The following is a 57671-nucleotide window of genomic DNA, read 5'->3' as shown; positions in this document are numbered from 1 at the left end:
ATGGCTAAAACATCTGTTTCATGACCATTGGCGTAAGCATTTGCATGGTGTTCAATCTTTTCGAACTCAGGAATCTTCTGTAATTGAAGATAGGAAATTGTAACATCAAATAGCAGGCGGGAAATATTACTGGCCCTATTGTGTGTTTTTATCAGTTGGCTCAGAGGAACATGTTCATACCGTTTCAGAAATTTAATTTTTTGCTTAATTTGCTGGCTTAATACCCGCAAACTCATCGCGGAGTCAACGGTCACGGAAATTGGCAGCGTATTGGCCCATTCACCAATGATATTGATATTACTTTCCTGACGGTTAAATAGCGGGATACCGATAGTGATATGAGAATTGTTGTGTATCCGTGATAATAAAACAGCAAGTGCTGTGGTCATAACTAAAAGAGGGGACATTCCAGTAGCTAATGCACTTTCAACCTGAAAACGGGTTAATGTCATCTGCTGTTTTATAAATTGGGTATTTTCGGTTGACTTCTGACGGGTAAATAAAACGGGCTCAACCCCTTCGATAGTTTTCGCCAGCGCAGAAACTTCATTCACCGTGGAAGGGTGTTTTAGATGTTCTAACGATTGGGTAATAGCCGCTAAATACTCTTTTTGCGTGTTGAAGGCATATTCTGGGGTTGGTTCTGAACTTTGATATTGCTGGAGGATTTTTGTGCTGAGTAAATTCATCCCCCAGCCATCGCAAACGATATGATGAGTACGTAACAAAAGGGCAACATAATTAGCCTGGTTCGGGGTAACAATGGCGACTTCGAACAGCGGAACACCGGTTAAACTAAAGACTTTAGCTGGCCATGCCGCAATAAAGTCTTCACCCGTTTGAGATTGTGATTGTAAATATTCGCTGTTGATTATCTCGACTTTAACCTCAGCCATACAATGATTGATACGCTGGGTTAATAACTCATTTTCTTCTAAAATTTGTATTTTGCCGATGATTTCCTGATTAAGAACATTATTCGCCGCCATAACGAGCTTATCAAGATTAATATCCCCGGAAAGGTACCGTATCTGTGCCAAAGTGTATTGAGCGCTTTGTGGGTTGCGCTGATTTTCAAAAAAGATATCTTGTTGATATGGAGTAAGAGATATTACTTTTTGTAATTGTTTCATATCGTAACCCTTGAAGACGAAAAGGAACACGCTATGTCATTGCGATTATGCCGACTTTTCATTGCCGAGCAAAAAATGACATAACAAGTTGATTTATAGTAAAAATAATCATGTTTTTGATTCTAATTGTGTGATCCCTGTATTATTTTTCATATTTATTGATAATAGACATAATTTATCATCCGTAACATAAAGTATAAATTATATTTATATTTTTTAACCACTAAAGAGTAAAGTTTTCGCTGCGAAAATTGTGAGTTAATAAATCCTTCCCATTTTGCAAGGTTAGCGTATGAGTTACATTTGGGGACAAGAGCATCGTCGTTCCTTTAGCCGTTGCCTGCAAAAAAGTGAGTTGCCATTCAGTTGTCTGAGTTAATTTATTTGTACCAGCGTTGAAAAATTGTATTGGTTACATGACAGAAAATGTGACGCACTTCCTACTTTACTGATAATGAAAAACAGGCCAGAGGGTTCAATCGGAGAAAAAGCGAACTAAATTGTTTATTATGGTAAGAAAAGATTAAGAGAAACCTATCCGGGTAGTTTTTGTCCAAACATTGGGATGTATTGAAAATGGTCGATCTAGATCCTTGTCAGGAAGGAAAGACTTATGCTGGCGCATGGATCTGATGGGAAGATGATATGAAGCGGAAAGCATTGTTCGTTTAGCCTATCTGATGCATTTGATGCAGTTAGCTGGTGGATTTCGGTTAATTCGCCGGTAGCCAAGAGATTGATGAGTAAATCAGCTAGTGACGAAATTATCGTAAAAAGTCAATTAATAACAGTATGTTATGGAATTTTACAGTCAGAGGCTTACCATTGAATTAACATTTAAATTAATAACGTATGAAAATAAGTCCTGTAAGAAATTATCTTAAAATATATATATCTGGTTTCTATCTTTGGTTTAATCTTCTTCATAATGATAAATTTAGCAAAGCATGTAGTATTTATTTGGAGTTCAATAATGCAAGAAGGTAACAAAATCCTTGTGGTGGATGATGACATGCGTTTACGAACGTTATTAGAGCGTTATCTGACAGAACAAGGTTTTCAGGTACGTAGTGCTGCTAATGCGGAGCAGATGGACCGCTTATTGACACGGGAATCCGTTAGCTTAATTGTATTGGATTTAATGTTACCTGGAGAAGATGGGCTTTCTGTTTGCCAAAGACTGAGAAAACAAAATAATCCGGTGCCGATTATTATGGTGACGGCAAGAGGGGAAGAAGTAGACCGCATTGTTGGGTTGGAGATTGGCGCTGATGATTATATTCCTAAGCCATTTAATCCTCGTGAATTATTGGCACGTATCCGGGCGGTATTGCGTCGTCAGGCAAATAAATTACTGGGCATACCCGCTGAGGATGATGCAATTATTAATTTTGGTAAGTTCAGTCTTAATCTGAGTACTCGGGAAATGTTTCAGGGAGATGAACATATAGTACTGACCAGTGGTGAGTTTGCCATATTAAAAGTGCTGGTTTCTTATCCTGGCGTACCGTTGTCCCGTAATAAGCTGATGGGTTTAGCCCTCGGCCGGGAATACAGCACGATGAAGCGATCTATTGATGTTTTGGTTTCACGTCTGCGCCGTGTAATTGAAGAAGATCCTGCACACCCGCGCTATATCCAGACCATCTGGGGGCTGGGTTATGTCTTTGTGCCTGATGGGAGCCGTGTATGAAGCGATTGCGATTTTCCCCTCGCAGCACTTTTACCCGTACTTTATTCCTGGTCATGGCTATGCTGTTTATCAGTCTGGTAACCAGTTACCTGGTCGTTGTGAATTTCGTTATCATGCCAAGCTTGCAGCAGTTCAATAAAGTATTAGCGTATGAAGTTCGTACTTTAATGGCTGAAAGATTGAAGCTGGAGGACGGATCTTTGCTGGTGAGCTCACCGGTAGTGCGCCAGGAGATTTATCAAGAGTTGGGTATTACGCTGTATTCTGAGCCTGACGCGGAAGTACAAGGTTTACGCTGGGCCAGGCATTATGATTTCCTGAGTGAGAAGATGAGTCAATACCTTGGTGGCAAAGCTGATCTGCGTCTGGAGATAAACAAAGAGAGCCCTATACTTTGGCTTAATTCTTATTTGGCCCCCGATATTTGGGTCAGGGTTCCTCTGACTGAGATCGAGCAAAATCAATTCTCACCCATTTTCCGTTATACATTGGCAATTTTATTACTGACATTTGGCTGTATCTGGCTTTATATCCGTTTTCAGAACCGGCCCTTGCTGGAAATGGAGTATGCTGCCAGACAGACAGGTAAAGGTATTATGATGCCTACGGTGCGGGAAGCGGGGTCGCTGGAAGTTCGCGCTTCTATTCGTGCATTTAACCAAATGTCCGCAGGAATAAAGTTATTGGAAAGTGATCGGACAATATTAATTGCCGGGGTAAGTCATGATTTGCGCACTCCACTGACACGTATCCGCTTGGCTACAGAAATGATGAGCAAGGAAGATGCTTATTTGTCTGAATCTATCAATAAAGATATTGAAGAATGTAATGCCATTATTGCGCAATTTATTGATTATCTCCGTACCGGGCAGGAAATGCCAATGGAATTCTGTGAGCTTAATTCTATTCTCAAAGAGGTTATTTCTGCGGAGAATGGCTATGAGCAGGATATTGAAAATAATCTGTCTCTTCCCCCAATAACCGTTAACGCGAACCCGATTTCCATTAAACGGGCATTGGCTAATATGCTGGTCAATGCCAATCGTTATGGTAATGGCTGGATTAAAGTCAGTAGCGGTCAGACTCATGAATTTGCCTGGTTTCAGGTGGAGGACGATGGCGCAGGAATTAAGCCTGAAGATTTGCCGCAGTTATTTCAGCCATTTGTTCGGGGCGAAAGAGCGCGCAGCAACAGTGGAACGGGGTTAGGTTTGGCTATTGTTCAGCGGATTATTGATGCTCATGACGGGAAAATTGAAATTGGCACCAGCCCAAGAGGGGGATTATCTATTCGTGCCTGTATTCCTGTTGTGGAAGATAATTTTTAATGGCCTGATGATAATCTCCGGCTTTAATTTCAAGGCCTGTGGAAATGACAGTTTTATGTCAGCATCAGGCTGAGTTTGCATTGTGCTGTCATAAAAATGTCATAATTAAGACATTTTGCTGTAACTAAATTGACCTATTTTCCCTTCTACACCTTTTTTAATCTGACGAACACATTTCTTTGTTGATTCTCAAATCCCATTAGGAGGGGTTATGAAACTAATGCGTATCACCGTAGCCGGCATAATGGCAGCGACATTTTCTTTGACAACCCTGTCTGTATTCGCTGCTTCCAGCTTGACGGGGGCAGGTGCGACATTTCCCGCCCCGGTGTATGCCAAGTGGGCAGATTCTTATCAAAAAGAGACCGGTAATAAAGTCAATTATCAAGGCATCGGTTCTTCCGGTGGCGTAAAACAAATTCTGGCAAATACCGTTGATTTCGGTGCTTCCGATGCGCCCTTATCCGATGAAAAATTAGCGGCTGATGGCTTGTTTCAATTCCCGACGGTCATCGGTGGAGTCGTACTGGCGGTGAATATTCCTGGAATTAAATCTGGTGAATTAACACTGGATGGTAAAACGTTGGGTGATATTTATTTAGGTAAAGTGAAAAAGTGGAATGATCCGGCGATTACTAAATTAAATCCGGGGGTAAAACTGCCAGAGCAGGATATTGCGGTGGTACGTCGTGCGGATGGCTCCGGCACCTCTTTTGTGTTTACCCGTTATCTCTCTAAAGTGAATAGCGAGTGGAAAGTAAAAGTCGGTGCAGGTTCCACGGTAAGTTGGCCTGTTGGGTTAGGTGGTAAAGGCAATGATGGCATTGCCGCATTCGTTCAGCGCCTGACGGGTTCCATTGGTTATGTTGAATATGCCTATGCTAAACAGAATCATTTGGCTTATACCAAACTGGTCTCTGCTGATGGCAATGTTGTCAGCCCGACAGAAGAGAGTTTCAGCGCCGCAGCGAAGAACGCGGAATGGCACAAAACGTTTGCTCAGGATTTGACTCACCAACAAGGTGAAAACGCGTGGCCGATTACTTCCACCACCTTTATTCTGGTTCACAAACAGCAAAAAGACGCCGCCAAGGGTGCCGAAATACTGAAATTCTTTGACTGGGCTTACGAGAAAGGCAGTAAACAAGCGAATGATCTGGATTATGCAACCCTGCCAAAAGAAGTGGTTGAGCAAGTTCGTGCGGCCTGGAAAACCCATGTGAAGGATAGCAGCGGCAAGGTTCTGTACTAAATCGTGTTGATGGCAACGGTTTGAAGTATCGATTAAATTTGTAGTTTTGATTTCTCCCCCGTTTAAGGGGGAGTTAAACCGGATGAGAATAAGCTCTATGGCCGAACAGAAAACGGCAATAAAAGCACCCAGTAAAAACGGCGATATTATTTTCAGTGCACTGGTTCGGCTAGCTGCGCTGATGACTTTGTTTTTGCTGGGAGGCATCATTATCTCGTTGATTATCGCCTCCTGGCCCAGTATCCAGCAGTTCGGCATCTCTTTCCTCTGGCATAAAGAGTGGGATGCCCCGGCAGAACAATTTGGTGCATTGGTGCCTATTTACGGTACGTTGGTCACTTCGTTGATTGCTTTGATCATTGCGGTGCCTGTCAGTTTCGGGATTGCACTGTTTCTGACGGAACTGGCACCTAACTGGTTGAAACGCCCGCTTGGGGTCGCAATTGAGTTGCTGGCTGCAATTCCAAGTATTGTTTATGGTATGTGGGGGTTATTTGTTTTTTCACCTCTGTTTGCCACCTATTTTCAGCAGCCGGTCGGCAATGTCCTTTCCGGTATGCCAATTGTGGGTGAACTGTTCTCCGGTCCGGCCTTTGGTATCGGTATTCTGGCGGCTGGTGTCATTCTCGCTATCATGATTATCCCTTATATCGCCTCGGTTATGCGTGATGTGTTCGAACAAACACCGGTCATGATGAAAGAATCCGCTTATGGTATCGGTTGTACTACCTGGGAAGTTATCTGGCATATTGTATTGCCTTACACCCGCAATGGCGTGATTGGTGGTGTCATGCTGGGCCTTGGCCGTGCGCTGGGGGAGACAATGGCAGTGACTTTTATCATCGGTAATACTTACCAGCTCGACAGTTTTTCACTGTTCATGCCGGGCAACAGTATTACTTCTGCGCTGGCAAACGAATTCGCTGAAGCTGAATCTGGCTTACATACCTCAGCATTGATGGAGCTTGGCCTGGTTCTGTTTGTGATCACCTTTATTGTGCTGGCGTTGTCAAAATTAATGATCATGCGTCTGGCGAAGAATGAGGGGCGTTGATATGGCAACAATGGATGGGCAAAAGCCTATTGATGCAAATGCACGCAGCCGTAAGCAGGCATGGCGTCGTCAGAAAAACCGCCTCGCTCTGCTGTTATCAATGGCAACCATGTTGTTTGGTCTGTTCTGGCTGGTGTGGATTTTGTTCTCCACAGTCACCAAAGGCCTTGATGGTATGTCGCTGGCGTTGTTCACAGAAATGACACCGCCACCGAATACGGAAGGTGGTGGCTTGGCAAATGCCATTGTTGGTAGTGGGTTGTTGATTTTATGGGCGACGATTATCGGTACTCCGTTGGGGATCATGGCGGGTATCTATCTGGCCGAGTATGGCCGCCGTTCATGGTTGGCAGAGATGATCCGCTTTATCAACGATATCTTGCTGTCAGCGCCTTCTATTGTCGTTGGCTTGTTTGTTTACACTGTCGTTGTAACGAAAATGCAGCACTTTTCCGGTTGGGCAGGAGTGATCGCCTTAGCGTTGTTGCAAGTGCCGATTGTCATCAGAACCACTGAAAACATGTTGAAACTGGTTCCTGATAGCTTACGTGAAGCAGCCTATGCCTTGGGAACGCCTAAATGGAAGATGATTTCGGCCATCACGCTGAAAGCCTCAGTATCCGGCATTATCACCGGTGTATTGCTGGCAATTGCCCGAATTGCCGGGGAAACAGCGCCGCTGCTGTTCACCTCTCTCTCAAATCAGTTCTGGAGTACTGATTTGGGTCAGCCAATTGCCAACTTACCGGTCACTATTTTTAAATTTGCGATGAGTCCATTCTCTGAATGGCAGCAACTGGCGTGGGCTGGCGTATTATTGATAACCCTGTGTGTATTGCTGATTAACATTGTAGCGCGTGTGCTGTTTGCCAAGAAAAAGCACTGACTGATATTTTCAACAGAGAGAAGTAAATGAACATGGCTAATGATATCGCTGGCAGTAAAATTCAGGTACGTGATCTGAACTTTTATTACGGCAAATTTCACGCGCTGAAAAACATTACGTTGAATATTGCAAAGAATAAAGTAACGGCTTTTATCGGTCCGTCTGGCTGTGGTAAGTCTACGCTGTTACGGACTTTCAATAAAATGTATGAATTGTATGGTGAGCAGCGGGCAGAGGGAGAAATCTTGCTGGATGGCAATAATATCCTGACGGACAAACAGGATGTGGCGTTGCTGCGTGCCAAAGTGGGAATGGTATTCCAGAAACCGACCCCATTTCCGATGTCTATTTATGACAATATTGCTTTTGGTGTCCGTCTGTTTGAGAAACTCTCAAGAGCAGAAATGGATGAACGTGTTCAGTGGGCTTTGACCAAAGCCGCATTGTGGAATGAAACCAGGGATAAATTGCATCAGAGCGGATACAGTCTGTCTGGTGGTCAGCAGCAGCGTTTATGTATTGCTCGCGGAATTGCGATCCGTCCGGACGTTCTATTATTGGATGAGCCTTGCTCCGCACTTGACCCGATTTCTACCGGTCGTATTGAGGAGCTGATCAGCGAATTGAAATCTGAATATACTGTGGTGATTGTGACCCACAATATGCAGCAGGCCGCGCGTTGCTCAGATCATACTGCGTTTATGTACCTTGGTGAATTGATTGAATTCAGTGACACAGACACATTGTTTACCACACCAAGAATGAAACAAACTGAAGACTATATTACCGGTCGTTATGGTTGATTACGGGGCGTAACATGGACAATCTGAATCTCAATAAACATATTTCTGGTCAGTTTAATGCTGAACTGGAGCATATCCGTACTGAACTGATGGTGATGGGCGGGCTGGTGGAGGAACAGCTCTCCAAAGCGATTACCTCAATGCATAATCAGGATGCGGAACTGGCGCATGAAGTGATTGAGGACGATCATAAAGTCAATATGATGGAAGTCGCTATTGATGAAGCATGTGTTCGCATTATTGCCAAGCGCCAGCCGACGGCCAGTGATCTGCGGCTGATTATGTCAATCTCGAAGATCATTGCTGAACTGGAAAGAATCGGAGATGTGGCAAAGAAAATTTGCCAGACGGCACTTGAGAAATTTTCACATCAGCATCAGCCACTGTTGGTGAGTTTGGAATCGCTTGGCCGCCATACCATTCAGATGCTGCATGATGTTTTAGATGCTTTTGCCCGCATGGATCTGGAAGAAGCTATTCGTATCTATCACGAAGATAAAAAGGTGGATAAAGAGTATGAAGGCATTGTCCGCCAACTAATGACTTATATGATGGAAGATCCCAGAACCATTCCAAGTGTGCTGACGGCCTTGCTCTGTGCGCGTTCTATTGAACGAATTGGCGATCGTTGTCAAAACATCTGTGAATTCATTTTCTACTATGTCAAAGGACAGGATTTTCGGCATGTCGGTGGTGATGAATTGGAAAAATTGCTGACTAAAGATAACAAGTAACTCGCTGACAATGCTGGCATTTTTTGCCAGCATTGTGTTACCTTATAATTCTTAATAGTTATAAATATAGTTTTTTATATTATTTCCTGCACTATAGTGAAATTGATAGCTTGTGGCGATTAATAAACATTTAATTACCGTCAGGAGTTTTCAATGAAATCCCTCGTTCTTGTCACGGCGTTGCTGGCTGGGCTAGCACTGGTTACTGGTGTTGCGAAGGCCGATAAACTGGATGATATTAAAAAAGCCGGCACAGTGCGGATCGCTGTTTTTGACAGTAATCCCCCGTTTGGTTTTATTGACCCGCAAACTAAAAAACTGGCGGGTTATGATGTAGATATCGCAAACGCGATTGCAAATGACCTTGGTGTTAAACTGGAACTGCGTCCGACTAACCCGGCAAACCGTTTACCCCTGTTGGCATCAAAGAAAATTGATCTGATTGCCGCCAACTTTACGGTAACGGATGAGCGTGCTAAACAAGTTGATTTTTCAATCCCTTATTTTGCCACTGGGCAAAAATTTATTGCCCGTAAAGGCGTTCTGAAATCTCCGGATGACATTAAAAACTTACGTATCGGTGCTGATAAGGGAACAGTACAGGAAATCACTCTGCGTGAGCATTATCCGACAGCAAAAGTCATCTCTTATGACGATACGCCTCTGGCATTTGCTGCGCTGCGTAACGGCAATGTACAAGCAATCACTCAGGATGACGCTAAACTGGTTGGTCTGTTGGCTAACGTACCGGCAGCACAAAAAGCGGAGTTTGAGATCTCTCCTTTCAGCATCACCCGTGAATATCAGGCTGTGGCTGCGGTAAAAGGGCAAGAACGCTTGGTTGAAGCGGTGAACCAAACGCTGCTGAAACTGGAAAAAGAGGGTGAAGCAGAGAAAATTTATAACCGTTGGTTTGGCCCGGAGACCAAGTCGTCTCAGCCGCGAGGTGACTTTAAGTTTGCGCCTTTGGAGCAGCAAGCCAAGTCCTGATGAGTGACAAACCTTGGTAATCAGCCCCGCGCCTTGTGTTGCGGGGTTTTATCATTGGTAATGTTTGGTAATCGTAAGATATGTTTGAGTTATTTGTTACAGAACACTTGCTTGCTCCCCAATACCTGGCGTGGCTTTGGCAGGGTTTCCTGATTACGCTATGGATATCTGCTTGTACCGTTGTGGCTTCCACATTGCTGGGTTTTGTTCTGGCTGCTGCCCGTGACAGCCAACTAAAAATTCTCCGTTGGCCGGTAACGGCTTACACCACCTTGTTTCGCAATACGCCTCTGCTGGTGCAACTGTTTTTCTGGTACTTTGCATCAGGGCAAATATTGCCGCAAGAGGTGATGTTCTGGCTGAATACACCTCATGAAATCAATCTGTTAGGCCTATCATTGGCATGGCCTTCATTTGAATTTCTGGCTGGATTTATCGGTTTGACCCTCTATTCGGCCCCATTTGTTGCGGAAGAATTACGGGCAGGTATCCAGGGCGTAGGGCGTGGGCAGAAATATGCGGCTCATGCATTGGGGCTGACCGGCTGGCAGGCAATGCGTTATGTCGTACTGCCGCAGGCGTTGAAGATAGCAATGCCGCCATTATTGGGGCAGTACATGAATATTGTGAAAAACTCGTCGCTGACAATGGCAATTGGTGTAGCTGAACTGTCATATGCTTCCCGTCAGGTGGAGACTGAAACACTGAGAACATTTGAAGCATTTGGTGTTGCGACGGTGTTGTATATTGCCACGATTGCGGTCATGGAAGGTTGGGGACAATGGCGTCAACAACAAGCTATAGCAAGAGGACATTAAAATGGATTTTTCAGTCATTACAGAAAACTGGCGCTACCTACTGTTAGGGACCTTCCCTGATGGCCCCCTTGAAGGGGCGGCGTTGACATTGGTCATCAGCCTGATGGCTGGTGTGATTTCTATTGTATTGGGTACGGTTGCAGGTGTTGCTTTGGCAATGCTGAAAGGCTTCTGGGTTAACCTGTTAGCCGCAGTATTGGGCTTTTTCCGTGCAATTCCAGTCATTATGCTGATTTTTTGGACTTACTTCCTGTTGCCTGTGATGCTTGGCATGGAAATTCCTGAAATTACTACAGTGGTTTGTGCTCTGGCGTTGATCACCTCTGCTTATCTGGCTCATGGGGTGAAAGCGGGAATTATTGCGATTGGTGCGGGCCAGTGGCAGGCCGGGTTATCATTAGGTTTCAACCGTTGGCAGGTACTTTGGTACATTGTTTTGCCACAGGCATTACGCATGATGGTGCCTTCCTTTATTAATCAGTGGATTGCTCTGATAAAAGACACTTCTCTGGCCTATATTGTTGGCGTGGCAGAGCTGTCATTCCTGGCAACTCAAGTGAATAACCGCAGTATGGTGTATCCGACAGAAGTCTTTTTATTTGTCGCATTGATTTATTTTGTGATGTGTCTGACGCTGGAATTGACAGCAAACTATATTGTTCGCCGTTTCTCTCTGCAACGTAGGAAAATGTCTATTTTCCGTTTTTGGCGGAAGGAAAAATTAATTTTGGCTCCCCAATATTAACTCTTTCTTTATTTAATGATTTGTATTTACCGCATAATCTCCCTATTCTAATTATAGGGAGATTTTTAATGTTAATTTACTTTGTCTGATTTTATATTATTGAAATATATTTTCACTCTGAGACGTAAACAATAATGAAATTATTAAGACAAATAAATAACCTTATGAAAACAAGAAAGATTTGTTGAAATAACAGAATAATAATCTTTTTTGATAATATGGCGATGATTAACTTATAAAATAATATAATAAATTCGGAATATTATTATTAATTATTATATTTACGTCCTTCTGGATTTACAGAAATATTCGATATTTTAGTTGATTGTTATCGATCATGATTAAGGCGAGAGCATAAAATATATGGTCACCCCCGTTTTTGCAACCATGATTTTGATTAATAGTGGGTTTGCTTAAATCTATCCGGCGTCTCTATGGGCAAGGATGCCCACATCTCAATGAGTCCTGCACCTGACGAACCTAAAAAAGTGTGGGACACTTTACCGATTGGCGATAAAATAACCGATGCAACACGTCTGTCATCAAATCCCTATTTTGTTTAGCCGGTAATGCAATGGAGTTAATAGGGCGCTCATTATTTATTGCAAACGCGAACGGCCGTATTAAACGGTGAGCTAGAGGCACAATTTGAGTGTTGGTATCCGGGAGTAAAATTGGGAGAAGAAACAAAAAACCATCTAACCGCAGCGATTACAGCATAGAATAATACCCTACGTTTTTTATGCTCTCCTTAATCCAATTAATCATAAAAGATAAAATTAATCACTAGATTATATGATAAGAATAATATGTTATTCAATATTTGCCTTTGAAGTGAGTGTGTTATTTCATTGTGTATTTCAACTTTCTTAAAATATAAAATAATCATAAATGTGGCTTTTGTCACGAAATAAATATTTTTTATTGACTTGTCAAAGTTAATACATAATATTTTTTAAATCATGAACCAAACTGAGGATTTATGTTTTGAGCAATCCATTTGAAAATCAATCTCTTGATTTCTTTGTATTAATAAATGATGAAGATCAACACTCATTATGGCCTGTATTCATCGCAGTACCTGCTGGTTGGCAAGTTATCTACGGACCAGAAAAACGTGAGAATTGTTTGGGTTTTGTAGAGAGTAACTGGAAAGATATGAGGCTAAAAAGTTTGCAGTGAAATAAATTAGAAAAGGCGGATTCGACTAATAAGTGCAATTTCTCAGAAGGGCGGTCAGTTACTATAATAGGCATCTTTCCTGCCACAGGAAAATGCACTATGACCTATAAACAACTGACCGAAGCAGAAAGATACCCGATTTTCAGTTTTAAAAAAGCGGGTTTTTCACAACGTTTCATTGCTCAATCACTCAATCGAAGCCCATCAACCAGTAGTGGAGAGTTGAAAAAAAATCAGAAAGTAAAAAAATATTGTCCGAAACAGGCTTATCTTCAGGGTTTTTTTCGCCGTCATTTTGCAAAGAAAGTCACAAAAGTGACCAAAGAAATAAAAAAATGGATAAAGCGGCTAATTTGCCAAGATTTAAGTCCTGAACAGGTGGTTGATTATCTAAGGAAGTATGAAGGGACATCCTTGCATCATGAGACCATTTATAGATTGATTTATAAAGATCAAATGGACAGAGGTGACTTATGGCAATATCTCAGAATTGCCAGTAAACAGTATCGTAAACGGTATGGCTGTTATGAAAGAGGGGAAAAAATTAAAAACAAAGTCAGTATTAATGAACGCCCAGAAATCGTTGATAAAAAAGCACGAATTGGGGATTGGGAAGGTGATACGATAATAGGAAAAGATAAAAAAAGTGTATTATCAACGCTGGTTGAACGTAAGACACTCTATATAATCATTATCAAACTGAACAGAAAACAAGCATCAGAAGTAGCTGAAGACACAATGACGGCTTTATACCTGTTAAAACAAATGGCTAAAACAATGAAGTTTGATAACGGTTTAGAATTAAATAATCGTCCCCGAAAGACTCATGGTGACAAAAACCCAAATGGACTATTTAAAGGGATATGAACTTGTTTACTCGTAGCTTAATTATGTTGCGCTTACTATGCGAAACCACCAAACAAAAACATTATCCCTACAACATTTGTAGCTAAGGTAGAACTATATATGAATAAGGATGGGTATTGTAATTTAACATCTGCGCAGTTCGGGATTTGGTCATTCAACGAAATTATAGAAAATAAGTCAATAAATAATATAAGCGAATATTTTATAATTGATGGTGATATAAATGTTGAATATTTTTCTGAGGCGGTTAGAAAAACAGTAGAAGAAGCTGAGGCTTTACACTCTCGTTTTTATAAATTTGATAATTGTATTAAACAGAAGTTTTTCTCTATAAATAACTATGAACCAAAAATTATTGATTATAGCGATTTTCGAGAGGAGATTGCACTCCAGAAAGCTAAAAAATTCTTAATGACAAGAACGGAGCAATATTTTGATATTTGTGAGAATCTTCCATTCGAAATATCACTAATAAAAATAGCAGAAAATAAATTTTTGTATTTCCACTGTTATCATCATATAGTTATGGATGGTTTGGGGGCATCACTCATTATTCAACGTGTCATAAGTTTATATAACGCTTCTTTTATTGAGGGTTCTCCTCCTCCTTCACCATTTGGTAAATTTAAGGAACTTATTGATGGTGATATTGATTATCATAATTCTTCCAGATTTATTTGTGACCGTGATTACTGGTTAAATCTATTTGCTGATATTCCTACCCCTGCTAGCCTAGCGAATCGAATAGCTCCTCCTTTAAGAACTATAATACGTCATCGTGTGAGTTTGGGTTATGAATTAACTGACCTGCTGCATAAAAAATCAAAAGAAATGAATTGCACATTACCTAACTTGCTTATTGCCATAACTTGCGTTTACTTGCATCGCATGACGGGACTTTCTGAAGTCATAGTCGGTTTACCAGTAACAGGAAGGCTTGGAAGGAAAGAACGTATTATACCAGGATTGATGGCAAATATACTTCCAATGCGATTAATACTATCGCCAGATTTGAATTTGAAGACGGTTTTAGCCAGAGCAGCGAGACAAATCATGACGGTCTTACGTCATCAAAAATATAGATATGAAGATTTGTGTCGTGATTTAAAAATAATTAATAGTGGTGAATCATTATATCGAATAAGTATAAACGTTGAAAGCTTTGATAATGGTGGATATTTTCATCAAAGTAAAATACTACCTTGCAATATTGCAAATGGACCTGTTTCTGATCTCAACATTTTTTTCTTTGATTATAATAAAGAAGTTCCTTTGACCCTTGGATTTGATGCAAATAGTGAGTTGTATTCTCCAGAACAGTTGTCTGAACATACCTCTCGGATGTTGAAAGTTTTTTATGATTTGTTAACAAATCAAGATGCTACCATTGGTTCGTTGTTATTGCTAAATGATAATGAATATAGAAATTTAGAGATTATTAATAATAAAACTCTGGCATCAATCCCTTCGTTAACACTTGCTGATCACTTTGAAGATCAAGTAAAAAAATCCCCAAATAAATCAGCGTTATATTGTGATGATATTTCTTTAACTTACGCTCAACTTAATGAAAAATCAAACAAGCTAGGTCATTATTTATTAAGTCAACATTTTCTCCCTAATGACACCGTAGCGTTACTATTACCTCGGACCGTTGATTTAATTGTAGCATTGTTAGCTATATCGAAGATAGGTGCAACATATATACCGTTAGATCCTGATTATCCTGAAGAACGATTGAAATATATTATTGAAACCGCAAAACCGAAAATTGTATTGACGTCAATTAATGTTAATTTTAACTTTTGTTTAGATGCTCTTCGGATACAGTTAGATGATGTCAATATCTCCTTATTAGTCAATTCTCAATCAATTCACAACCCTATTAGAGTAGTCACTACGGCTAATCAAGCTGCGTATATCTTGTTTACATCAGGATCGACAGGGAATCCTAAGGGAGTAGTGATTACACACCATTCGCTTACTAATTTTCTTTACGCAATGCAAATGTCACTGCAAATAAAACCTAGCAACCGAATACTCGCTGTTACAACGATTGGTTTTGACATCGCAGGTTTGGAAATATTCTTACCATTAGTTAATGGCGCTTCAATAGCGTTAGCGTCTCATGACACTACACGGGATCCTAATCTATTGGCATCGGAAATCGTCCGAAATAACATAACTCATTTGCAAGGCACGCCCGCTTTGTGGCAAGGATTGGTTGAGTATCAGCCGAACTCACTGAGTAACCTCACCGCAATTGTTGGTGGTGATTCGTTGCCTAAAAATCTGGCTGAACGTATGGTGTCTCTAGCACATAGAGTCATTCAAGTTTATGGTCCTACTGAAACCACCATTTGGTCTACTTTACATGAACTGACGGTAAAGTCTGTGCAGCCAAATTCTATTGGTTTACCCATACTAAATACGCAGATCTATATCCTTGATACGGCTCTTCAGCCTGTGCCTGTAGGATATCCCGGAGAACTATATATAGCAGGTGATGGATTGGCTCTTGGCTATTTAGACCTCCCCGCGATGACCAGTGAGCGATTTGTCGCAAATCCTTTTGGAACCGCAGGGCAGCGTATGTATCGTACCGGCGATCTGGCTTGCTGGGGAAGTGACATGAATGTCAATTTCTTGGGGCGTGTCGATAATCAAGTAAAAATTCGTGGTTATCGAATTGAGTTGGGAGAAATTGAAAATACATTCCTGAAATCACCACTAATAAAGAGTGCGCTAGTAATTGCGTACGGAAAAGAAAGTATCAGCAACAAATATTTAGTAGCTTATGTTGTTTTGCGCAAACCCAATTCTTGCTCGTCGGAAGAATTAAATAAATGGTTGAGCAAACATCTACCTGACTATATGCTGCCAGCAGTTATTATGATAGTGGATAGTTTTCCACTGATGCCGAATGGTAAAATAGACCGCCACGCTTTGCTAGCACCGATATTCAAGTCAGGTGAGCGAGTTTTACCGGAATCATCCCAGGAAAAAATCTTATGCAAAATCTTTGAGGAGGTTTTAGGATTTGAGTCGATAGGTATTAATGATAGCTTCTTCAAGCTTGGTGGAAATTCTCTACTAGCAATACAGTTACTTATTCGTTTACGCATTCAGTTAAATATTGAATTACCTCTAAAAGCTATTTTTGAATCTCCAACGGTTAAAGAGCTTTCCAAGGTTATAGCTGACACAGACAAAAAATATTCTCTACGAGAAAAACTGACTCCTCAGCCGCGACCAAATATCTTGCCAATGTCATTTGCCCAACAACGTCTGTGGTTACAGGGACAGATTAATGAGAGCAGTGCATATAATATGCCTATGGCATTACGTATCTATGGTGAATTGGATACCATCGCACTTTCAGCAGCGCTGTCTGATGTAGTGAAACGGCATGAGAGTTTGCGTACTTATCTGACCCTACAGGATGATATACCATGCCAATATATTGTATCGACGGAAGAAATCTCGTTCTCATTGCATGTTCACGAGTTGGATGAGTCTCAAATTACAAAAGAGTTAACTCAGCAGGCTGGTTATATTTTCAGGCTTGATAAAGAATTGCCTATTAAAGCTTGGTTGTATCGGATAAAACCCGAGCAGCATATATTCTTGCTATTAATCCATCACACAGCGGGAGATGGTGGTTCTATCTCCCCCCTACTACATGATTTGAGCCATTACTATCAAGCTCACTTGAAAGGAGAAAATTCTTCACTGCCGCCTTTGCCAGTGCAATATGCAGATTACACATTATGGCAACATATATTACTATCTGATGAGCAAAAATCGGTAGGTTTGTATGCGGAACAAATGCATTACTGGTGTAACCAGCTAGCGTTATTACCAGAAGAGGTAACAATAGCTAGTGTGCAACCTAGACCCACGAAACCGAGTAGCAAAGGTGATTGCTATAAATTCTCAGTTCCTCCGGATATATATCAGGGTCTAAAACGTCTGGCTTTACAAGCGGAAGCCAGTCTGTTCATGGTTCTAAAAACAGCTCTTGCTGTGCTGCTTCATCGAATGGGGGCCGGTGATGATATATCGGTAGGCACTCCCGTTTTGGGCCGTACAGATGAAGCTCAAATGCCACTAATTGGGCTTTTTTCCAATACATTGGTATTACGTACCAACCTTTCTGATAATCCTGATTTTGTCTCCCTGATAGCACAGGTTCGTAAAACAGTACTTGATGCTTATATGCATCAGGATTTGCCTTTTGAGCAAATTGTCGAGTTTTTAACCCCACATCGTTCCGCGTCTAAGCACCCATTATTTCAAGTTATGATGGTACTGGAGGAGGAATTTTCGTTGGGCAATATCTTTTTGCCGTTACGTATTGAGCAACAGGAATTATTGACTAAAACGGCAAAGTTCGATCTCCTGTTTGTTTTCAAAGAGGATGCACAACAAGGCCTTTTAAAAGGACATATTGAATTTGCGACTGACCTATACGATACGCAAACCGTTGCGGGATTTGTAGACCGCTTCTTCAGTGTATTGAACATTATGGCAAACAGGCCCACTGAAAAAATTAGTGAAATTTGCCTGTTAAATCCGTTTGAACGTCAACAACTGCTCAAAACTTGGAACAATACGCTCGTAGAATTGCCAAACCTGTCGTTGGGTGTACTGTTTGAACAGCAGGCTGCCCGTTCACCAAACGCTATCGCTGTTAGCGAAGGCAGCAAAACGTTAACCTATGCTCAGTTGAATATCGCGGCCAATCGCCTTGCACATCGGTTACGCGAACTCACTGGGGCGGAAACATTTTGTGTCGGGTTGCTCATGGCGCATTCGATCGATCAGGTCATTGCCACGTTGGCGGTGATCAAGGCTGGGGCGGCCTATCTGCCATTGCGTGTCAGCGATCCTCTGGAACGGCAGCAAATGATGCTGGATGACGCAGGTGCAGCGGTATTGATTACCGATGTCGATCACCACCTGCCAACGGCGCGTTTTGTGATATGCAACGTGGCCGATTCTGCTGGGAAACGCTGGCCAAAAATCAACCCTGCAACCAACGCCGGACCTTCCAGCCTTGCTTACATTATGTATACCTCTGGGTCAACCGGTAAACCGAAAGGCATTGCGGTAAACCAGGAAAGCGTTATAGCGTTAGCCTGCGATCGCCGATGGTTGCCGGAAGATCATCAGCGTGTGCTGCTGCATTCCCCCGCTGCGTTTGATGCCTCGACCTACGAGTTTTGGGTGCCGCTATTGTGCGGTGGGCAATTAGTGGTGGTGCCAAAGGGTGAGCTGGATATCGATGTGCTGGCGCAGACCATCGCCAATGAAAAAATAACTGCTCTGTGGCTAACGGTTGGCCTGTTCCGGCTGATGGCGGAAGACCACGCCTCTTCCCTGACCAGTGTGCGCCTGTTACTCGCCGGTGGCGATGTATTGCCAAAATCCGCTATCGAAACCGTTATGCGACACTGTCCTGGGCTGGTAATAATGAACGGCTACGGGCCAACCGAAACCACCACCTTTGCAACAACTTATGTTATGCATAGCGTACCGGGCAGCGCTTCGGTGCCTATCGGTATGCCGTTGGACAATATGCAAGTGTATGTGCTTGATACCTACCTGCAACCCGTGCCTGTCGGCGTTTCTGGCGAGTTGTATATCGCTGGTACTGGGCTTGCGCGCGGCTACCTTAACCAGCTTGGCCTGACGGCATCACACTTTATCGCTAATCCTTTCGGCAGCAGTGGCGATCGCATGTACCGTTCTGGCGATTGGGTTCGTTGGCGGCAGGAAGGGATTCTGGAATACCTAAACCGCGGCGATCAGCAGGTCAAAATACGCGGTTTCCGCATTGAGCTTGCCGAGATAGAGGCGGCATTGCTGGAGCGGGAAGGCGTTGCCCAGGCGCTCGTGTGCATTTTCGAACCGCAAAAAGGAAATAAACAGCTGGCTGCATATGTCATTGCCGAAAAAACTGGACAGTGTGAACCAACATTGCTGCGACAAATGTTGAGCGCCCGGTTGCCAGACTTTATGGTGCCGGCAGTTGTGAGTGTAGTAGAGAGATTCCCGCTGACTGCCAACGGGAAAGTCGATATGCGCGTATTACCCGTTCCAGAATTCAACGTTGACCACGCACGCACGGCACGCAATGAGCAGGAAAGCAAACTGTGCCACTTGTTTGCCGAGGTCCTCGGTTTGTCCCAGGTTGGCATCGACGATAATTTCTTCGATCTGGGTGGTCATTCCCTGTTGGCATCGCGCTTTATCAGCCATGTTCGCAAAGCGCTAAAGGTGAACCTCAGCATCCGCGATTTGTTTGAAGCACCAACGGTAGCGCAGTTTGTGCAGCGCCTGGGGCAAGGGAGCACACTGCGCCCAGCGTTGCAGGTGAAACCAAGGCCAGAACGCCTGCCGTTGTCTGCGGCCCAGTCCCGGCTATGGATGGTTGACCGCATTGAAGGGGGTAAATCCCTTTATAACATGCCGTTGACGCTGGAGTTGCAGGGGGAATTGAACGTTCCTGCCATGGCAGCAGCGTTGAATGATGTGGTGGCACGCCATGAAAGCCTGCACACACGCTTTCAGGAGCTATCGGATGGTAACGTTTATCAGCAGATTGCCTACGGGGAAGACGCACAGTGCGAACTGACGCTGCACCACGTCCTTGCTGAGAATTTAGATGAAGAGGTGCTGGCAGCATCAGAATATATCTTTGATTTAGCGAATGAAAACCCCTGCCGGGCCTTGCTGTTCCATGTTGAACCGAACCATCATGTGCTTTTATTCCTGATGCACCACATCGCCAGCGACGGGGCATCGCTTGTTCCTCTGCTGCGTGATCTGGCGCTGGCGTATCATGCTCGATTGCAGGGGCAAGCGCCGAACTGGGCACCACTTCAGGTGCAATATGCCGATTACACTCTGTGGCAACACGAACTGTTGGGCGATCCCCGTGATACGGGCAGCCTGCAAAGTCACCAGTTGGCGTATTGGAGCAAAGTGCTGCATGGACTGCCGGAAGAGTTGCAGTTGCCAACCGACAGGCCACGGCCACAAAGTTCAAGCTATCAAGGCGGGCAATGGTGTTTTGAAGTTGATCCAGAGGTCTATGCACGCTTGCTTGAGTTAGCAAGGCAGCAGAATGCGAGCCTGTTTATGGTGTTGCAGGCGGCCTTGGCGGTGTTGTTGAGCCGGTTAGGCGCTGGTCATGACATTCCACTGGGTGTGGCTATTGCTGGCCGTACCGATGAAGCGTTGGAGCCTCTAATCGGCTTTTTCACCAATATATTGGTGTTGCGCACCGATGTTTCTGGAAATCCGACCTTTGATCAATTGCTGGCGCGCGTGCGCGATAGCGCATTGCAGGCATATGAACATCAGGATCTACCGTTTGAAAACCTGGTGGAAACGCTGAACCCAGAGCGTTCCTTGGCGCGCCATCCGCTGTTCCAGGTGATGTTGGTATTGCAAAACAACGCCAGTGGCGAGGTTCATTTTGATGGACTGAGCACCCGCGTTGGCACACCGCTGCTACCGGTGGCGAAGTTTGATTTGACCTTCAACTTTGAAGAAACGCCAACCTCATTAAACGGCATCTTTGAATATGCTACCGATCTGTTTGACGGCGAAACCGCTGAACGCCTGGCGGGCTATTTCGCCAATTTGCTGGCGGCCATCAGTTGCAATACATGCTGTAATATCAACGAGCTGGAGCTATTTAGCGCGCGCGAACGCCAGCAGATTGTCAACGAATGGAATAACACCACTCGGCAATTGCCAGCCAAGACGTTTGCCGAGCAATTCGAAGCCTTTGCCAAAGCAACGCCGGATGCGCCTGCCCTGCTAGGGGAAAGCGAACGGCTGACCTATAGCCAGTTGGATCAACGGGCTAACCGGTTGGCGAATCTGATGATGGAAAGGGGCATCGGCACAGAAAACATCATTGCCATCGCACTACCGCACTCGGTTGATCTGATCATCGCGCTGATTGCTACGCTGAAAACTGGCGCAGCATATTTACCGCTTGATCCTGATTATCCTCAGGAACGCCTGAATTATATGTTGGAACACTCGCAGCCTGCGCTGGTCATCACGGATTCTGCGTTCGTGCAAAGACTGGGGGCGCAGTATTCCAGCTTGCAGATTGACCAACCGGCGCTACATACGCAATTGGCCCAACAGCAAGCGGAAAGCATCACTTTGCCAAGGAAGTTGAGCATCGATAATGCGGCCTACATTATCTATACCTCTGGTTCTACCGGTTTGCCTAAAGGCGTTCTGGTGACGCACCGGGGTATCAGCAACCTGGTTGCCAGCATGGTCGAGCGATTACATGTCACGCAGCAAAGCCGCGTGTTGCAGTTTGCTTCACCGAGCTTCGATGCCTCGTTCTGGGATATCAATATGGGACTGTTAAGCGGTGCGGCGCTGGTCGTTGCAGGCCGTGATGCGTTGTCACCGGGGGAGCCGCTGTATGAACTGATGCTGGCCCAAGGCGTGACGCATGCCACGCTGCCGCCGGTGGGGTTGGCGGTTATGCCGCGTAAGCCATTGCCTGCGTTGGAAACGTTGGTGGTGGCGGGCGAAGCCTGCCAGCCGGAGCTGATCGACTATTGGGGCCAAGGGCGCCGGATGATCAATGCCTACGGGCCCAGTGAATCCACGGTCTGCGCCACCATGAGCCAACCGTTGGTGGCTGGAAAAGCGCCGCCTATCGGCACGCCAATCGTCAACATGCAGGTTTATGTTCTGGATGAGCGTTTGCAGCCGGTCGCGCCAGGGGTAAAAGGCGAGCTGTATATTGCAGGTGAAAGCCTGGCCCGTGGCTACGTGCGGCGCCCGGATTTAACAGCGGAACGCTTTGTGGCGAACCCGTTTGGCGTGGCAGGTAGCCGAATGTATCGCACCGGCGATGTCGCCTATTGGCAAGCCAATGGTGAGCTGATGTTTGCTGGGCGTGTGGATCATCAGGTCAAGATCAGAGGTTTCCGTATTGAACTGGGTGAAATTGAATCCCTGCTGCTGAGGCATCCTCAACTGAGCCAGGCCACGGTGATCGTGCGTGAAGATAAGCCGGGGCTTCGCCAACTGGTTGCTTACGTCGTGGTGAATGAAGGGGACGTTAATACCGCAGAACTACGCGAATATCTGCGTATCCATCTGCCGGAATATATGGTGCCTGTAGCCATCGTCATGCTGCCGGCAATTCCGGTTACGCCGAACGGTAAAGTCGATCGGCGTGCATTGCCGCAGCCTGATTTCTATCAGCCCCATCACCGTGGCCCGCGTAATACGCAAGAGCAACTGCTTTGCACGCTCTTTACCGATTTATTGGGCGTGGAACAGGTTGATATTGACGGCAGCTTCTTCGAAATGGGGGGCGATAGTATCACCGCGATACAGCTGGTCGCGCGTGCGCGCCAGGCTGGTTGGATATTCACACCACGTCAGGTCTTTGAGCACAAAACCGTTGCCTCCCTGGCCAGAAAAATGCAGGCGAACATTACCACGGTTGCTGAAACTCGGGTTAGCGCGGTAGGTGAATTACCCGTTACACCAATTATCCATTGGTTGATAGAAAACCCCGGCAACATCAACGGGTTCAGCCAGGCAACGTTGCTGCAAACGCCGGAGCATCTGGATGAGAAACAACTTAGGCAGATGCTGACGCTGCTGTTAGAGCAGCACGATGCCTTGCGCTTGGTGGCGAATCGCGCCACGAGCGGTGATGTCCTGCTGACCATTCCACCAATGATGGCAGACATCGTGGATGGTGCATTGAGCATTGTGGATTGCCAGGCGTTCACGCTGGCGGAACTGCAACGCTGCATCAAGGCAGAAAGCCAACGTGCAAAACAGCGCCTCGATCCGGCGGCGGGCAAAATGCTACAGGCGGTTTGGTTCCGTGCATCAGCCGGGCAGCCGGGCCGGCTGATGTTGGTACTTCACCACTTGGTGGTGGACGGTGTCTCTTGGCGTATTTTAGCGCCGGATTTGCAAAACATCTGGGCAGCCATGAGTGCGGGTAAAACGCCGGCGCTGTTGCCGGTTGGTACCTCTTTCCGTGCGTGGGCGTATCAATTGCAGCAAGAGGCCAATGCGCGGCGTAACGAACTGAATTACTGGCTAACGGTGCTGGCGAAGCCGGATACGTTGCTGACTTCCCGCCCGTTAGACGGGACGCAAGACACCGTTGCGGCCAGCGATTCACTGCGGCTCGAGTTACCGGCGGCGTTTACCCAACCGTTGCTGGGGACAATACCGGCGCTCTTCCATGCCGGTATCAACGACGTGCTACTCTGCGCCTTTGCTCTGGCCGTTAATGACTGGCGGCAAACTTCACAGACGGATGTCCTGCTGGATCTTGAAGGGCACGGGCGCGAAGAACTTCCCGGCACGGAGCTGTCGCGCACTGTTGGCTGGTTCACCAACATGTACCCTGTGCGGCTCGAACCGGGTGCTACGCAGCAGGCAGACCCTTATTCATTAGGTCATGCGCTAAAACGCATTAAAGAGCAGTTGCGCCAGGTGCCCGCGAACGGCCTTGGATATGGGTTGCTACGCTATCTGAATCCGCAAACACAGCAGGTTTTGTCACAGCAGCAGCAGGCCCAGATTGGCTTCAACTATCTGGGCCGCATGGCTGTGGGCGGCGATCGCGACTGGCAGGTGGCCGCGGAGGCGAATCTGCTGGATACAACGGCTGACAACAATTTTGCGCTTCCTCATGCGCTTTCACTCAATGCGTTGGTAGAAGAGCGGTCGGAAGGGCCGGTTCTGGTCTCCAACTGGTCATGGGCCAGAGCGCTGCACACTGAAGAGCGCATTAGAGTGTTGGGTAACCATTGGTTCCGTTGGCTAAAAGCAATGTCACAGCTTTCTACGGTGCCTGACGCGGGGGGATTCACACCATCGGACATCACGATGCTATCGCTTAAACAGAATAGCTTGGAAAAACTTCAAGCTAAGTGGAAGAAGAAAAAATAAATATGGAAATTAAAGAGATACTACCATTATCGCCATTACAGAAAGGTCTGTTGTTCCATATTCTGTACGATACCCAAGGCAGCGATGCATATCAGGTGCAGCAGGTTTTCCAGCTTGCTGGCGTTTTAGATAGACAAAAGCTGAAACTGGCCGTCACAACCTTACTGCAACGTCACCCGCACTTGTGCGCGGGATTTGAGTACGAAGACGTAGAAACGCCGGTACAACTGATCCTGGCGGGGTTACCGTTGCCGTGGCGTGAGGTAGATGTGAGTCATCTATCACCAGAGCAGCAACAGCCGGCATTCGCCGCGCTGTTACAGGCTGATTATGATGAGCGCTTTGATCCACACGATCCGCCGTTGCTGCGATTCACCCTGGTCAAATTGGCAGCGCAGCAGCATTATCTGGTCTTTACCAACCATCACCTGTTGCTGGATGGCTGGTCAATTCCTATTCTGCTGCAAGAGTTATGCACTCTGTATCTGGGCGATGTGCAAGGCAGCACCTTGCCGGCGATCACTCCCTATCGCAACTATCTGCAATGGATTATGGCGCGTGATGTTGATGAAATGCGAGCCGTGTGGCGCGAAACGCTAAGTGGCCTGGTGGCACCAACTTGCTTGGCAAAGGGGCGCACTACGGAAAATCTGCAACCGAATCTGTTGCATAAGCATCTGGATGCGGTATACACGCAGCGGCTGAACTTACGCGTCAAACAGCTTGGCGTGACGGCAAATACACTGATCCAAGCCGCATGGGGCGTACTGCTGGGCGGGATGACAGGGCGTAACGATGTGGTATTCGGCGTCACGGTTTCCGGCCGGCCGGGTGAATTACCCGGCGTGGAAAGCATCGTTGGGCTGCTAATCAATACCGTGCCATTACGCCTGACGTTCAGCCTGGCGGAGACGTTTACTACGCTTTTGCAGCGTCTACAGGCAGAGCAAACCCGGCTGCTTGATTACCAATATCTTGACCTGACAACCATCCAGTCGGATGCCGGTTACGGCGAGCTGTTTGATACCTTGATGGTGTTCGAGAACTACCCGCTCATAGAAGGCAGCAGTGGGCAATCTGATACCGCGCTGAACATCTCGCTAACGGTGCACCATGGCGGGGATGCCTCGCATTACCCGCTTGGGTTGGTGGCGGTTCCGGGTGAAACGCTAGCCCTGCGCTTCAGCTCATTGCCAGACTTGCTTGACGATCAAACGGTGGCAAATCTGGCTGAGCGCTTTATGCTGATACTGCATGCCATTATTGACGATCCGCAGACGATTATTGGCAGCGTACCGCTGCTGTTGGCGCAAGAAGTTCAGGCCATGGTTCAACCTTACCCTGTGCTGGCATCATTGCCAGCCGATACACTCCACGGAATGTTTGAAAAACGCGCGTGCGAAACGCCAGATGCGATTGCACTGAGCTTAGGCAACGATCGCCTGAGCTATAGCGAACTTAATCAGCGGGCCAATCAGTTGGCTCGTTATCTGGTGAACTGCGGCATTGGTGCGGAGGATATCGTGGCATTGGCGTTGCCACGTTCGATGGAGACACTGATTGCGCTGTTAGCCGTATTAAAAACTGGCGCTGCATATTTACCTCTGGATCTCCATAACCCTGCCGAACGGCTTAGTTTTATCGTGTCAGATGCCAAACCGACGCTTATCATCACCAACGCAGAAAATGCCGGCACGTTAAGCGGCTCCACGTCTGATTTGGTGGTTGATATGCCTGAATATCAGCAGCGTCTGGCACCGTTCAGCAAACGGGACCTTCAACCCGATGAACTTTTACGCCCAGTTAGTACGGCAAACCTGGCCTATATCATTTACACCTCTGGCTCTACGGGGAACCCGAAAGGGGGGCTGATCCCGCACGAAAACGTGTTACGGCTCTTTACAGCAACGCAATCGTGGTTCAATTTCGGCCGTAATGACGTCTGGACCCTGTTCCATTCGTATGCTTTTGATTTTTCAGTGTGGGAAATCTGGGGACCATTGTTATATGGTGGCCGGCTGGTCATCGTACCGTTTATGGTGAGCCGCGATCCTCAAGCATTCCTCAAACTACTGAGCGAAGAGAAAGTCACGGTATTAAACCAGACGCCCTCTGCCTTCTATCAATTGATAGAAGCGGATCAAAACGATCGCGAGAAGAAATATCCACTGGCGCTGCGCAAAGTGGTATTCGGTGGGGAAGCGCTAGATCTTAGCCAGCTTGAACGTTGGTACCAACGCCACGATTCGGCAGCGCCTGAATTAATCAACATGTATGGCATTACCGAAACAACCGTGCACGTCAGCTATCAGGCGCTGACCCCGGCAATGATGCGCAGCCAATCCGGCAGCCCGATTGGCGTTGGGATCACCGATCTGCGTATCTATGTGTTGGATAACGCTTTACGCCACGTTCCTATAGGTGTTGAAGGGGAAATGTACATTGCTGGTGCCGGGCTGGCACGCGGTTACTTGAACCGCTCGGGGTTAAGTGCCGAGCGCTTTGTCGCCGACCCGTATGGTGAACCGGGTTCCCGTATGTACCGTTCGGGAGATTTGGCCTTCAGATCACCAGAAGGCGGGCTGATTTATATAGGTCGAGCCGATCAGCAGGTGAAACTACGAGGTTTCCGCATTGAGCTGGGGGAAATTGAAGCGGCTCTGGCGGATGACCCGCAGGTCACCCAAGCCGTGGTGCTAATGCGTAAAGATCAGCCTGGCAATCCACAATTGGTGGGGTATATCACCAGCGATAGTGACGCCTCTATTGACACGGCGGCACTGTACCACCGCGTGGCGGCAAAACTCCCTGACTATATGGTACCTACGGCCATCCTTCAGATTGAGCGTTTCCCTTTGACGGTCAATGGGAAACTGGATAAACGCGCATTACCGGCACCAGACTTCAACCATGGTGGCAGACGGCGTCAGCCGCGCACGGCGCAGGAAGAAATTCTGATAGGGTTGTTTGCCGAGGTGCTGGGGCTAGAAACGGTAAGCATGGACGACAACTTCTTTGCGTTGGGCGGCCACTCGCTGTTAGTGATGCGCCTGATTAGCCGCGTATCCAGCACATTAGCCATTGAGTTGCCGATCCGCACACTGTTTGATTACCCAACCGTGGCACAGTTTGCCGAGCAGTTGGCGATAAAGGGCACTCAACGCCGTGAAATGCTCACGCGCCAGGCTCGTGAGGAATATTTACCCCTCTCCTTTGCCCAGCAGCGAATGTGGCTGTTGGATAACATTGGCAACGATCATGCAGCGTATAATATGCCGCTTGCTCTGAAGCTGAATGGGCCGCTCAATGATGAAGCATTGCGCCAGGCATTGGGCGATCTGGTACAGCGCCATGAAGTTCTGCGTACGCTATATCCTCTGCATCTTGATCAGCCTTATCAGCATATTCTAGTGCCTGATAGCGTGGTGCCGTCTCTGATCATCGGCAATGTGACGCAGGAGGAGCTGCCGGAAAGCATCGACAAGGCCGCCGCCTGGCAGTTCGATCTGGCAAATGATTTACCGCTGCGTGGGTGGCTGTTCCACTTACCGGCCCAGAACGAACATGTGCTGCTGCTGGTCATTCACCACATTGCCTGTGACGGCGGTTCGTTAGGGCCAATGCTGCACGATCTATCTTTGGCCTATCAAGCGCGCTGTGCGGGTCAGGAAGTAAAGTGGGCGCCATTAACCGTGCAATACGCCGACTATGCGTTATGGCAGCGCCAACTATTGGAGGATGTGCAGGATGCCTCCACACGCGGCGCACAACAAATCGAATTTTGGCGTAGCGCATTGGCAGGATCGCCCCAGGAAACTTATTTACCTACCGATCGCCCGCGTCCATCCGTACCGAGCCAACAAGGTGCTCGGGTCAGCTATGCGATTGACCAAGCGCTTTATGGCCGTCTGAAAAAACTGGCGCGTGATGAGGGCGTAACGCCATTTATGTTGCTACAAACCGGGGTCGCCGTCATGCTTAGTCGGATGGGGGCTGGTGATGATATTACGTTGGGCACAGGCGTTGCTGGGCGAGCCGACGAGGCCATGGCCAATTTGATTGGTTTCTTTGTCAATACGCTGGTGCTGAGAGTAAATTGCGCGGGTAATCCTGAATTTAATCAGTTGATTGCTAGCGTGCGTGAGTTCATGCTTTCTGCTTATGCAAATCAGGATGTGCCCTTTGATCGGGTGGTAGAAGCGCTTAACCCTGAGCGTTCTGCCTCACGACATCCGTTGTTCCAGGTAATGTTGGTATTGCAAAATAACGGCGAAAACACCCGACAATTTGCCAATTTGCAGGCAAAGCCGCAACCGGTTGGTTTTGTCCCTGCCAAATTCGATCTGACGTTCAATTTTGATGAAGTCTATAGTGATGATGGCGAGGTGTGTGCACTTAATGCCCAGATTGAGTATGCCGTCGATTTGTTTGATCGCGATACGGTGGCGGCGCTTGCGCAATACCTTGTTCGATTGCTGTCGTTCATTGCAGAAGAACCAGACACACCAGTGGCGAATATTCCACTGTTAACAGCCGAGCAGCAATGCAAAATGGTAACCGAGTGGAATGCCACGGAACAGAAAGTGCCGATAGCGTCGCTGGCCAGCTTGTTTGAAAAACAGGCGGCAGCGGCACCAGAACATATTGCTCTGAGCTGTGGTGATAAGCAACTTACCTATGCACAACTGAACGCGTGCGCAAATGATTTGGCACAACGCCTGCGACAGCTTGGCGTGAAAGCGGAACATGGCGTTGCATTGTTGATGGAGCGCTCGCCGTCGCTCGCGATCGCCATATTGGCGGTAATTAAGGCCGGAGGGTTCTATGTGCCGCTGCGTACCAGCGATCCATTGGAACGCTGGCAGCATATAGTGGATCAAGTCGGGGTGCAGATTGCGTTGGTGGATGATGCACATAGCCATGTGGTTTTGCCCGCTGGTTTACAGGTGGAAACCGTAGGCAACGCCAGTACCCAGAACACTGTTGCGTGGGTCAGCGAGCCGGTAAGCGCCCAGAATCTGGCCTACGTGATGTTTACCTCAGGCTCCACGGGGCAGCCCAAAGGGATCGCCACCACGCAAGATAACGTCATTACCCTGGCTCTCGATCGGCGCTGGCGCAGCGAACATCACCAGCGTGTTCTGTTGCATTCCCCCTACGCATTTGATGCCTCAACCTATGAGCTGTGGGCCACTCTGCTTAACGGCCATCAGGCCGTCATCGTACCGGACGACGATCTCGATCTGGATCTGTTGACATCGACCATCGTTGCGCAACAGGTAACCGCCGCATTTCTGACATCAGGGCTATTTAGGCTGATTGCGGAAGAACATCCGCAATGCCTAGGTTCTTTGCAGAAGGTATTCACCGGTGGTGAAAAGATATCTGCCAGCGCGGTGCAGGCGGTGCGGGAACATTGGCCCAATCTTGAATTGATGAATATCTATGGCCCAACGGAAACCACTACCTATGCCACGGATTACCCCATCACCAAAACAGATGCTCCTTATCTGGACGTTCCTATTGGCGCCGCTTTGGATAATACTAGCCTCTATGTATTAGATGAATTTTTACAGCCGGTACCCGTTGGCGCACCAGGAGAACTATACATTGCCGGCCGTGGCTTGGCGCGTGGCTATCTTAAGCGTCCGGGGCAAAGTGCGGCACACTTTATCGCCGATCCCTTCGGGCCTGCGGGCAGCCGCATGTACCGCACCGGGGACGTGGTGAAATGGCGGCGTGATGGCGTGCTCAACTTTGTTGGCCGCCGCGATCAGCAGGTGAAAATTCGTGGTTTTCGTATTGAACCTGGGGAAATTGAAGTCGTGCTGAAACAGCACACCGCCGTGCAGCAAGCGGTGGTCATTCCGCGTGAGGATCATTCGGGCAATAAACAATTGGTCGCTTATGTGGTGCCCTTTGCAAGCCACGAAGATCTACCGGTGTTACTGCAACAGCATGCGCGTGAGTATTTACCTGATTTTATGGTGCCTACTGTGGTCATGCTGCTGACAGAACTGCCATTAAACGCCAACGGCAAGTTGGATATTGTCGCGTTGCCACACCTAAACTTCGGTTCGCGGCAAGGACGCCAACCACAGACTGAAAGCGAGAAATGGCTTTACGCGCAGTTCTGCGAGCTATTGAGTGTTGGACACATCAGCATTGATGACAGCTTCTTCGCACTGGGAGGGCATTCACTGCTGGCAGCACGGCTGATTGCGCGTATCGAAAAAGAATTGGATGAGAAGCTGACTATTCGTGACCTGTTTGAATCGCCCACTGTTGCACTGCTGGCGCGGCGTCTTGAAAGCAACTCGTGTGGCAATATTCTGGACGTCATGCTGCCATTGCAACCGGCTGGCGAAAAAACGCCGTTGTTCTGTTTACACCCCGGGGGAGGATTGAGTTGGTCTTATGCGGGGCTGATCCCGTATCTGGGCGAGCAGCAACCTCTTTATGGCATTCAGGCACGCAGGTTGAGCACCGGCCTTGTACCAACATCGATTTATGACATGGCGAAAAATTATCTGGCAGATATTTATAAGATCCAGCCAGAGGGGCCTTATTCATTGCTGGGCTGGTCTTTCGGTTGCCATCTCGCGCATGAAATAGCCACCTTGCTGCAAAAGGATAATAAAGCGGTCAATGTCCTGATCTTTATGGATGGTTATCCATTGTGGAAGACTTACAGAGACATGGTACGCACCGATCGGGAAAGCCTGCGTGCAATGTTTGAGGCATTTACCGGTTCGGCACCTGAAAACGAGCAGCAGTTTAGCGTGGCTGGCTTGAAAAAACGGCTGTCTGAGATCGAGCATCCATTAGCAAGCCTTGATCAGAATATTTTCGAACGTATTCTTGCCGAGTTCCGAGATGCACCGCATTTACTCAGCGAATTTTCACCCAGCCAGTTCCAAGGTGACCTCGTATTCTTTAGGGCACTACAAAGCCATAGCGAAGCCGATAATGTTAATTACGATCCGCACTTATGGGGGGAGTATGTTGAAGGAAACATCGCCTTGTATGATATTAATTGTTCCCACGATAGTATGTTAAGTGAAGGCCCACTTAAAGAGATTGGGCCAATACTTCAACAACGATTTGGCATTCTTACAGACAGCAGCGTTGAGTAAGGTTTTCCGACAAAGAACAACATTACATATAACTCTGTAGACAATACTGTATATTGCCATTATGTTAAAGGCGTATGAAATGTTGAAAGCCTGTTAAATCAGGCTTTCAAATTTCAGAGAAAACTACTGATATTTTTCCGGTGACACAAAACCTACGCAGATCAGTATTGGTTTCGTTTCAGGTTCAGGCTGGAAAAGAAACTCCTCAGTGCTGTTTATTTTCAGCTTCGGCCAGTCTTGCAGAACATGGTGAAAATCTTCCTGTTCACAGGTTTTACCTTTTCCTCCGATCAAAATAGCGCCGTCGCGTACAATATCACTTGCTTTAACATGGCGGTTATAGACATTTGGCGCTTGCCCTTCCAACGTCCAAGGTTGGATCGTATCTGGTTGACTTGGTGCGTAGAAAGTTAGCCACTGATGCAAGTATTCGCCCCCGACATAATGTAAAGGTGTTGAATAGAGCTCATGCCAGCGTTGATCTAGTTGCCAGGAAAAATCTTTGATACCTTCAAATTCATGTCCGGCACCACGGACATTAGCGGCCATAACAAAAACATATCCCATCAAAACCAATACGGCGGTGACTGCCAATCCGCGCAGGGTGCTGAGTAATGATTTTTGTGGAAAACGGGTGATAGAACCGACAAACAGCGCTGACGAAACAGACATAAAGGGCTGCAACCATTCAGTCATTCTTCCGCCCTCATTGAATGAGAACCAGCAATAGATAATCAGTAATGGCAACAGAATAACCATGTTTGCCAGTCGGCTCGGTTGCTCTTTTGGCCAGCCAATACGGCCTCCAAGAGTGTAGATAATGATGCCAACAATAATCAGTGGATAAAACACGGATAATAACGATCTGGTAGTATGCAGATTAAAACCGCGATCAATCTGTGAATCTACCCATTTGAAGGCAGCAAAATCATTGTTCCACAACCACCAAACATTAGGCAGCACCAGCATAAACCAGATAACCAGGGCGATATAGAGAGCCGGTTGGCGGTAACATTGACGAACTTTGGGTACAAACAATGTCAGTAGAAAAACCGAACCAACCAGTGCCAGGGAGGAGTATTTCCCCATCGTTGCCAGCCCGGAACTGAGTGCAAATGCTATCCACCAGTATGGGTTGTCATACACTGCCCGCAAAAAGAACAGCATAGTCCACGGCCATAGCATGATCAGTAGATAATTATCATTGTAAGGAATAATATCAAAATTAATAATACCGGATAGGTTCAATATCAGCATGGCAAGCCATGCCAGCTCTTTTTTCCCTGTCAGCCGGAACGCCAGATGCCATACACCCAGCATACCAATAGCGATAGCGATAAAGTGTATGAAGTACCAGTAAAAACTTAATGAAATACCGCTTATATGGATAGCAGGCAGCATCATTGCGCCCACCAGCCACGGATTTTTAGGTGATCCCCATTCTCCGTTTTTACCCCAGTTCAATGCTTCTACGGCATCATAGGGGACAGTTGGATCAAATGAATAACCCACGATAATCCACAACAAAGCATAACTAATTACCCATAAATAGACGGGCTTGTAGGAAGAGGTATCAGAAAAAAGCATATCAATTCATCACTTATTGAAAGCCAAGATTAATAGAATATTCGCTGATGGTTAAACCAATCATGAATAATAAAGGACTTTGGCTAGATTTTTAAAGAGAAAGAATTATCTGTGGCGCTTTTCTATACGTGTGGTTTCTGCTAGATTCCGCCGCAGCAATCCCCTGATAAACTAAACTGAGTAACGGGCTATGAACCAGTTAAAGAAAAAAGCACCGGCGAAAGCATCTGCTGGTAAACAGAAAAGAAAGAGCCGCGAAGAATTGAATGCGGAAGGGCGTGAGCGTAAGCGCCAGAAAAAGCACAGTGGTAATCCGGCAGGTAGCCGTCATAAGGAACAAAGCAGCGACAAACATCAAGCAGGCAGGGAGCAGCGTGATCCACGTCTTGGCAGTAAAGTGCTTGTTCCACTGATTGTCGGAGAGACATCGGTGAAACCCGTGGCGGTCAAAGCTAAAGCTGAGACAAAACCGCGTCTGTCGCCACAGGAAGAGCTGGCAATGCTGGAAAACGATGACCGTTTGGATGCATTGTTGGAACGTCTGGAAAATGGCGAAAAACTGTCTGAAGAAGATAATGTTTATGTTGACGCTACACTAGATCGCATTGATGCCCTGATGGAAGAGCTGGGGATTGATCTAGGTGAGGAAGAAGGCGAAGAAGAGAAACCAGATGACATTATGCAACTGCTGAAAGGCAATTAATTTAATCCTCCATGATCAAAGGCGGATTAACCCTTATAACCACACTGTTAGTATGTTATCTGCTGTGGTTATTGGGTAAACTATGGCGATTGTCGCGGCGTAAAATCCGGCTGCGCGGAGTCACCACGGCGCAACACATCAAACAATTGCAAGCGTTGCGTTTTGGTAGACAGGAACATCGGAAGGAATAAGAATGTCTGAGCAAGCCATAGTTTGGGATCTGCCTTTGATCCAGAAATACAATTACTCCGGCCCCCGTTATACTTCATACCCTACGGCGTTGGAATTCAATCAACAGTATGATAATGCAGCATTTATACAGGCGGCTGCCTGTTACCCTGAACGATCGCTTTCTCTCTACGTCCATATCCCATTTTGCCATAAACTCTGTTATTTCTGTGGTTGCAATAAATTGGTGACTCGCCAGAAGCATAAAGCAGATGAATATTTGCAATTACTTGAACGTGAAATCCGTGAGCGTTCGAAACTGTTTTCTGGCCGTAACGTTAGCCAGATGCATTGGGGTGGTGGTACGCCAACCTATCTTGATAAAAACCAAATCAGTAAATTGATGGGCATGTTGCGTCACCATTTTAATTTTTTGCCGGATGCTGAAATTTCTATTGAAATCGATCCGCGTGAAATTGAACTGGATGTGATTAATCACCTGCGCAGTGAAGGTTTTAACCGTCTGAGCATGGGAGTGCAGGATTTTAATAAAGAAGTACAGCATCTGGTTAATCGAGAACAGGATGAAGATGTTATCTTTGCTCTGGTAACACGAGCCCGTGAAACCGGTTTCAATTCCACCAGTATTGACCTGATTTATGGCTTGCCGAAACAGACACCTGAAAGTTTTGCTTTCACTTTGAAACGAGTATTAGCGTTATCACCGGACAGAATGAGTGTTTTCAATTATGCTCATTTACCGAATTTGTTTGCCGCCCAACGTAAAATTAAAGAGCATGATTTACCAAGTGCCGAACAAAAGTTAGATATTTTGCAAGAAACCATTGCAACACTGACGGGAAATGGTTACCAGTTTATTGGCATGGACCATTTTGCGCGCCCGGATGATGAACTGGCGGTAGCTCAGAGGGAAGGGAGGTTGCACCGCAATTTTCAGGGTTATACCACTCAGGAAGAGTGTGATCTTCTGGGAATAGGCGTTTCTGCTATCAGCATGTTGGGCGATAGCTATTCTCAGAACCAGAAAGAGTTAAAAACCTACTATGCGCAGGTCGAAAAACAGGGGCATGCCCTGTGGCGTGGTTTAACCCTGTCTCAGGATGATTGTATCCGTCGTGATGTAATTAAAGCGCTGATCTGTAATTTCCGGCTAAATTTTGCTGATATTGAGCAACAATATAATCTGAGTTTTACCAAGTATTTCGCGGAAGATTTGCAATTATTGGCACCATTGGTTGACGATGGGCTGGTGGAAATGGATGAAAAACAGATCCGGGTGACACCACGGGGCCGATTGCTTATCCGTAACATCTGTATGTGCTTTGATATTTACCTGCGCCAGCAGGTCCGCCAGCGACAGTTTTCGAGAGTAATTTGATTATTCAAGTGACTGCTCACTTAACGGTCGCGCTCATATCCCGATGATATTCGGGGCACATCAGCGCCGCATTCTGGACGCCGGTCAGCCCAAAGAAGCTGAACTGATCTGCCGTAAAGGTATCCGGTTTTTCAACCTCGTTGTAGAACAGACAGAATGCTCGTCCGTTGTTTCCGACAAAACACTGGGTGTTGATATTGGGGAAAATAATCTCGCCGCCCACAGTCTATGGCAGGTTTTTTGGCGGCGAGCAACTGCGAGAACAGCGCGCCCGTCACCTTGCCCACCAATGGCAGCCAAAGTGCAAAACAAAAGCTGCGGCAGGTCTCTGGCAAGGAGATGAGACGGGTAAAACAGATAAATCATGAAACGAGTCAAGCTATCGTAGCCGCCGTCACCGAAGCCGGAGTGGGGATAATCGTTCTCGAAAATCTGACCCATATTCGAGCGCGAATAAAAGCCGGAAAACGACTCAGGGCAAGATTGCACCGTTGGCGTGGCGGCAACTACAAACGTTTGTGGAATACAAGGTCCAGGCGGCAGGCATTATCAGCCTTTTACTCCTCCCGCTGTCAAACCACTGACCAGCCAACGCTGAGCAACCAGGAAGACTATGGTAATCGGGAGCGCTGAGAGTACCGCAGCGGCGGCAAAATCGCCCCAGAGATAGTTCTGTGGGTTAAGGTATTGTTGCATCCCCACAGCCAAAGTGTAATTGTTCACATCTCTAAGAAGCAGTGAAGCAACCGGCACTTCCGTAATCACACCAATGAAGGAAAGAATGAACACGACGGCCAGAATCGGTACAGAGAGCGGTAGCAATACCATACGGAACGCCTGCCATGGTGTCGCACCATCAAGCGCAGCAGCCTCTTCCAGAGAGCCGTCAATGGTTTCGAAGTAACCTTTAATCGTCCAGACATGCAACGCAATGCCACCTAGATAAGCAAAGATAACGCCGCCGTGGGTATTGAGGCCCATAAACGGTAAGTACTCCCCCAACCGGTCAAACAAGGCATATAACGCCACTAAGGAAAGAACCGCCGGGAACATCTGAAAAATCAACATGCCTTTCAGTAAAGCACTTTTACCGCGAAAACGCATACGGGCAAAGGCATAAGCGCAGGTGGTCGATAACGTAACGATACCTACAGCGGTAATAAAGGCAACCTTAATAGAGTTCCAAAGCCATAGCAAAACCGGGAAAGGTGGCGGAGTGACGCGACCATCCGGTGATACCACACTGTAGCCGAGCGACAATTTCCAGTGCTCCCAAGAGATACTTTCCGGGATCAGACTACCAGTGGCAAAATTCCCTGGCCGCAGGGAGATGGTAATAACCATCAGCATCGGGAACAAAATTATGGCAATAAAGGTTAACATCAACAAATGTGTCGCCAACAAACGCCATTTCTGCGATTTGGATTGAATCATCGCCATTGTATTCCCTCCTTAGTCAAATTTAATGCGGGTGGTTTTTAGATTAATAATGGCCAGTGCGCCAACCAGCAAAAAGATAACGGTGGCAATCGCCGCAGCCAGGCCAAAATCCTGACCACCCCCCCCTTCGAAAGCAATACGATAGGTATAGCTCACCAGTAAATCGGTATAGCCCGCCGGCGTCGTAGTGCCAATGTGATCCGGCCGGCCATAAGTCAACAACTGAATCAGAACAAAGTTGTTGAAGTTAAAAGCGAAACTGGCAATCATCAGCGGCATCAACGGTTTAATCAGCAGCGGGAAGGTAATCTTAAAAAAGTTCTGAAACGGGCCTGCACCATCCATCGCTGATGCTTCATACAGATCATCCGGTATTGCTTTCAACAACCCCATGCAGAGAATCATCATATAGGGATACCCCAACCAGGTATTCACCACAATCAGCATGGTTCGCGCCAATGTCGGATCGGTAAACCAAGCGGGCTTAAGACCGAACAAACCGTTAAGCAACAGGTTGATCTCACCAAAACTCTGGTTAAATAACCCTTTGAAAATCAAAATAGAAATAAACGATGGCACGGCATACGGCAAGATTAACAGCACGCGATAAACAGCACGGCCCTTCAATGCTTCCCACTGCACGATACAGGCCAGAACCATGCCGACAGCAACAGTCAACACCACAGTGAACAGAGCAAACACAACCGTCCAAACAAAAATAGAGAGAAACGGCTTCTGAATACCTTCATCCTGTATCACACGCAGGAAATTTTTCCAGCCAATGGAAACAGTAAATCCCGGCGTTAACGTCTCATTTCCCCATTGTCCCTCAGCATTAACAGACTGATAGAAACCGGTATCGGTATTAGGACGGTAAAGCGTGCCTGTTTGATTGTTAGTAAGAGCCTTGCCATCTTCCCCAAGAGAGTATTGAGGATGTACACCAGAGAATTGACGAAGCGAACTCATTCTTAGTAACTGACCATCCGGTAAAACAGCAACCAACTGATTCAGCGCTTGTCGATTCTGGGTAATAATACGCAATGTCGCCGCTTCACCGCTCTGAGCGGTATCCTGTTCATACAAACGTAAAGTCGTTTCTTCCGTTACTGACAGAGAAAACGGCTCCGATACCAGTTGCTTAGTCTGACCCGGCGCATCCAATGCCAGAATCCATAGATCGGATTTTGGATAGAGCCTGAAAGTGAATGTTTGCCCTGACTGATACTGACGGCTCATCAGGACAGATTGCGCACGATCAAAAGTCAGTTGATTAGTACTGCTATAGTTGGTAAAGGCAATGGCAATGGTGCAAATGAGCGGAAACAACACAAACAGCCCCATTCCCGCTATACCTGGATAAACATAGCGCCAAGCATAAGTATTACGGTTAGCGAAAACGTAAATCCCCGTTCCCAACAATACCAGTGTCAGCATTGCAAACAGATACTCTCCCTGAGAATACATCAATACCACCAAATAACCGGTAAAGAGTATACACAGGCTCACTGCAAACCATTTCAGAGCAGAACTCTGCCACCATGATGTTTCTTTGAGCGTCGCTGACATAATGTTCTTCTTTTTTTACTGCGGCTGTAACAGCTTGCGGATAGTTTGATCAATCTTCCTGCAAACAAGCATCCTTACTGTTGCTGGAAAGAACTCCCTTCGGAAGAAGAGAGTCTACAAGTTATTTGGTCATACGGGTTTCTGCGTCACTAAGTGCAGCATCAACGGTCTGACGGCCAGCCAACGCATTAACAACGGCACTGCGCATGGCGTACCAAAAACTGCTCATCTGTGAGATGTTCGGCATGATTTCGCCTTTTTGAGCATTTTCCATAGTGGCAGAAATGCGGGGATCCTTGGCCAGAATATCCTGATAGGATTTCAGCGCCACGGCTCCCAACGGTTTATCCTTATTCACCATATCCAGACCATCATTGGTCAGCAAATAGTTTTCCAGGAACTCCTTCGCCAGCTCTTTATTCGGGCTGGCAGCATTGATACCTGCCGTCAATACGCCGACAAACGGCTTAGACGGATTACCTTTAAAGGTTGGTAACAACGCCACACCGTAATTTATCTTACTTTTGTCGATGTTAGCCCACGCCCACGGACCATTAATAGTCATAGCCGTTTCACCTTTGTTGAACGCTGATTCGGCAATAGAATAATCAGTATCCACGCTCAGATGCTTATTTTTTACCAAATCTATAATAAAATTCAGTCCTGCTTTAGAGCCAGCATTATTGACTCCGGCATTTCTCACGTTATATGAGCCGTTTTCCATCTTGAAAGCATATCCCCCATCAGCAGCAATAAGCGGCCAAGAGAAATAAGGCTCTTGCAAATTAAACATAATGGCGCTTTTGCCCTTACTCTTCAGTTCCTTATCCAGAGCCGGGATCTCTTCCCAAGTTTTGGGCGGTGTCTTCACAAGGTCTTTATTGTAAATAAGGGAGAGGGCTTCAACCGCAATAGGATAACCCACCAATTTACCGTCATAGCGCACAGCATCCCAGGTGAACGGAAACAGTTTGTCCTTAAAGTTTTGATCCGGCGTAATTTCCGCCACCAGACCAGACTGTGCATAACCCCCAAAGCGGTCATGGGCCCAGAAAATAATATCTGGCCCATCACCAGTTGCTGCGACTTGTGAATACTTCTCTTCAAACTTGTTTGGATGTTCAACAGTCACATTGACACCCGTATCTTTTTCAAATTTCTCACCGACTTGCGCCAGGCCATTGTAGCCTTTGTCGCCGTTGATCCAGATAACCAGCTTACCTTCCTCAATTTTTGCCAAAGCAGAGGCAGAAAGCACAAGAGTGGCTAAAACAGAAAGCGCCAGGGTGCGGGCACCCATTTTCAAGTTTGTTTTTGTCATCATTCCGTCCTTTACTTATAGTTTGAATAGGTTCAGGGTGAACTGTTTTGTTACATTGGCAGAGAGTGCGAAGTTAGTGTGCAACCGACAATAGAAATACTCATCCTCCCCCGCTCTACGCCCCAACTGAGATGGGTGTGATCTGCATTGCAAAAACAGAGGAACCGTGTTGTTGACCACAAAAAGAGACATCTTTTTTTGTAGTAAAGATCACACTTTATCCAGCAGCTCATACCTAACCGCCTCAACAACTCTTATCTCATCCTCCTGACTCCTCCCCCATAAAAAACTTGGGTATGGAGGATTTACTCACCCACTATCTTAAACACACTCTGGCTTATTGTTTTTCACCGCGGATTGCGGTGATAGTCCGGGGGAACACATGTCGAGCGTCACACTACGTAAGGTATCTAAGGCTTATGGTGAAACTATTATTTCTAAGAACATCAACCTTGAGATACAAGAAGGAGAATTCGTGGTTTTTGTCGGTCCATCAGGATGTGGAAAATCGACAATATTAAGGATGATTGCAGGTCTGGAAGATATCACTTCTGGTGATTTGCTGATCAACAATATACGTATAAACGATGTACCACCCGCCAAACGTGGCGTTGGGATGGTTTTTCAGTCCTATGCACTGTACCCCCACCTGTCTGTTGCAGACAATATGTCGTTTGGTATGAAGCTGGCCGGCGCCAAAAAAAGTGACATTCAGCAGCGCGTGAAGCAAGTTGCGGAGATGCTTCAACTCGCTCATCTGCTTGATCGCCGTCCTAAAGCACTATCAGGTGGGCAGCGCCAGCGTGTCGCCATTGGCCGTACTCTGGTCGCTGAACCAAATGTTTTTCTATTGGATGAACCACTCTCCAATCTGGACGCTGCACTGCGCGTCCAAATGCGCATTGAAATTTCACGCCTGCACAAACGCCTGCAACGTACAATGATTTATGTCACCCACGATCAGGTTGAAGCAATGACGCTGGCCGACAGAATCGTGGTGTTGGATGGCGGGGATGTTGCCCAGATCGGTAAACCACTTGAGCTTTACCACTATCCCGTTAATCGTTTTGTTGCCAGCTTTATTGGCTCACCCAAAATGAATTTCTTGCCGGTTAAAGTAACAGCCACCGCCGTCGATCAGGTGCAAATTACTCTACCCAATCGCCAGCAAATCTGGCTGCCCGTAGAAAGCCAAGGGGTAAAAATAGGCAGCAATGTATCTCTGGGAATACGCCCAGAACATCTCCTTCCGAGTGATATCGCAGATGTCACGCTGGAAGGCATAGTTCAGGTTGTTGAGCAACTGGGAAATGAAACCCAGGTTCACATTGAAATCCCGGCTATTCGTCAAAATCTGGTTTATCGCCAGTCTGATGTTGTGCTCGTGGAAGAAGGGGCCTCCTTCACCATCGGATTACCTCCCCACCGCTGCCATTTATTCCGAGAAGACGGAACAGCATGCCAGCGTTTGCATAAAGAACCCGGTGTTTGAACCTGAGCCAATTAAAAAACGACAGGAGAATAATTGATGAAATCAATGCGTATATTACCTATATCATTAACAGTTATGGCTGGATTACTGTCCATGCAGGCGTCAGCCGTAGAATTCCACGGCTATGCCCGTTCCGGTATTGGCTGGACCGGTAGCGGTGGCGAGCAACAGTGTTTCCAAAGCACCGGTGCACAAAGCAAATATCGTTTAGGTAATGAATGTGAGACCTATGCCGAACTTAAGCTAGGTCAAGAGCTGTGGAAAGATGGCGATAAGAGCTTTTACTTCGATACCAACGTAGCTTATTCCGTGGCGCAAGAAAAAGATTGGGAATCCACTGATCCTGCTTTCCGTGAAGTCAATGTCCAGGCGAAGAACGTCATCGACTGGTTACCCGGCTCAACATTGTGGGCAGGTAAACGCTTCTACCAGCGCCATGACGTGCATATGATCGATTTCTACTATTGGGATATCTCTGGTCCGGGCGCTGGCCTGCAAGATATCGACCTCGGCTTTAGTAAGCTCTCTCTGGCTGTTACCCGCAATACCGAATCGGGTGGTTCTCATGGCTGGATTGCTGGTCAGCGTGACGAAATCTCCACTTCCAATGATGTCTTCGATATACGTCTATCTGGCTTGGAAGTTAACCCAGGCGGTAGCCTGGAGCTTGGTTTTGACTATGGGCGCGCCAATGCACGAGACCACTACCATCTTGACCGTAATGCTTCCAAAGATGGTTTCATGTTTACCGCCGAGCATACACAGAGCATATTAGGAGGATTTAACAAATTTGTCGTTCAGTATGCAACCGATTCCATGACCTCCTCCAACAGTGGTCGCTCTGAAGGTGCCAGCGTAAACAATGATGGTCATATGCTACGGATCCTGAATCATGGTGCGATTAATCTCGCAGAAAAATGGGATCTCATGTATGTGGCGATGTATCAGGATACTGACCGTGATAACAACAACGGCAACACATGGTATACCGTTGGTGTGCGTCCAATGTACAAATGGACACCAACGATGAGCACCCTGATGGACATTGGCTATGATAACGTCAAATCCCAGCGTACCAATGACACTAACGATCAATACAAAATCACCCTAGCCCAACAATGGCAGGCTGGTGATAGCATTTGGTCTCGTCCGGCTATCCGTCTGTTCGTCACCTATGCCAAATGGGATGAAAAATGGGGTAATGCGAATAAAAACGCGAATAAAAACGACGGCTACATTGATGGCATGGCTTACAGCGATACAGCAACACATAAATTCAGCCGTGGCAACGATGATGAATTCACCTTTGGTGCACAATTCGAAGCCTGGTGGTAATGCTATTAAAAACTGCTGGTTTTAGATCAACCGGATTATTTAGCCACTTTTAGCGCCTTGGACTGATATGCCTTTTGCCCGTGGATATCAGTCTCTTTTTTTCAACCGAACAAGGGTAAGAAATGAAAACCAAACTTATCTCATTTTGTCTTAGTGCCTTACTCTGTAGCGCAGCTCCTCTGATAAGCTATGCAACATCTATCACGACAACAACTCAGGCAACCATGACACAGGATGCTGTTGCGCCTTCCCTCTCAACAGCAACACTGCAAAAATTGAACTGGCAGCCGATTCACACCAGCAATACACAAACCATTATCCTCAATGCTGAATCCCAGCACCTTAATGAAGGAAATATCCAAGGGCCAATAGCTGCATTTGCAATTCCGGCAAACCGGGGCTCGCTGGACATTATGTTGAGCAGTTTAGTACAAGATAAACAAGTTTACGCACCGAATGTTTTAGTGCTTGATCAGGGATTACGCCCCGCTGCATTTTATCCAAGTGACTATTTTCCGTATGAACGTCCGGGGGTTATGTCCACAGATCGGCTGGAAGGCACATTAAAGCTGACGCCAGCATTAGGACAACAGCAAATTTATGTGCTGGTCTACACTACTCGTACCGATTTGCAAAAATCGACACAAATGATTGATCCAGCCAAAGCTTACGCTCAAGGAGTCGGCAACGCCGTTCCTGCCATTCCAGATCCCGTTGCTCGTCATACAGAAACCGGTACGTTGAAGCTGAAAGTGAAATCGGAACAAAATGCCGGCAACATCACTATTGGTCAAGTCTTATCAGGCCCGGCACCGGAGCCAGTCGTTGTTGGGTCAACACAAGCTACCGCAACCCAGCGCATACCACTGAAAACCAAACCTGTCCTGAGCGACACAGAACGTTATTTCAGTGATGCAATTAAAAAGGAAATTAATAACGGCAATATTGATAAAGCGTTGAATCTGCTTGAGGAAGCGGAACGCCTTGGATCCTCAACTGCACGAGAAACGTTTATCAACAGTCTCAAAAACAAGGGATAAACCATTTACCTATGTTGGCTATGGTAAATGTACTATTAGTTTGTTTAACGCAAAATAGATGTCCTCCGAAAAGGAGGGCATTAACGCCTGATTGCATCAACGATGATAAAAGGTCTGGCAGATTAATCAGCCAGAAAGGGAATAACGGTTGGACAGGTATTTAAGCGTTAACAGAACGAGAAAATAGCGTGAAAAAATAACGATATAAATTGATTTTATCATTAAATCACATTAAAGGTATAAAAAGAGGAATGGTTTAAATCAAACCGTAGAAAAGCAACGCTGTTAAACGGATTAAAGCAATGTAAATCAAGTTTAAACAGGCGTATTTAAAGCATCATGGTTTTGCATAAAAAATGCAACATAATAATGTTTAAAATAACTCATTTTGCATTCTGTTAAATCATTTATTCGGGGATGTCTTTTTTTCAACTTTTCACAATTGATGATTTAGTTGGTTTATGAAAAAATTCATTCCCCAGTTGAAAAATTATTAAAACCGTTTATTTTGCAAAATAGATTATCTGATTAACCAATTCATTTTTTATTTACCCTTTTTCCATCGGTTATAAATAAACATTAATAAAACCAGTTTTTGTTTATTATTTTTCACTGATAAGCTTTATAATGAGCAGGTTTTAAACTGTGATTAAAAGTTATGGTTTTAATCAATATAGAGTTTTAACGGTTTTTTTTACCACTTTTAACATCTGCTTTTTATTAAGTTTAATCATTATAGAATATCGTATTTTATGTTTAACCAACGTTAACCATATCCACTTTCTATCTTTACTGACGCTGTTTTACCGGCAATCCTAAGCAGTTTTAATAAATCGCCACCTTTTTTTTCGGATAATCAATATCTTTTTCATCGCTTAAATCCTGCAAAATTAACCGTTTTATCACTTTTTTATTGCAGTATTTTCTATAGCTTTCTTCGTAAAATAACAGCGAGAAAACACCTTAAAATCGGCCTATTAAAATCATATTCTTTCACATACTGATTTCTTTTCAACTCTCTGCTAATGTTTAATGGACTTCGATAAAACGCAATTCACGATCCATCTGAAAGTACATTTATTGAGTTAAATCCGCTTTTATATAAAATCTTTAATCTCCCTCTATTTTCGTTTTTAAATGGTTATGACAGGTTAGGTAAATGTAAAATAAACGCATAGAGATTTATTCCTGCTATTTATAGCTTATAACAGACTCAAAATAATCTATAATATCAGGGCAACTGCTCTTGTGAGAAACACGCTCTTCAAGCGCACTTTTTTCAGGAGGAAAAGTTTGGGGAGAGAGTGTTTTTAACATGGTGAACGGAATTTGATTAAAACAAAATACCGGATAAAAACCAGCACTTGGTCAACAATCTGAAAATGCCCTCCGAAAAGGAGGGCATTTAATTAGCGATGGTGCTGCTCTACAGAATTACTTCTTATCGCTACCAAAACCGGCATTCAGCAGTTCTGCCAGGTTTGCAGTTGCTTCATCGACACTCACTTGCGGTGCTTCTGACGGTTCATTCAACTGACGACGACGCATACGATCCTGATGGTAAGCATAACCCGTACCGGCTGGGATCAGACGACCTACGATGACGTTCTCTTTCAAGCCACGCAATTCATCACGTTTACCCGCAACCGCCGCTTCTGTCAACACGCGGGTCGTTTCCTGGAACGATGCCGCGGAGATGAAGGATTCAGTCGCCAGAGACGCTTTGGTGATACCCAACAGATCACGTCCATAAATTGCAGGGACTTTACCTTCCTGTTCCAGCTTACGGTTTGCCACTTTAACGCGGGCATATTCAACCTGTTCGCCTTCCAGGAATTCGGAACTGCCTGCACTTTCGATGGTTGCTTTACGCAGCATCTGACGAACGATAACCTCAATGTGTTTATCGTTAATCTTAACCCCTTGCAGACGGTAAACTTCCTGAACTTCGTTGGTGATGTAACGGGTAACCGCATGAACACCACGCAGACGCAAGATGTCATGTGGAGACTCTGGACCATCGGAGATCACATCACCGCGCTCAACAACTTCACCTTCGAATACGTTGAGCTGACGCCATTTAGGGATCATCTCTTCGTAAGCATCACCACCATCTAACGGGGAGATAACCAGACGGCGTTTACCTTTGGTTTCTTTACCGAAGGAGACAATACCACTAACTTCAGCCAGGATTGCAGGCTCTTTCGGACGACGTGCTTCGAACAGGTCGGCTACGCGTGGCAGACCACCGGTAATATCTTTCGTACCGCCGGATTCCTGAGGAATACGTGCTAACGTATCACCCGCAGAGATGCTGACACCATCGTCTAACTGAACAATTGCTTTGCCTGGCAAGAAATATTGAGCAGGCATATCAGTACCTGGGATCAATACATCGTCACCCTTGGCATCAACGATTTTCAGTGCCGGACGCAAGTCTTTACCACTACCAGTACGCTCTGCACTATCCAGAACAACCAGTGAAGACAAACCTGTCAGCTCATCCGTCTGACGGGTAATGGTCTGACCATCTACCATGTCAGCGAAACGGATGATACCAGAGACTTCACTGACCACTGGCATGGTATGTGGATCCCAGTTAGCAACGGTTTCGCCGCCATTAACTGCTTCACTATCACCTTTACCCAATACTGCACCGTAAGGCACTTTATAGCTTTCTTTAGTCCGGCCGAATTCGTCAATCAGGCACAGTTCGGTGTTACGGGAAGTAATCACCAACTTACCTGCGGAATTGGTAACGGATTTCGCGTTAAACAGTTTCAGGCTACCTTTGTTACGAACCTGAATGCTGGATTCCGCTGCCGCACGGGATGCCGCACCACCGATGTGGAACGTACGCATCGTCAGCTGTGTACCCGGCTCACCGATGGACTGCGCCGCAATAACACCAACCGCTTCACCTTTATTGATGATGTGTCCGCGGGCAAGGTCACGACCATAGCAGTTCGCACAAACACCGAAGTCAGTTTCACAACTTACAACGGAACGCACTTTAATGCTGTCAACGGAGCTTTCTTCTAACAGATCACACCATTTTTCATTCAGCAATGTGTTACGTGGAACCAGAATGTCTGCGGTACCTGGTTTCAGAACATCTTCTGCTGTTACACGACCTAGTACACGCTCACGCAGTGGCTCTTTAACATCACCACCTTCAATAACCGGCGTCATCAGAATACCGTCGTGAGTACCACAGTCGTCTTCTGTAACAACTAGATCCTGCGCTACGTCAACCAAACGACGGGTCAGGTAACCGGAGTTTGCCGTTTTCAGTGCGGTATCCGCCAAACCTTTACGAGCACCGTGGGTTGAGATGAAGTACTGGAGTACGTTCAAGCCTTCACGGAAGTTCGCAGTGATTGGTGTTTCGATAATGGAACCGTCTGGTTTAGCCATCAGGCCACGCATCCCCGCCAACTGACGGATCTGAGCGGCAGAACCACGCGCACCGGAGTCAGCCATCATAAAGATGCTGTTGAAGGAGACTTGTTGCTCCTCTTCACCGTTACGGTTAATGACTGTCTCAGTGGACAGGTTTTCCATCATCGCTTTAGCAACACGCTCGTTTGCTGCGGCCCAGATATCGATAACCTTGTTATAACGTTCGCCAGCTGTTACCAGACCAGACTGGAACTGTTCCTGAATTTCAGCAACTTCTGCTTCTGCTTCTGTAATGATCCCCGCTTTTTTCTCTGGGATAACCATGTCATCAATACCAACAGATGCACCTGAACGTGCAGCGTAGGCAAACCCGGTGTACATGATCTGGTCAGCAAAGATAACGGTTGGTTTCAGGCCCATCACACGGTAGCAAGTGTTGAGCATTCTGGAGATCGCTTTTTTACCCAATGGTTGGTTAACCAGAGAGTAAGGCAGACCTCTTGGGACGATCATCCACAGGATTGCACGCCCAACGGTAGTATCAACCAAACCAGTGCTAGTGGTGATATTACCCTCGCCATCTCTCACTTCTTCTGAGATACGAACCTTAACACGGGCATGCAGAGAAGCTAGACCTGCGCGGTATACGCGTTCTGCTTCTTTAGGCCCGGTCAGCACCATGCCTTCGCCTTTAGCATTAACACAGTCACGGGTCATGTAGTACAGACCCAGAACAACGTCCTGAGATGGCACGATGATTGGCTCACCACTCGCAGGAGACAGAATGTTGTTGGTGGACATCATCAATGCACGCGCTTCCAGCTGGGCTTCCAGTGTCAGCGGTACGTGAACAGCCATCTGGTCACCGTCGAAGTCGGCGTTATATGCCGCACACACCAGTGGGTGCAACTGAATCGCTTTACCTTCGATCAGAACTGGTTCGAATGCCTGAATACCCAAACGGTGGAGTGTTGGTGCACGGTTCAGCAGAACCGGGTGTTCACGGATCACTTCATCCAGGATATCCCATACCACCGCTTCTTCACGCTCAACCATCTTTTTGGCTGCTTTAATCGTCGTCGCTAAACCACGCAGTTCCAGCTTGCCATAGATGAATGGCTTGAATAGTTCCAGTGCCATCTTCTTAGGTAGACCACACTGATGCAGACGCAGGTAAGGGCCTACGGTGATTACAGAACGACCAGAGTAGTCAACACGTTTACCCAGCAGGTTCTGACGGAAACGACCTTGTTTACCCTTGATCATGTCAGCCAGGGATTTCAGAGGACGTTTGTTAGAACCGGTAATTGCACGACCGCGACGACCGTTATCCAACAGGGCATCGACCGCTTCCTGCAACATACGTTTTTCGTTGCGAACGATGATATCTGGCGCAGCCAGATCCAGCAGGCGTTTCAAACGGTTGTTACGGTTAATAACTCGACGATACAGATCGTTCAGATCCGACGTGGCAAAACGGCCGCCATCCAATGGAACCAGTGGACGTAAATCAGGCGGCAGAACTGGCAGAACGGTCAGAACCATCCATTCTGGTTTGTTACCAGATTGAATAAATGCTTCCAACAACTTAATACGCTTGGTCAACTTCTTACGTTTGGTTTCAGAGTTAGTTTCATTTAACTCTTCACGCAGAGTTTCACACTCATTTTCCAGATCGAGATTTTTCAACAAAGACTGGATAGCTTCCGCGCCCATCTTCGCATCGAATTCATCACCGAACTCTTCCAGTGCATCCAGGTATTGTTCTTCTGTCAGGATTTGACTGCGCTCCAGGCTGGTCATACCGCCTTCTACAACCACATAGGATTCGAAGTACAGTACGCGCTCAATATCACGCAGTGGCATATCCAGCAACAAACCGATGCGGGATGGCAATGATTTCAGGAACCAGATGTGTGCCGTTGGAGAAGCCAGTTCAATGTGACCCATACGCTCACGACGAACTTTAGTCTGGGTAACTTCTACGCCACACTTCTCACAAATTACACCACGGTGTTTTAAGCGTTTGTATTTACCACACAAACACTCATAGTCTTTCACCGGTCCGAAAATACGGGCACAGAAAAGGCCGTCACGCTCAGGTTTGAACGTACGGTAGTTAATAGTTTCCGGCTTTTTCACTTCACCGAATGACCACGAACGGATCATATCTGGTGAGGCCAGAGCAATTTTGATCGCATCAAACTCTTCGGTCTTAGTTTGCGCTTTCAGAAACTTCAATAAGTCTTTCACGAAATGGCTCCTGTCGGAGTTAGACCTGTCAGGAGAATGGCCCATGCCACTCTCCCCTATGACCAGTGCAACCACTGGCTGGTAAACTGCCCGTCATATCCATTCAGGGCAGTACCAGCGGGAATACGGTTTATTCGTCTTCCAGCTCGATGTTAATCCCCAGAGAGCGGATCTCTTTCAACAATACGTTGAAGGACTCCGGCATACCAGGTTCCATCTGGTGGTTACCATCCACGATGTTTTTATACATCTTGGTACGGCCGTTAACATCGTCGGACTTGACGGTGAGCATTTCCTGCAAGGTGTATGCAGCACCATATGCTTCCAATGCCCACACTTCCATCTCACCGAAGCGTTGACCACCGAACTGCGCCTTACCACCCAGCGGTTGCTGAGTAACCAAGCTGTACGAACCGGTTGAACGAGCATGCATTTTGTCATCCACCAGGTGGTTCAGTTTCAGCATATACATGTAGCCAACGGTAACCTGACGTTCGAATTGCTCACCAGTACGACCATCAAACAGAGTAATTTGCCCAGAAGTCGGCAAGTCACCCAGTTTCAGCAGTTCTTTAATTTCTTTCTCTTTCGCACCATCAAATACTGGTGTTGCAATTGGCATCCCTTTTTTCAGGTTTTCTGCCAGACGCATAACTTCTTCATCAGAGAAAGTGTTCAGATCAACTTTTTGACGGGTTTCATCACCTAGGTCATAAGCTTTCTGGATAAATTCACGCAGTTTGGCTGCTTCCTGCTGCTGTTTCAGCATCGCATTGATCTTGTCACCAATGCCTTTTGCAGCCATCCCCAAGTGAGTTTCCAGGATCTGACCAATGTTCATACGTGATGGTACGCCCAGTGGGTTCAGTACGATATCTACCGGAGTACCGTTTTCATCGTAAGGCATATCTTCAATCGGGTTGATCTTGGAGATAACACCCTTGTTACCGTGGCGGCCCGCCATTTTATCACCAGGCTGAATCTGACGCTTAACCGCCAGATAAACTTTAACGATTTTCAGCACACCCGGTGCTAAGTCATCGCCCTGAGTGATCTTACGACGTTTAGCGTCCAGTTTTTTCTCGAACTCAGTTTTCAGTTCGTCATACTGTTCAGCCAACTGTTCCAACTGATTCTGTTTTTCTTCATCCGCCAGACCCAGCTCTAACCAACGTTCACGAGGCAGCTTATCCAATTTCTCAGCTTCGATGCCGCCAGAAATCAGGACAGAACGGATACGGGCGAACAAGCCAGCTTCAAAGATCCGCAACTCTTCTGTCAGGTCTTTCTTAGCCTGACGCAGCTGCATTTCTTCGATTTCTAGGGCACGTTTGTCTTTTTCGACGCCATCACGGGTAAATACCTGTACGTCAATAACCGTACCGGATACGCCATTTGGTACGCGCAGAGAAGAGTCTTTCACATCAGACGCTTTCTCACCGAAGATAGCACGCAGCAGTTTTTCTTCCGGCGTCAGCTGAGTTTCACCTTTAGGTGTCACTTTACCAACCAGAATGTCACCGCCGGTAACTTCTGCACCAATATAAACGATACCGGATTCATCCAGTTTGGAGAGCGCGGCTTCACCCACGTTAGGAATGTCAGCGGTGATCTCTTCAGGCCCTAATTTGGTATCACGAGATACACAAGCCAGTTCCTGGATATGAATGGTTGTAAAGCGATCTTCCTGAACAACACGCTCAGAAACTAAGATGGAGTCCTCGAAGTTATAACCATTCCACGGCATGAACGCTACGCGCATGTTCTGACCCAGCGCCAACTCACCCAAATCAGTGGATGGACCGTCAGCCAGTACGTCACCGCGTTCCACAGGTTCTCCCAGAGAAACACATGGCATTTGGTTAATACAGGTGTTCTGGTTAGAACGGGTGTATTTAGTCAGGTTATAGATATCAATACCCGCTTCACCCGGATACATTTCGTCTTCGTTTACTTTGATAACGATACGGGATGCATCAACGTACTGAACCACACCACCGCGTTTAGCAACAGAAGTTACACCTGAGTCAACCGCTACAGCACGTTCCATACCTGTACCTACCAGCGGCTTGTCAGCACGCAGTGTAGGAACAGCCTGACGTTGCATGTTTGCACCCATCAATGCACGGTTTGCGTCATCGTGTTCCAGGAATGGGATCAAGGAAGCACCGACGGAAACCACCTGTTGAGTGGAAACGTCCATATATTCAACCTGTTCACGGTTGAATAAGCTGGATTCGCCATAGTTACGGCAGGTTATCAGATCTTCAACGAAGTGACCTTCATCATCCAATACGGTGTTTGCCTGTGCGATAACGAAGTTACCTTCTTCAATCGCAGACAGGTAATGGATTTCATCAGTCACAACACCATCACGAACCAGACGGTATGGGGTTTCAAGGAAACCATACTCGTTAGTCTGCGCATAAACAGACAATGAGTTAATCAGACCGATGTTCGGACCTTCCGGAGTTTCGATTGGACATACACGACCATAGTGAGTTGGATGTACGTCACGCACTTCGAAGCCTGCACGCTCACGGGTCAAACCACCCGGGCCCAACGCAGAAATACGGCGTTTGTGAGTGATTTCAGAAAGCGGGTTGTTTTGGTCCATAAACTGAGACAGCTGGCTGGAACCAAAGAATTCTTTCACTGCGGCTGAAATCGGTTTAGCGTTGATCATGTCCTGAGGCATCAGGGTATCCAGATCACCCAAAGACAGACGCTCTTTAACCGCACGCTCAACACGTACCAGACCAACACGGAACTGGTTTTCTGCCATTTCGCCTACGGAGCGGATACGACGGTTACCCAAGTGGTCAATATCGTCGACTTCACCTTTACCGTTACGGATATCAATGAGTTTCTTCATAACATCAGTGATGTCATTTTTACTCAAAATACCAGAGCCTTCAACTTCTTCCCGGCTCAGTGAACGGTTGAATTTCATACGACCAACCGCAGAAAGATCATAACGATCTTCTGAGAAGAACAGATTTTCAAACAGATTTTCTGCTGCTTCACGAGTTGGCGGCTCACCAGGACGCATCATGCGATAAATCTCAACCAAAGCGCTCAAACGATCATTGGTTGGGTCAACACGAAGAGTCTCGGAGATATATGCACCGTGATCCAAATCGTTGGTAAATAGGGTTTCGATAGATTTATGACCAGCCTGGCTTAAACGTGCCAACAGATCTAAAGAGAGTTCCATGTTAGCCGCACAGATAATTTCACCTGTATTGGTATCAATGTAGTCTCTTGCAACAACTTTACCCGCAATGTATTCAACAGGAACCTCAATGCGGTTCACTTCGTCTTTTTCTAACTGGCGGATATGACGTGCAGTGATACGACGGCCTTTTTCAACATAAACTTTGCCGTTTGCTTCAATATCAAAAGAAGCTGTTTCACCACGCAGACGCTCTGGCACCAGTGTCATCTGGAGTTTGTTGTCACGAATTGCGAAAACAGTCTTACTAAAGAACAAATTCAGGATGTTTTCAGTGCTGTAATCCATTGCACGCAGAATAATAGTTGCCGGCAATTTACGGCGACGGTCAATGCGCACAAACAGGTTATCTTTTGGATCGAATTCGAAATCTAACCAAGAACCACGGTAAGGGATAATACGCGCGTTATACAGCACCTTACCGGATGAATGAGTTTTACCCTTATCGCTGTCAAAGAATACACCAGGACTACGATGTAACTGGGAGACAATAACCCTCTCAGTACCATTGATAACAAAAGTACCGTTGTCAGTCATGAGTGGAATTTCACCCATGTAGACTTCTTGTTCTTTGATGTCTTTGACTGTGCCTTCCGGTGCTTCGCGTTCATAGATGACCAGACGCAGTTTAACGCGCAGAGGTGCAGAATAAGTGACACCACGAATCTGGCACTCTTTCACATCAAACACTGGCTCACCAAGACGGTAGCTAACGTATTGCAGCTCCGAACTGCCACTGTAGCTCTGAATTGGGAATACAGAACGGAATGCCGCTTCTAAACCATTCTGGCCTTCTGGATCTTGCTCGATAAACTTCTGGAACGAGTCAAGTTGGATAGAAAGGAGATAAGGTATATCCAAAACTTGTGGACGTTTACCAAAATCCTTACGAATACGTTTTTTCTCGGTATAGGAGTAAACCATAGGGTTCCTCAGCTCGCTGATCAGTGACCCACTCTGTCCGCCCTAAAGGACAGCTCTTTACGACACTGTTTTTTCGAACAGAAAATTGAATTATTTTCCGTAGTACTCATTGCTATTACTCTTAAATCATTTCATTGCGCTACCTTACTACCGAGCTATCCGAGTGGATCGTAGCTGAGAACGCAGTATATTAAGTCGTCAATAGGAAAAAGTATTTAGGGGTTAATTAGTAGCCAAACAGTGGAAATGCGACTAATGCCCTACAGCGCAAAAAGGCTGGTGATTTTTTAATCACCAGCCGTCAGCCTCTAAAGTCAGGCTGCTAACTTAACGCTGAACTTACTTGATCTCAACAGAAGCGCCTGCTTCTTCCAGAGATTTTTTCAGTGTTTCAGCATCATCTTTGCTGATAGCTTCTTTCAGTACTGCTGGAGCGCTTTCAACCAGATCTTTCGCTTCTTTCAGACCCAGGCCAGTTGCGCCACGTACTGCTTTGATGACAGCAACTTTGTTGCCGCCAATCGCAGACAGCACAACGTCAAACTCAGTTTTTTCTTCAACAGCTTCAGCAGCTACTGCTACAGCTACAGCCGCAGCCGCAGAAACGCCGAATTTGTCTTCCATTGCAGTGATCAGTTCAACAACGTCCATAACGGACATGCCTGCAACTGCGTCCAGAATTTGTTCTTTATTGATAGACATAACAAGTGTTCCTAAAATTCAGAAATAATTTATACGTTAAAAAGCAACAAAGGAAATCGGCAATTAAGCTACTTCTTTCTGCTCGCGTGACTCGCGTAACGCAGCCAGAGTACGAACCAGTTTGCCGGCAACGGCTTCTTTCATGGTTGACATCAGGCGTGCGATTGCTTCTTCGTAAGTTGGGAGTGTTGCCAAACGGTCAATATTGTCCGCAGGGATAAACTCACCTTCAAAGGCTGCTGCTTTAATCTCGAATGCTGGATTCGCTTTCGCGAACTCTTTGAACAGACGAGCAGCTGCGCCCGGATGTTCGTTAGAGAAAGCAATCAAGGTTGGACCAACAAACGCTTCTTTCAGGCACTCATATTCAGTACCTTCAACAGCACGGCGGATCAGTGTGTTACGAACAACACGGATATAAACGCCAGCTTCGCGACCTGCTTTACGCAGTTCAGTCATTTTATCTACAGTAACGCCACGAGAATCCGCAACAACCGCAGACAGCGCGCCTTTGGCTACTTCGCTGACTTCAGCAACAATCGCTTGTTTGTCTTGAAGATTTAGTGCCATTAGCTTCTTGCTCCTGGATTAACCGGGAAGTACCCGGAACTCACATCACTCATAACACCAAAGGTGTCTGAGCTCTAAAACACGGTGAGCAGAATCCAGAAATAAATTTCATTTGGCTCTGTCACCGTCTACGCAGGGATATTAAGTAATTACTTACACCTGCGGTCTTGGACGGGGCTTGGATTAGGCCAAGCTCCAACCGAAAATTGTTTGTTTAGCCAATAAATAATCTACCAACCAAACATAAGGTGCCAAATTTTAGACAAATCTGACGCCAAGGTAAAGCGGTAATCACATTCAGTTCAAATTAAACTGAAGCGCTCAGACCAGACTGGTCAATCGCTACACCTGCGCCCATAGTCGTGGACAAGCTAACTTTCTTGATGAAAATACCTTTAGCAGAAGATGGTTTTGCCTTTTTCAATGCAACCAGCAGAGCTTCCAGGTTTTCTTTCAGTTTGTCAGCGTCGAAGTCAACTTTACCAATGGTGGTGTGGATAATACCGTTTTTATCGTTACGGTAACGAACCTGACCCGCTTTAGCATTCTGAACAGCTTCAGCGACGTTAGGCGTTACAGTACCCACTTTAGGGTTTGGCATCAGGCCACGTGGGCCCAGGATTTGACCTAATTGGCCAACAACGCGCATTGCATCTGGAGATGCGATAACAACGTCAAAGTCCATTTCGCCTTTTTTAACCTGTTCAGCCAGGTCTTCCATACCTACCAGTTCTGCGCCAGCCGCTTTAGCAGCTTCAGCGTTTGCACCTTGGGTAAATACAGCTACGCGAACGGAACGGCCAGTACCGTGAGGCAGTACGGTTGCACCACGTACGTTCTGGTCAGATTTACGAGCGTCGATGCCGAGATTAACAGCAACGTCAACGCTTTCTACGAATTTAGCAGTTGCCAGCTCTTTCAGAAGAACAACGGCTTCGTTAATGTCATACTGTTTAGTTGCATCAACTTTTTCACGGATTGTGCGCATGCGCTTGGTCAGTTTAGTCATCGATTAATCCTCCACTACCAGGCCCATGGAACGAGCAGTACCTTCGATTGAACGCATCATTGCGTCAACGTCAGCACCCGTCATATCCGCAGCTTTAGTTTCAGCAATTTCACGAATCTGAGCGCTGGTTACTTTACCAACTTTCTCTTTATTCGGTTTGCCGGAACCCGATTTAACACCCGCAGCTTTTTTCAACAGAACAGCGGCTGGTGGGGTTTTAGTCACGAAAGTGAAAGAGCGATCAGAATAAACAGTGATCACAACAGGAATTGGCAGACCTTTTTCAATGCTATCAGTTTTAGCATTGAACGCCTTACAGAATTCCATGATGTTAACACCCTGCTGACCCAGAGCAGGACCTACTGGAGGGCTTGGGTTAGCCATACCAGCTGCAACCTGCAACTTGACATAGGCTTGTACTTTCTTAGCCATTGATAATTTCCTCTATGTGGGTGATATCGCCTATTTAAAAGGCTTCCCTGTTATTCCAGCCCCGCCTTTTCAGGCCAAGCCACTAAAAACAAAAGGCGCGAAATTGTATGTTAATTTCACGCCTATTGCAAGCCGGCAAAAGATACGCCTAAAAATTAAGCTTTCTCTACCTGACTGAAATCCAGCTCAACAGGTGTTGCACGACCAAAGATAGAAACTGATACCTTCAGGCGGCTTTTCTCGTAGTCGACTTCTTCCACAACACCATTGAAGTCTGCAAATGGGCCATCGCTGACACGGACCATTTCGCCTGGTTCGAACAATGTTTTTGGCCGCGGTTTATCACCAACCTGCTGAAGGCGATTCATAATTGCATCAACTTCTTTATCACTGATTGGTGCCGGACGGTCAGATGTGCCACCGATAAAACCCATGACACGTGGTACGCTGCGAACAAGATGCCATGTTGCATCGTTCATAATCATTTGTACCAGCACATACCCAGGGAAGAATTTGCGTTCACTTTTGCGACGCTGGCCGCTACGAATCTCAACAACTTCCTCTGTTGGCACCATCACTTCGCCAAAAGAATCTTCCATATCATGTAGTTTGATATGTTCACGTAAAGATTGTGCAACACGACCTTCAAACCCGGAGAATGCCTGTATGACATACCAACGTTTTTTTGGGGAATCTGACATCTTAGAACCTCAGGCCTGTAATAAATGAAACTAAACGCACCAGGATGCCGTCAAGACCCCAGAGGATCAAAGACATCAATGCAGTCACGGCTGCCACAATCAAAGTTGTGTGCAACGTTTCCTGGCGAGTTGGCCAAATGACTTTGCGCATTTCAACGCGGGCTTCACGAGCAAAGGCCAGTGTGGTTTTACCTTTCGCTGTCCAGAGCGCAACCGCTCCCGCAAGAGCAACAATAACAACAACCGCTATCGCGCGCAAAGGAAGGCTATACTCCCGATAAAGGTAGTTACCAACGATAGCAACTGTTAATAAAGCTGCCACTAATAGCCATTTCATTACCTCAAGACCGCGCTTGCTTTCTTGAGCATCGCTATTCGCACTCATAAACCAACCTGTAACTATGATTTAAATAGATAGCCAGCTTGCCTCGCAAGAGCAAAACAAATCAGACCGAACCAAAAAATTTGAGTGATTGTATCTGACTTGGCACCATAATTCAGTATGACATTGTATATCTGAGAGATATATAGCCAATTCGTTGTATCAGAGCCTATCTCACCAATAATTAAAAACAACTATTGATGAGATAGGTTCTTATAAACAACGTACAAAAAGGGCATCAGTTGATGCCCTTTTAGAGTAATCACATCAAAAAATTATGCGATAACTTTAGCAACAACACCAGCACCTACTGTACGGCCACCTTCACGGATTGCGAAGCGCAGACCCTGATCCATCGCGATTGGTGCAATCAGGGTAACAATCATCTGAATGTTATCACCTGGCATCA

Annotated in this window: 36 protein-coding genes (1 of these 36 running past the window's edge); 22 read left to right on the top strand and 14 right to left on the bottom strand. The window is 46.3% G+C overall.

Annotated features, from left to right (window positions below; genetic code table 11):
• Nucleotides 1-1133, bottom strand: the 5' portion of a protein-coding gene (locus C5471_RS12765) for an amino acid adenylation domain-containing protein (RefSeq protein WP_133814366.1). Its footprint begins 6091 nt before the window's first position; the window shows 1133 of its 7224 coding nt (coding positions 1-1133); its start codon is at nucleotides 1131-1133; the stop codon falls past the left edge of the window.
• A gap of 973 nt (nucleotides 1134-2106) precedes the next feature.
• Here C5471_RS12765 and ompR point away from each other — a divergent pair.
• The 15 genes from ompR to pttC all read left to right on the top strand — a co-directional run bounded on the left by ompR (nucleotide 2107) and on the right by pttC (nucleotide 31598).
• On the top strand, nucleotides 2107-2826 hold the full coding sequence (ompR, locus tag C5471_RS12760; RefSeq protein WP_133814365.1) for an osmolarity response regulator transcription factor OmpR: 720 nt from the start codon (nucleotides 2107-2109) through the stop codon (nucleotides 2824-2826).
• The gene (gene envZ / locus C5471_RS12755) at nucleotides 2823-4154 is read left to right on the top strand and encodes a two-component system sensor histidine kinase EnvZ (protein ID WP_133814364.1); all 1332 of its coding nucleotides are present in this window, start codon (nucleotides 2823-2825) and stop codon (nucleotides 4152-4154) included. The genes ompR and envZ overlap by 4 nt, the downstream gene beginning before the upstream one ends.
• A gap of 211 nt (nucleotides 4155-4365) precedes the next feature.
• Complete coding sequence (pstS, locus tag C5471_RS12750) at nucleotides 4366-5406, top strand: phosphate ABC transporter substrate-binding protein PstS (RefSeq protein WP_133814363.1); 1041 nt, start codon at nucleotides 4366-4368, stop codon at nucleotides 5404-5406.
• 97 nt (nucleotides 5407-5503) lie between these two features.
• Complete coding sequence (pstC, locus tag C5471_RS12745; RefSeq protein ID WP_133814693.1) at nucleotides 5504-6460, top strand: phosphate ABC transporter permease PstC; 957 nt, start codon at nucleotides 5504-5506, stop codon at nucleotides 6458-6460.
• 1 nt (nucleotide 6461) lies between these two features.
• A complete protein-coding gene (gene pstA / locus C5471_RS12740; RefSeq protein WP_133814362.1) occupies nucleotides 6462-7346 on the top strand; it encodes a phosphate ABC transporter permease PstA in 885 nt (294 codons plus the stop codon).
• 32 nt (nucleotides 7347-7378) lie between these two features.
• Nucleotides 7379-8149, top strand: coding sequence for a phosphate ABC transporter ATP-binding protein PstB (gene pstB, locus C5471_RS12735; protein WP_422630922.1), 771 nt, complete (start codon nucleotides 7379-7381; stop codon nucleotides 8147-8149).
• 14 nt (nucleotides 8150-8163) lie between these two features.
• Complete coding sequence (gene phoU, locus C5471_RS12730) at nucleotides 8164-8883, top strand: phosphate signaling complex protein PhoU (RefSeq protein ID WP_133814360.1); 720 nt, start codon at nucleotides 8164-8166, stop codon at nucleotides 8881-8883.
• Between the two features lie 153 nt (nucleotides 8884-9036).
• Entirely contained in the window at nucleotides 9037-9873 is an 837-nt protein-coding gene (locus tag C5471_RS12725) for an ABC transporter substrate-binding protein (RefSeq protein ID WP_133814359.1), read from the top strand.
• An 80-nt stretch (nucleotides 9874-9953) separates the two neighbouring features.
• A complete protein-coding gene (locus tag C5471_RS12720) occupies nucleotides 9954-10691 on the top strand; it encodes an amino acid ABC transporter permease (protein WP_133814358.1) in 738 nt (245 codons plus the stop codon).
• Between the two features lies 1 nt (nucleotide 10692).
• Nucleotides 10693-11436, top strand: a complete 744-nt coding sequence (locus C5471_RS12715) for an amino acid ABC transporter permease (protein WP_133814357.1) — start codon at nucleotides 10693-10695, stop codon at nucleotides 11434-11436.
• Between the two features lie 434 nt (nucleotides 11437-11870).
• Nucleotides 11871-11999: a hypothetical protein gene (locus C5471_RS24840; protein ID WP_278250156.1), complete on the top strand. Its 129-nt coding sequence runs from the start codon at nucleotides 11871-11873 to the stop codon at nucleotides 11997-11999.
• A 415-nt stretch (nucleotides 12000-12414) separates the two neighbouring features.
• Nucleotides 12415-12618: a phototemtide A NRPS accessory protein PttA gene (gene pttA / locus C5471_RS12705; RefSeq protein WP_339959283.1), complete on the top strand. Its 204-nt coding sequence runs from the start codon at nucleotides 12415-12417 to the stop codon at nucleotides 12616-12618.
• Nucleotides 12619-12717: 99 nt separating this feature from the next.
• The gene (locus C5471_RS12700) at nucleotides 12718-13485 is read left to right on the top strand and encodes an IS30 family transposase (RefSeq protein WP_133814355.1); all 768 of its coding nucleotides are present in this window, start codon (nucleotides 12718-12720) and stop codon (nucleotides 13483-13485) included.
• 99 nt (nucleotides 13486-13584) lie between these two features.
• The gene (pttB, locus tag C5471_RS12695; protein ID WP_166295929.1) at nucleotides 13585-24462 is read left to right on the top strand and encodes a phototemtide A non-ribosomal peptide synthetase PttB; all 10878 of its coding nucleotides are present in this window, start codon (nucleotides 13585-13587) and stop codon (nucleotides 24460-24462) included.
• Nucleotides 24444-31598, top strand: a complete 7155-nt coding sequence (pttC, locus tag C5471_RS12690) for a phototemtide A non-ribosomal peptide synthetase PttC (RefSeq protein ID WP_339959282.1) — start codon at nucleotides 24444-24446, stop codon at nucleotides 31596-31598. Before pttB ends, pttC begins: the two co-directional genes overlap by 19 nt.
• Before the next feature lie 123 nt (nucleotides 31599-31721).
• On the opposite strand, the gene C5471_RS12685 is transcribed toward pttC, so the two are convergent.
• Complete coding sequence (locus C5471_RS12685) at nucleotides 31722-33185, bottom strand: ArnT family glycosyltransferase (protein WP_133814350.1); 1464 nt, start codon at nucleotides 33183-33185, stop codon at nucleotides 31722-31724.
• A 190-nt stretch (nucleotides 33186-33375) separates the two neighbouring features.
• On the opposite strand from C5471_RS12685, the gene yihI reads away from it, so the two are divergent.
• From yihI to C5471_RS25310, 4 genes are all read left to right on the top strand, one after another.
• Nucleotides 33376-33888: a Der GTPase-activating protein YihI gene (gene yihI / locus C5471_RS12680; protein WP_133814349.1), complete on the top strand. Its 513-nt coding sequence runs from the start codon at nucleotides 33376-33378 to the stop codon at nucleotides 33886-33888.
• Nucleotides 33889-34081: 193 nt separating this feature from the next.
• Entirely contained in the window at nucleotides 34082-35455 is a 1374-nt protein-coding gene (hemN, locus tag C5471_RS12675; RefSeq protein ID WP_133814347.1) for an oxygen-independent coproporphyrinogen III oxidase, read from the top strand.
• 43 nt (nucleotides 35456-35498) lie between these two features.
• Nucleotides 35499-35798, top strand: coding sequence for a hypothetical protein (locus C5471_RS23985; protein WP_207627323.1), 300 nt, complete (start codon nucleotides 35499-35501; stop codon nucleotides 35796-35798).
• A complete protein-coding gene (locus C5471_RS25310; protein WP_422630921.1) occupies nucleotides 35684-36088 on the top strand; it encodes an IS200/IS605 family accessory protein TnpB-related protein in 405 nt (134 codons plus the stop codon). Before C5471_RS23985 ends, C5471_RS25310 begins: the two co-directional genes overlap by 115 nt.
• Here the strand turns inward: C5471_RS25310 and malG are convergent.
• The 3 genes from malG to malE all read right to left on the bottom strand — a co-directional run bounded on the left by malG (nucleotide 36005) and on the right by malE (nucleotide 39785).
• Nucleotides 36005-36895, bottom strand: a complete 891-nt coding sequence (gene malG, locus C5471_RS12665) for a maltose ABC transporter permease MalG (RefSeq protein WP_133814346.1) — start codon at nucleotides 36893-36895, stop codon at nucleotides 36005-36007. The two genes, C5471_RS25310 and malG, sit on opposite strands and share 84 nt — an antisense overlap.
• Before the next feature lie 12 nt (nucleotides 36896-36907).
• Nucleotides 36908-38464, bottom strand: a complete 1557-nt coding sequence (gene malF / locus C5471_RS12660; RefSeq protein WP_133814345.1) for a maltose ABC transporter permease MalF — start codon at nucleotides 38462-38464, stop codon at nucleotides 36908-36910.
• Nucleotides 38465-38585: 121 nt separating this feature from the next.
• A complete protein-coding gene (gene malE / locus C5471_RS12655; protein ID WP_133814344.1) occupies nucleotides 38586-39785 on the bottom strand; it encodes a maltose/maltodextrin ABC transporter substrate-binding protein MalE in 1200 nt (399 codons plus the stop codon).
• A gap of 382 nt (nucleotides 39786-40167) precedes the next feature.
• On the opposite strand from malE, the gene malK reads away from it, so the two are divergent.
• The 3 genes from malK to malM all read left to right on the top strand — a co-directional run bounded on the left by malK (nucleotide 40168) and on the right by malM (nucleotide 43652).
• On the top strand, nucleotides 40168-41277 hold the full coding sequence (gene malK, locus C5471_RS12650) for a maltose/maltodextrin ABC transporter ATP-binding protein MalK (RefSeq protein WP_133814343.1): 1110 nt from the start codon (nucleotides 40168-40170) through the stop codon (nucleotides 41275-41277).
• A 36-nt stretch (nucleotides 41278-41313) separates the two neighbouring features.
• On the top strand, nucleotides 41314-42612 hold the full coding sequence (locus C5471_RS12645; protein WP_133814342.1) for a maltoporin: 1299 nt from the start codon (nucleotides 41314-41316) through the stop codon (nucleotides 42610-42612).
• Between the two features lie 122 nt (nucleotides 42613-42734).
• Nucleotides 42735-43652 carry a maltose operon protein MalM gene (gene malM / locus C5471_RS12640; protein WP_133814341.1) on the top strand — a complete coding sequence of 306 codons (918 nt, stop codon included), beginning with the start codon at nucleotides 42735-42737 and terminating at the stop codon, nucleotides 43650-43652.
• A 1434-nt stretch (nucleotides 43653-45086) separates the two neighbouring features.
• Here the strand turns inward: malM and rpoC are convergent.
• The 9 genes from rpoC to C5471_RS12595 all read right to left on the bottom strand — a co-directional run.
• Nucleotides 45087-49307 (bottom strand): DNA-directed RNA polymerase subunit beta', encoded by a 4221-nt coding sequence (rpoC, locus tag C5471_RS12635; RefSeq protein WP_133814340.1) that lies wholly within the window; start codon nucleotides 49305-49307, stop codon nucleotides 45087-45089.
• 130 nt (nucleotides 49308-49437) lie between these two features.
• Nucleotides 49438-53466 (bottom strand): DNA-directed RNA polymerase subunit beta, encoded by a 4029-nt coding sequence (gene rpoB / locus C5471_RS12630; RefSeq protein WP_133814339.1) that lies wholly within the window; start codon nucleotides 53464-53466, stop codon nucleotides 49438-49440.
• A gap of 339 nt (nucleotides 53467-53805) precedes the next feature.
• On the bottom strand, nucleotides 53806-54168 hold the full coding sequence (rplL, locus tag C5471_RS12625) for a 50S ribosomal protein L7/L12 (RefSeq protein ID WP_133814338.1): 363 nt from the start codon (nucleotides 54166-54168) through the stop codon (nucleotides 53806-53808).
• A gap of 63 nt (nucleotides 54169-54231) precedes the next feature.
• Nucleotides 54232-54738: a 50S ribosomal protein L10 gene (gene rplJ / locus C5471_RS12620; protein WP_133814337.1), complete on the bottom strand. Its 507-nt coding sequence runs from the start codon at nucleotides 54736-54738 to the stop codon at nucleotides 54232-54234.
• 307 nt (nucleotides 54739-55045) lie between these two features.
• Nucleotides 55046-55747 (bottom strand): 50S ribosomal protein L1, encoded by a 702-nt coding sequence (gene rplA, locus C5471_RS12615; RefSeq protein WP_133814336.1) that lies wholly within the window; start codon nucleotides 55745-55747, stop codon nucleotides 55046-55048.
• Nucleotides 55748-55750: 3 nt separating this feature from the next.
• A complete protein-coding gene (rplK, locus tag C5471_RS12610) occupies nucleotides 55751-56179 on the bottom strand; it encodes a 50S ribosomal protein L11 (protein ID WP_133814335.1) in 429 nt (142 codons plus the stop codon).
• 155 nt (nucleotides 56180-56334) lie between these two features.
• A complete protein-coding gene (nusG, locus tag C5471_RS12605; protein ID WP_011144820.1) occupies nucleotides 56335-56880 on the bottom strand; it encodes a transcription termination/antitermination protein NusG in 546 nt (181 codons plus the stop codon).
• A gap of 1 nt (nucleotide 56881) precedes the next feature.
• Nucleotides 56882-57265: a preprotein translocase subunit SecE gene (secE, locus tag C5471_RS12600; protein ID WP_133814334.1), complete on the bottom strand. Its 384-nt coding sequence runs from the start codon at nucleotides 57263-57265 to the stop codon at nucleotides 56882-56884.
• A 272-nt stretch (nucleotides 57266-57537) separates the two neighbouring features.
• Nucleotides 57538-57671 (bottom strand): EF-Tu C-terminal domain-related protein (locus C5471_RS12595; RefSeq protein WP_479687639.1); only part of this gene is annotated, 134 nt, incomplete at its 5' end.

Source organism: Photorhabdus tasmaniensis, assembly GCF_011189505.1.
Classification (GTDB): domain Bacteria; phylum Pseudomonadota; class Gammaproteobacteria; order Enterobacterales; family Enterobacteriaceae; genus Photorhabdus; species Photorhabdus tasmaniensis.
Note: the sequence above shows the minus strand (reverse complement) of the source record. Positions and strands in the feature narration are given on the sequence as shown.

Bases quoted from the DNA above. Each gene is read 5' to 3' on its own strand.
- C5471_RS24840 (WP_278250156.1), top strand. From the start codon at position 11,871: ATGGGCAAGGATGCCCACATCTCAATGAGTCCTGCACCTGACGAACCT.
- C5471_RS23985 (WP_207627323.1), top strand. From the start codon at position 35,499: ATGATATTCGGGGCACATCAGCGCCGCATTCTGGACGCCGGTCAGCCC.
- pttB (WP_166295929.1), top strand. From the start codon at position 13,585: ATGAATAAGGATGGGTATTGTAATTTAACATCTGCGCAGTTCGGGATT.
- nusG (WP_011144820.1), bottom strand. From the start codon at position 56,880: ATGTCAGATTCCCCAAAAAAACGTTGGTATGTCATACAGGCATTCTCC.
- pstS (WP_133814363.1), top strand. From the start codon at position 4,366: ATGAAACTAATGCGTATCACCGTAGCCGGCATAATGGCAGCGACATTT.
- C5471_RS12725 (WP_133814359.1), top strand. From the start codon at position 9,037: ATGAAATCCCTCGTTCTTGTCACGGCGTTGCTGGCTGGGCTAGCACTG.
- envZ (WP_133814364.1), top strand. From the start codon at position 2,823: ATGAAGCGATTGCGATTTTCCCCTCGCAGCACTTTTACCCGTACTTTA.
- malE (WP_133814344.1), bottom strand. From the start codon at position 39,785: ATGACAAAAACAAACTTGAAAATGGGTGCCCGCACCCTGGCGCTTTCT.
- pstA (WP_133814362.1), top strand. From the start codon at position 6,462: ATGGCAACAATGGATGGGCAAAAGCCTATTGATGCAAATGCACGCAGC.
- C5471_RS12685 (WP_133814350.1), bottom strand. From the start codon at position 33,185: ATGCTTTTTTCTGATACCTCTTCCTACAAGCCCGTCTATTTATGGGTA.
- C5471_RS12645 (WP_133814342.1), top strand. From the start codon at position 41,314: ATGAAATCAATGCGTATATTACCTATATCATTAACAGTTATGGCTGGA.
- rplA (WP_133814336.1), bottom strand. From the start codon at position 55,747: ATGACTAAACTGACCAAGCGCATGCGCACAATCCGTGAAAAAGTTGAT.
- C5471_RS12715 (WP_133814357.1), top strand. From the start codon at position 10,693: ATGGATTTTTCAGTCATTACAGAAAACTGGCGCTACCTACTGTTAGGG.
- yihI (WP_133814349.1), top strand. From the start codon at position 33,376: ATGAACCAGTTAAAGAAAAAAGCACCGGCGAAAGCATCTGCTGGTAAA.
- rplK (WP_133814335.1), bottom strand. From the start codon at position 56,179: ATGGCTAAGAAAGTACAAGCCTATGTCAAGTTGCAGGTTGCAGCTGGT.
- pstC (WP_133814693.1), top strand. From the start codon at position 5,504: ATGGCCGAACAGAAAACGGCAATAAAAGCACCCAGTAAAAACGGCGAT.
- malM (WP_133814341.1), top strand. From the start codon at position 42,735: ATGAAAACCAAACTTATCTCATTTTGTCTTAGTGCCTTACTCTGTAGC.
- ompR (WP_133814365.1), top strand. From the start codon at position 2,107: ATGCAAGAAGGTAACAAAATCCTTGTGGTGGATGATGACATGCGTTTA.
- malG (WP_133814346.1), bottom strand. From the start codon at position 36,895: ATGGCGATGATTCAATCCAAATCGCAGAAATGGCGTTTGTTGGCGACA.
- malF (WP_133814345.1), bottom strand. From the start codon at position 38,464: ATGTCAGCGACGCTCAAAGAAACATCATGGTGGCAGAGTTCTGCTCTG.
- malK (WP_133814343.1), top strand. From the start codon at position 40,168: ATGTCGAGCGTCACACTACGTAAGGTATCTAAGGCTTATGGTGAAACT.
- rpoB (WP_133814339.1), bottom strand. From the start codon at position 53,466: ATGGTTTACTCCTATACCGAGAAAAAACGTATTCGTAAGGATTTTGGT.
- pstB (WP_422630922.1), top strand. From the start codon at position 7,379: ATGGCTAATGATATCGCTGGCAGTAAAATTCAGGTACGTGATCTGAAC.
- hemN (WP_133814347.1), top strand. From the start codon at position 34,082: ATGTCTGAGCAAGCCATAGTTTGGGATCTGCCTTTGATCCAGAAATAC.
- C5471_RS12700 (WP_133814355.1), top strand. From the start codon at position 12,718: ATGACCTATAAACAACTGACCGAAGCAGAAAGATACCCGATTTTCAGT.
- C5471_RS25310 (WP_422630921.1), top strand. From the start codon at position 35,684: ATGGCAGGTTTTTTGGCGGCGAGCAACTGCGAGAACAGCGCGCCCGTC.
- secE (WP_133814334.1), bottom strand. From the start codon at position 57,265: ATGAGTGCGAATAGCGATGCTCAAGAAAGCAAGCGCGGTCTTGAGGTA.
- C5471_RS12720 (WP_133814358.1), top strand. From the start codon at position 9,954: ATGTTTGAGTTATTTGTTACAGAACACTTGCTTGCTCCCCAATACCTG.
- rplJ (WP_133814337.1), bottom strand. From the start codon at position 54,738: ATGGCACTAAATCTTCAAGACAAACAAGCGATTGTTGCTGAAGTCAGC.
- rplL (WP_133814338.1), bottom strand. From the start codon at position 54,168: ATGTCTATCAATAAAGAACAAATTCTGGACGCAGTTGCAGGCATGTCC.
- phoU (WP_133814360.1), top strand. From the start codon at position 8,164: ATGGACAATCTGAATCTCAATAAACATATTTCTGGTCAGTTTAATGCT.